The organism is Mitsuaria sp. CC2 (assembly GCF_048957715.1).
Classification (GTDB): Bacteria; Pseudomonadota; Gammaproteobacteria; order Burkholderiales; family Burkholderiaceae_C; genus Roseateles.
Genome location: NZ_JARVXN010000022.1, coordinates 1 through 57,671, shown reverse-complemented (window position 1 = coordinate 57,671; position 57,671 = coordinate 1). Strand labels below are relative to the sequence as shown.

General features: G+C 67.6%; 45 protein-coding genes, 1 tRNA gene and 2 pseudogenes (1 of these 48 running past the window's edge). 31 read left to right on the top strand and 17 right to left on the bottom strand.

What is annotated here, in order from left to right; all coding sequences use genetic code 11:
- Both PV762_RS15590 and PV762_RS15585 read right to left on the bottom strand, forming a co-directional pair.
- Positions 1-854 carry the 5' portion of an MBL fold metallo-hydrolase gene (locus PV762_RS15590; RefSeq protein WP_421035917.1) on the bottom strand. The gene continues 127 nt to the left of window position 1, outside the view, so the window shows 854 of its 981 coding nt (coding positions 1-854); the start codon lies at positions 852-854; its stop codon lies off the left edge, out of view.
- Between the two features lie 57 nt (positions 855-911).
- Positions 912-1,613, bottom strand: a complete 702-nt coding sequence (locus PV762_RS15585) for a glutathione S-transferase family protein (RefSeq protein ID WP_421035916.1) — start codon at positions 1,611-1,613, stop codon at positions 912-914.
- A 104-nt stretch (positions 1,614-1,717) separates the two neighbouring features.
- On the opposite strand from PV762_RS15585, the gene PV762_RS15580 reads away from it, so the two are divergent.
- Positions 1,718-2,614, top strand: coding sequence for a LysR family transcriptional regulator (locus tag PV762_RS15580; RefSeq protein ID WP_421035915.1), 897 nt, complete (start codon positions 1,718-1,720; stop codon positions 2,612-2,614).
- On the opposite strand, the gene PV762_RS15575 is transcribed toward PV762_RS15580, so the two are convergent.
- Both PV762_RS15575 and PV762_RS15570 read right to left on the bottom strand, forming a co-directional pair.
- Positions 2,595-4,181, bottom strand: a complete 1,587-nt coding sequence (locus PV762_RS15575) for a M20/M25/M40 family metallo-hydrolase (RefSeq protein ID WP_421035914.1) — start codon at positions 4,179-4,181, stop codon at positions 2,595-2,597. The two genes, PV762_RS15580 and PV762_RS15575, sit on opposite strands and share 20 nt — an antisense overlap.
- 93 nt (positions 4,182-4,274) lie before the next feature.
- Positions 4,275-6,113, bottom strand: a complete 1,839-nt coding sequence (locus PV762_RS15570; RefSeq protein WP_421035913.1) for a M4 family metallopeptidase — start codon at positions 6,111-6,113, stop codon at positions 4,275-4,277.
- 391 nt (positions 6,114-6,504) lie between these two features.
- Here PV762_RS15570 and PV762_RS15565 point away from each other — a divergent pair, with 391 nt between their 5' ends.
- The 13 genes from PV762_RS15565 to PV762_RS15505 all read left to right on the top strand — a co-directional run bounded on the left by PV762_RS15565 (position 6,505) and on the right by PV762_RS15505 (position 22,486).
- A complete protein-coding gene (locus PV762_RS15565) occupies positions 6,505-8,244 on the top strand; it encodes an acyl-CoA dehydrogenase family protein (RefSeq protein ID WP_421035912.1) in 1,740 nt (579 codons plus the stop codon).
- A gap of 51 nt (positions 8,245-8,295) precedes the next feature.
- Positions 8,296-10,635: a Tex family protein gene (locus PV762_RS15560; protein ID WP_421035911.1), complete on the top strand. Its 2,340-nt coding sequence runs from the start codon at positions 8,296-8,298 to the stop codon at positions 10,633-10,635.
- Between the two features lie 315 nt (positions 10,636-10,950).
- Complete coding sequence (locus PV762_RS15555; protein WP_421035910.1) at positions 10,951-13,149, top strand: TonB-dependent receptor plug domain-containing protein; 2,199 nt, start codon at positions 10,951-10,953, stop codon at positions 13,147-13,149.
- A 67-nt stretch (positions 13,150-13,216) separates the two neighbouring features.
- Positions 13,217-14,299, top strand: coding sequence for a phospholipase (locus PV762_RS15550; protein WP_421035909.1), 1,083 nt, complete (start codon positions 13,217-13,219; stop codon positions 14,297-14,299).
- A 203-nt stretch (positions 14,300-14,502) separates the two neighbouring features.
- Positions 14,503-16,428 (top strand): threonine--tRNA ligase, encoded by a 1,926-nt coding sequence (gene thrS, locus PV762_RS15545; protein WP_421035908.1) that lies wholly within the window; start codon positions 14,503-14,505, stop codon positions 16,426-16,428.
- 69 nt (positions 16,429-16,497) lie between these two features.
- On the top strand, positions 16,498-17,043 hold the full coding sequence (gene infC, locus PV762_RS15540; protein WP_082938615.1) for a translation initiation factor IF-3: 546 nt from the start codon (positions 16,498-16,500) through the stop codon (positions 17,041-17,043).
- Between the two features lie 153 nt (positions 17,044-17,196).
- Positions 17,197-17,400 carry a 50S ribosomal protein L35 gene (gene rpmI, locus PV762_RS15535; RefSeq protein WP_088403518.1) on the top strand — a complete coding sequence of 68 codons (204 nt, stop codon included), beginning with the start codon at positions 17,197-17,199 and terminating at the stop codon, positions 17,398-17,400.
- A 26-nt stretch (positions 17,401-17,426) separates the two neighbouring features.
- Positions 17,427-17,783, top strand: a complete 357-nt coding sequence (gene rplT / locus PV762_RS15530; RefSeq protein ID WP_067275752.1) for a 50S ribosomal protein L20 — start codon at positions 17,427-17,429, stop codon at positions 17,781-17,783.
- Positions 17,784-17,989: 206 nt separating this feature from the next.
- Positions 17,990-19,027 carry a phenylalanine--tRNA ligase subunit alpha gene (gene pheS, locus PV762_RS15525; RefSeq protein WP_421035907.1) on the top strand — a complete coding sequence of 346 codons (1,038 nt, stop codon included), beginning with the start codon at positions 17,990-17,992 and terminating at the stop codon, positions 19,025-19,027.
- A gap of 39 nt (positions 19,028-19,066) precedes the next feature.
- Positions 19,067-21,481 (top strand): phenylalanine--tRNA ligase subunit beta, encoded by a 2,415-nt coding sequence (gene pheT, locus PV762_RS15520; RefSeq protein ID WP_421035906.1) that lies wholly within the window; start codon positions 19,067-19,069, stop codon positions 21,479-21,481.
- Positions 21,482-21,498: 17 nt separating this feature from the next.
- The gene (locus tag PV762_RS15515; protein WP_421035905.1) at positions 21,499-21,864 is read left to right on the top strand and encodes an integration host factor subunit alpha; all 366 of its coding nucleotides are present in this window, start codon (positions 21,499-21,501) and stop codon (positions 21,862-21,864) included.
- Positions 21,865-21,904: 40 nt separating this feature from the next.
- A complete protein-coding gene (locus PV762_RS15510) occupies positions 21,905-22,375 on the top strand; it encodes a MerR family transcriptional regulator (protein WP_421035904.1) in 471 nt (156 codons plus the stop codon).
- A 34-nt stretch (positions 22,376-22,409) separates the two neighbouring features.
- Positions 22,410-22,486: transfer RNA gene (locus PV762_RS15505), tRNA-Pro, on the top strand.
- Between the two features lie 13 nt (positions 22,487-22,499).
- Here the strand turns inward: PV762_RS15505 and PV762_RS15500 are convergent.
- The gene (locus PV762_RS15500; RefSeq protein WP_421035903.1) at positions 22,500-23,744 is read right to left on the bottom strand and encodes an acyltransferase family protein; all 1,245 of its coding nucleotides are present in this window, start codon (positions 23,742-23,744) and stop codon (positions 22,500-22,502) included.
- Between the two features lie 191 nt (positions 23,745-23,935).
- On the opposite strand from PV762_RS15500, the gene PV762_RS15495 reads away from it, so the two are divergent.
- The 5 genes from PV762_RS15495 to PV762_RS15475 all read left to right on the top strand — a co-directional run bounded on the left by PV762_RS15495 (position 23,936) and on the right by PV762_RS15475 (position 28,630).
- Positions 23,936-24,841 carry a LytTR family DNA-binding domain-containing protein gene (locus PV762_RS15495; protein WP_421035902.1) on the top strand — a complete coding sequence of 302 codons (906 nt, stop codon included), beginning with the start codon at positions 23,936-23,938 and terminating at the stop codon, positions 24,839-24,841.
- A 63-nt stretch (positions 24,842-24,904) separates the two neighbouring features.
- A complete protein-coding gene (locus PV762_RS15490) occupies positions 24,905-26,089 on the top strand; it encodes an ABC transporter permease (RefSeq protein WP_421035901.1) in 1,185 nt (394 codons plus the stop codon).
- An 8-nt stretch (positions 26,090-26,097) separates the two neighbouring features.
- Entirely contained in the window at positions 26,098-26,952 is an 855-nt protein-coding gene (locus tag PV762_RS15485; RefSeq protein ID WP_421035900.1) for an ABC transporter ATP-binding protein, read from the top strand.
- 86 nt (positions 26,953-27,038) lie between these two features.
- Positions 27,039-28,001, top strand: a complete 963-nt coding sequence (locus PV762_RS15480; protein WP_421035899.1) for an MlaD family protein — start codon at positions 27,039-27,041, stop codon at positions 27,999-28,001.
- Entirely contained in the window at positions 27,998-28,630 is a 633-nt protein-coding gene (locus tag PV762_RS15475) for an ABC-type transport auxiliary lipoprotein family protein (RefSeq protein WP_421035898.1), read from the top strand. The genes PV762_RS15480 and PV762_RS15475 overlap by 4 nt, the downstream gene beginning before the upstream one ends.
- A 21-nt stretch (positions 28,631-28,651) precedes the next feature.
- Here PV762_RS15475 and PV762_RS15470 read toward each other — a convergent pair whose 3' ends face one another.
- From PV762_RS15470 to PV762_RS15460, 3 genes are all read right to left on the bottom strand, one after another.
- Complete coding sequence (locus tag PV762_RS15470; RefSeq protein ID WP_421035897.1) at positions 28,652-29,509, bottom strand: J domain-containing protein; 858 nt, start codon at positions 29,507-29,509, stop codon at positions 28,652-28,654.
- A 180-nt stretch (positions 29,510-29,689) separates the two neighbouring features.
- A complete protein-coding gene (locus PV762_RS15465; protein WP_421035896.1) occupies positions 29,690-31,897 on the bottom strand; it encodes a sodium-translocating pyrophosphatase in 2,208 nt (735 codons plus the stop codon).
- A gap of 376 nt (positions 31,898-32,273) precedes the next feature.
- Entirely contained in the window at positions 32,274-33,491 is a 1,218-nt protein-coding gene (locus PV762_RS15460; RefSeq protein WP_421035895.1) for a citrate synthase family protein, read from the bottom strand.
- Between the two features lie 267 nt (positions 33,492-33,758).
- Here PV762_RS15460 and PV762_RS15455 point away from each other — a divergent pair, with 267 nt between their 5' ends.
- Both PV762_RS15455 and PV762_RS15450 read left to right on the top strand, forming a co-directional pair.
- Positions 33,759-34,775, top strand: a complete 1,017-nt coding sequence (locus tag PV762_RS15455) for a Bug family tripartite tricarboxylate transporter substrate binding protein (protein WP_421035894.1) — start codon at positions 33,759-33,761, stop codon at positions 34,773-34,775.
- Positions 34,776-34,860: 85 nt separating this feature from the next.
- Positions 34,861-35,814 carry a 2-hydroxyacid dehydrogenase gene (locus PV762_RS15450; RefSeq protein WP_421035893.1) on the top strand — a complete coding sequence of 318 codons (954 nt, stop codon included), beginning with the start codon at positions 34,861-34,863 and terminating at the stop codon, positions 35,812-35,814.
- Between the two features lie 3 nt (positions 35,815-35,817).
- Here PV762_RS15450 and PV762_RS15445 read toward each other — a convergent pair whose 3' ends face one another.
- The gene (locus tag PV762_RS15445) at positions 35,818-38,892 is read right to left on the bottom strand and encodes a PKD domain-containing protein (protein WP_421035892.1); all 3,075 of its coding nucleotides are present in this window, start codon (positions 38,890-38,892) and stop codon (positions 35,818-35,820) included.
- Between the two features lie 262 nt (positions 38,893-39,154).
- Here PV762_RS15445 and ppa point away from each other — a divergent pair, with 262 nt between their 5' ends.
- Positions 39,155-39,694, top strand: a complete 540-nt coding sequence (gene ppa / locus PV762_RS15440; protein ID WP_421035891.1) for an inorganic diphosphatase — start codon at positions 39,155-39,157, stop codon at positions 39,692-39,694.
- A 108-nt stretch (positions 39,695-39,802) separates the two neighbouring features.
- On the opposite strand, the gene PV762_RS15435 is transcribed toward ppa, so the two are convergent.
- On the bottom strand, positions 39,803-41,050 hold the full coding sequence (locus PV762_RS15435; RefSeq protein WP_421035890.1) for a GNAT family N-acetyltransferase: 1,248 nt from the start codon (positions 41,048-41,050) through the stop codon (positions 39,803-39,805).
- A 58-nt stretch (positions 41,051-41,108) separates the two neighbouring features.
- On the opposite strand from PV762_RS15435, the gene PV762_RS15430 reads away from it, so the two are divergent.
- Positions 41,109-43,190 carry an NAD(+) synthase gene (locus PV762_RS15430; RefSeq protein WP_421035889.1) on the top strand — a complete coding sequence of 694 codons (2,082 nt, stop codon included), beginning with the start codon at positions 41,109-41,111 and terminating at the stop codon, positions 43,188-43,190.
- 111 nt (positions 43,191-43,301) lie between these two features.
- Entirely contained in the window at positions 43,302-43,640 is a 339-nt protein-coding gene (locus tag PV762_RS15425; RefSeq protein WP_067275693.1) for a P-II family nitrogen regulator, read from the top strand.
- Between the two features lie 109 nt (positions 43,641-43,749).
- Here PV762_RS15425 and PV762_RS15420 read toward each other — a convergent pair whose 3' ends face one another.
- Genes PV762_RS15420 through PV762_RS15400 form a run of 5 tightly spaced genes read right to left on the bottom strand, consistent with a single transcriptional unit; the run spans position 43,750 to position 46,696 of the window.
- Positions 43,750-44,127: a diacylglycerol kinase gene (locus PV762_RS15420; protein WP_421035888.1), complete on the bottom strand. Its 378-nt coding sequence runs from the start codon at positions 44,125-44,127 to the stop codon at positions 43,750-43,752.
- A 60-nt stretch (positions 44,128-44,187) separates the two neighbouring features.
- Complete coding sequence (locus tag PV762_RS15415; protein WP_421035887.1) at positions 44,188-44,739, bottom strand: RDD family protein; 552 nt, start codon at positions 44,737-44,739, stop codon at positions 44,188-44,190.
- A 9-nt stretch (positions 44,740-44,748) separates the two neighbouring features.
- Positions 44,749-45,606, bottom strand: coding sequence for a DUF3106 domain-containing protein (locus PV762_RS15410; protein WP_421035886.1), 858 nt, complete (start codon positions 45,604-45,606; stop codon positions 44,749-44,751).
- A gap of 8 nt (positions 45,607-45,614) precedes the next feature.
- A complete protein-coding gene (locus tag PV762_RS15405) occupies positions 45,615-46,133 on the bottom strand; it encodes a DUF3619 family protein (RefSeq protein WP_421035885.1) in 519 nt (172 codons plus the stop codon).
- Positions 46,130-46,696 (bottom strand): RNA polymerase sigma factor, encoded by a 567-nt coding sequence (locus tag PV762_RS15400; RefSeq protein WP_421035884.1) that lies wholly within the window; start codon positions 46,694-46,696, stop codon positions 46,130-46,132. Before PV762_RS15400 ends, PV762_RS15405 begins: the two co-directional genes overlap by 4 nt.
- A gap of 288 nt (positions 46,697-46,984) precedes the next feature.
- On the opposite strand from PV762_RS15400, the gene PV762_RS15395 reads away from it, so the two are divergent.
- The 7 genes and pseudogenes from PV762_RS15395 (at position 46,985) to pbpG (ending at position 56,247) form a co-directional block, all read left to right on the top strand.
- Positions 46,985-48,781 carry an acetolactate synthase 3 catalytic subunit gene (locus PV762_RS15395; RefSeq protein WP_421035883.1) on the top strand — a complete coding sequence of 599 codons (1,797 nt, stop codon included), beginning with the start codon at positions 46,985-46,987 and terminating at the stop codon, positions 48,779-48,781.
- A 175-nt stretch (positions 48,782-48,956) separates the two neighbouring features.
- Complete coding sequence (ilvN, locus tag PV762_RS15390) at positions 48,957-49,448, top strand: acetolactate synthase small subunit (protein WP_067275674.1); 492 nt, start codon at positions 48,957-48,959, stop codon at positions 49,446-49,448.
- A gap of 65 nt (positions 49,449-49,513) precedes the next feature.
- A complete protein-coding gene (gene ilvC / locus PV762_RS15385) occupies positions 49,514-50,530 on the top strand; it encodes a ketol-acid reductoisomerase (protein WP_088403544.1) in 1,017 nt (338 codons plus the stop codon).
- 92 nt (positions 50,531-50,622) lie between these two features.
- Complete coding sequence (gene pssA / locus PV762_RS15380) at positions 50,623-51,471, top strand: CDP-diacylglycerol--serine O-phosphatidyltransferase (protein ID WP_421035882.1); 849 nt, start codon at positions 50,623-50,625, stop codon at positions 51,469-51,471.
- A 263-nt stretch (positions 51,472-51,734) separates the two neighbouring features.
- Positions 51,735-53,420, top strand: a complete 1,686-nt coding sequence (gene leuA / locus PV762_RS15375; protein WP_421035881.1) for a 2-isopropylmalate synthase — start codon at positions 51,735-51,737, stop codon at positions 53,418-53,420.
- Positions 53,421-53,482: 62 nt separating this feature from the next.
- A pseudogene (locus PV762_RS15370) lies at positions 53,483-55,025 on the top strand (2-isopropylmalate synthase).
- Between the two features lie 184 nt (positions 55,026-55,209).
- A complete protein-coding gene (gene pbpG, locus PV762_RS15365; RefSeq protein WP_421036014.1) occupies positions 55,210-56,247 on the top strand; it encodes a D-alanyl-D-alanine endopeptidase in 1,038 nt (345 codons plus the stop codon).
- A gap of 72 nt (positions 56,248-56,319) precedes the next feature.
- Here pbpG and PV762_RS15360 read toward each other — a convergent pair whose 3' ends face one another.
- Together PV762_RS15360 and PV762_RS15355 are read right to left on the bottom strand one after the other, a co-directional pair.
- Complete coding sequence (locus tag PV762_RS15360) at positions 56,320-57,087, bottom strand: IclR family transcriptional regulator (RefSeq protein ID WP_088403548.1); 768 nt, start codon at positions 57,085-57,087, stop codon at positions 56,320-56,322.
- Positions 57,088-57,207: 120 nt separating this feature from the next.
- A pseudogene (locus tag PV762_RS15355) lies at positions 57,208-57,671 on the bottom strand (phytoene dehydrogenase); the annotation flags it as partial.

Below are 57,671 nucleotides of genomic sequence, written 5' to 3'. Positions count from 1 at the left end.
AGCGCATCGGCGAAAGCCTGCTTGCGCGTGGCGGCGGCCGCCTTCGGATCGACGTCGAAGGCGACGGTCACGTCGGGCCGGGGCAGCTGCACGTCGGCCACGTGGAGCAGGTCGCCCCAGAACACCAGCTTCTCGCCATGGCTCTCCAGCACGTAGAAGCTGTGGCCCGGCGTGTGCCCCGGCGCCGGCAGTGAGCGGATGCCCGGGAAGAGCGCGGTCTCGCCGCTGAAGGTCTTCACGCGGCCCGCGTCGACGTAGGGCTGGACCTTCGCCAAGGCCTGGTCGAAGTAGACCTTCAAGGCTTCCGGCGCGCGCTCGCGCTGGCCGGCACCCAGCCAGTAGTCGAGTTCCTTGCGTTCGAGGTGCAGCGTCGCGTTGGGGAAGGCGAGGCGCGACCCCTCCATCAGGCCGCCGGTGTGGTCCGTGTGGATGTGGGTGATGAGGATGTCGGTGATCTGCTCGGGCGCGTAGCCGGCGCCCTTCAGGCTCGCGCTGATCTTGTTGAGCGTCGGGCCGTAGAGCTCGCCGGTGCCGGCGTCGACCATCACCAGGCGGTCGCCGGCCTTGATCAGGTAGGCGTTGATCGAGGCCTCGACCTCGGTGCCTTGATAGGTCTTGGCCAGGTGCTTGGCGACCTCGTCGGCGCTGATGCCCTTGAGCACCTGCTGCGCCGGGATGGGCAGCGTGCCGTCGGACAGCGCGATGACTTCGAATGCGCCGATCCTGAAATGCTGGTAGCCCGCCTGGATGTGGCTGAGCTTGGGTGCGGGCGCGCTCGCGCCCTCTGCGTGGACGGCGGGCGCCACGGTGGCGAAGGCGGCGGCGATGGTCAGGGTGAGGAATGAACGATTCATCATGGTCTTGTGGACGTCGAGGTCGGAATGGAAGGTGATGGCGGAGCGGTCAGGCGGTCAGGCGGTCGCGGCGGTCGGCAGTCCGTGCGTGAACAGGCTGGCGCGCGTCTGCGCGTCGGTGTCCTGTTTGAAGTCGAAGCACGCCGGCAGCGCGGCGACGCGTTGCGCGGCGGGACGCTCGTTGATCTCGTGGAAGAGCCGCGCGACGTTCGGATACCGCGACCAGGCGTCCTGGCCGAGCAGGTACTGCAGCCCGCGGCACCAGCCCCACAGGGCCATGTCCACGATCGAGTACGCGTCGCCGGTCAGGTAGCGGCGCGCGGTCAGACGAGCTTCCACGATCGCCCAGTGGCGGTCCGCCTCGAAGCGGTAGCGATGCGCGCCGTAGGCCTCGCCGGCGGGCGCGTAGTGGGTGAAGTGGATGGCTTGGCCGGTGAACGGGCCGATGCCCGAGGCGATGAACATCAGCCAGGACAGCAGCTCCGCCTGGCCGGCCTCGGACGGATCACCGTTGAAACGCCCGGTCTTGCGGGCGAGGTGCAGCAGGATCGCCGAGCTATCAAAGATCGCGATGCCTTGATCCACGAGGGCAGGCACCTTGCCGTTCGGATTGACGGCGCGGAAGGCGTCGCCGTGCTGCTCGCCCCTGGCGATGTCGACGGGGAGAAGCCGGTAGTCAAGACCGCTTTCCTCCAGGAATAATGCGACCTTCGACGGATTCGGCGTCGGGTGGTAGTAGAAATCGATGGGTGACGGCATGGACGCTCCGTGGCGGGGCTGGCTTCTGAGGAAGCGAAGCGTAGGACCGGAGCGACAACGGGTGTGAGTCGTCAAAGTCGATGGGAGGTATCGGAATCGTGGATATGAGACGTTCGGATCTGCACCTGCTGATCTCGCTGGACACCTTGCTCGACGAGCTCAACGTGACGCGGGCCGCGCAGCGCATGCACATCAGCCAGCCGACCTTGTCGGGGCATCTGGCCAAGCTGCGCGAGCTGTTCCAGGACCCGCTGCTGGTGCCGTCGGAGACCGGTCGCGGCATGGTGGCGACGGAGCGCGCGCTGGCCTTGCGGCCCGCGCTGGCGCAGGCGCTCTCGCAGTTGCGCGAGGCGGTCGCGCAGCCCCACGACTTCGATCCGGCGACGTCGGCGCGGACCTTCACCGTGGCGGCCAACGACAGCGTGTTCACCATCCTGGCGCTGGACGTGATGGCCGAGGTGATGCGCCACGGCAATCCCGGGCTGAAGATGGCCGTCGTGCCGGCCTACGACACCGGGCTGGTCGAGCGCATGGCGCGCGGCGAGGTCGATCTGTTCCTCGGCGACATCGACAAGGTGCCGGAATCGTTGAAGGCGAGGTTCCTGCTGAGCGCCGACTTCGCGCTGGCGCAGCGCCGCGGTCATCCGCGCGGGAGCAGGCCGCCGAAGCTCGATGAATACTGCGATCTCGGCCACGTCATCGTGTCCGCGAGGGGCGAGTTCTCATCGCCCGTCGACGACGTGCTGGCCAAGCTCGGCCGACACCGCCGCGTCACCGCGGCGGTGCCCAGCTACAACCAGGTCGCGCTGGTGCTGTCGCAGACGGACCTTGTCACGACGCTGCCGCGACAGCTGCTGCAGCGCTACGAGTCCTTCGTCGAGCTGCTCGAACTCCCCTTCGAGCTGGCGCCGTTCCGGCTCGCGATGGCGTGGCACCCGCGATCGCAGAACGACGCCGGCGGGAAGTGGCTGCGGGACTGCTTTACTGCGGCCGGTAAGTGACCTTCAGCTGGTAGTTCCCCGCCGAGTACCCGTACACCAGCACGTACACGTCGCCGTTGGCCGTCATGGCCACGGTGCAGGTCTCGGCAGCCGACGAGCCGTTGGAGCGGCAGGTGTAGGTCGACGTCGTCGGCACCGCGCTCTTGCGGACGTAGAGGTCGATGTCACCGGTGCCGGTCGTGCTCGCGGCGAGGCTGCCGCCGTTGGCGACCTTGAACGGGCCGAAGCTCTTGCTCGCGCCGCGCGCCAGGCTGCCGCTGAAGTTCTCCGTCTTGTCCGTGGGCGGCGGCGTGCCGGGTCCGTCGCTGCCGAGTTCCACCGCATACGCCGCGGCCATGCGCGCGAACTTCAGCGCGTGGTCGGCCTGGCTGCCCATGTTGGCGTAGGTGTCGTTGGCCGTGTGGATGTACGGGTTGTCCGCGCTGAAGCTCGACTCGAAAGGCATGCTCGCGAAGAAGCCCTTGGCGTTCCACGACGCATGGTCCGAGCAGGCGTAGCCGCAACGGTCCGTCCCCACGCGCAGCGTCGGCAGGTAGGTCGCGATCACGTTCGTCAGGAAGGTGTTCTGCGCGCTGTCGGTGTAGTCGGTGAAGATGTAGATGTCGTTGGCCGCGCCCTTGTAGTTGGTCATGTCCAGCTGCAGCACGCCCACCACATTGGTGTTGGCCGCGGCGAAGCTGTTGGCGATCTCCTGCGAGCCGCGCAGGCCGACTTCCTCGGCCGCATAGGCCATCAGCTTGATGGTCCGCCGCGGCTTGTAGTTCGCCTGCACCAGCGCGCGCAGGACCTCGGTCAGGCTGGCCACGCCGGAGGCGTCGTCGTCGGCGCCCGGCGCGCGCATGGTCTCGCCCGAGCCGCCCGACTGGTTGATCGAGTCCAGGTGCGCGCCCATCACGACCACTTCGCTGCCGTTGTCGCTGCCCTGGATCGTCGCGATCACCGACTTCTGCGCCCAGCCCGAATGGGTGAACTGCTCGACGGTGATGTCGCTGCGTCCGGCGCCCAGCGTCGTCCACTTCTGCTTGAGCCAGTTGGACGCGGCGACGCCGCTCGTGCTCGTGTAATAGCGGTTGATGTTGGCCGACAGGTCCACGATGGTCTGGCCGATGTTGCTGGCCTGCATCTGCGACAGGATGGGCGTCACGACGGCCTGCTGGTCGATCGTGTAGCTGGGTCGCGTCGCGACCAGCGCGGCGGCCAGCTGCTGCGAGGCGATCGGCGTGCTGTGGCGCTGCAGCGAGGCCAGGCCGGCTTCGCGGCTCGGGTGGTACATGTAGCCGCCGCAGCGGCGCAGCTCTTCGTGGATCGAGTGGCTCAGCGAGGCGAGCACGTCCTCGTCGACCTCGACCAGATGGATGCCCTCTGGCCTGGCGGCGAAGGACTGCGCCGACGTGTCCTGCGCGGCGTCGGCCTTGACGCTGGCCACGGCGCGCGCGGCCGGACGGTGTTTCTGCAACTGGGCCAGCGCGGCGTCGCCGAGGCTGATCCAGACCTTGTCGCCCGCGTAGGCGGGGGTGAGCGCGGCCAGGCCGACGCACACCGCGGTGATGGTGAGGAATGAACGCATGGGTGTTCTCTCCGGAATCGTTCCAGGAATGGCGAAGCCGGCGCGCCGCGCGGGGCGGCGCGCCGGATCGATCAGACGGGGGTCAGCCGATGATCAGTAGGTCCCGACCAGCGTCGCGCTGGTGACCTTCGAGTACGCGCTGACCAGCACGTAGTACACGCCGGCCGTCGGCGCCGAGAAGGTGATCGTCTCGGCGTTGGTCGAGCCGATCGAGCGCTTGTCGTAGCTCGAGGTCGTCGGCGCGGAGCCGCGCTTGACGTAGACGTCGCCGTCGCCCGTGCCGCCGGACAGCTTGATCGTCAGCGTGGAGCGGCCCGACGGGACGGTGATGCTGTAGAGCTTCGTCGCGCCGGTGGCCAGCGAGATGCCGGTCACCGGCACGCCGGAGGTCAGCGGGGTCGCGGTCGGGGGCGGCGTGGTTCCCGAGCAGCTCACGCCCACGCTGGCGAAGGCGGCCGTCACGTCGGCCTTGGCGTAGCCGCGGTTGGTGGCGGCAGTCTCCACGCCGCAGGCGCCCTGGTTGAAGGTGCTGTTGGCGGTCCAGTACAGGCGGTTGGCGTCGACCATCACCTCGAAGGCCTTGCGCGTGTTCCATCCCGGCTTGGTCGCCAGCAGGTAGAAGGCCTTGTTGTAGACGCCGCTCGAGTAGTGCACGTCCATGCCGCTGCGGTAGTCGGCCGCGTTGCCGATGGAGCTGCCGTCCTTGGTCGGATCGTCGAAGTAGCGCAGGGCGCCCGAGCCCTTGAAGATCTGCGCGCCCACCAGCCAGTCGTTGCTGCCGTTGTTGCGGTAGTACTCGGCGGCTTCGCCAGCCATGTCGGAGAAGGCTTCGTTCATGCCGCCCGACTGGCCGGAGTAGGTCAGGCCGGAGTTCTGCTCGGTGAAGCCGTGGCTCACCTCGTGCGCCGACACGTCCAGCGACACCAGCGGGTAGAAGGTGGTGCGGCCGTCGCCGAAGCTCATCGCCGTGCCGTCCCAGAACGCGTTCTCGTAGTTGCTGCCGTAATGCACGCGCATGTAGAGCGTCCCGGTCAGCGGGCGGATGTTGAACCAGTCGCCGTACATCTTGAAGATGATCTCGCCGAAGTAGTGCGCGTCGTTCAGCGGCGAGTAGGCGCCGTTGATCTGCTTGTACTCGTTGCGCGAGCAGGTGAACTGGAACGGCGTGTTGCTGGCGCCGGTGCTGCCGTTGAGGTTGACGGTCACGACGTTGCCGGAATTCATCTGGCAGGTGTCCGTCACCTTCAGCGCCGGGTAGTCGGTGCCGTACTCGTAGCGGCCGGTCTTGGCGTTGCCGCCGGGGCCGGTCGCGTCCTTGTGGGCCAGGCCGTCCCAGCGCTCCAGCACCGCGCCGGTGGTGGCGTCGATCATGAAGTGCGGGCGGCTCGGCTGCTTGGCGTCATGGCGCACGAAGGACACCAGGTAGAACAGCTGCGCCTTGTTGTTCTGGTTCAGCCGGACGTAGAGCTTGACCTGCTCGTTCTCGGTGATCGCGGCGTTGATGGCCCCCTTGGCCTGCGCCAGCGCGCCTTGCGAGGTCAGGCTGGCCTGCGTGGTGGCGAGGTCCTGCTGGATGTTGGCCAGCATGCTGCCGGAGAAGCGCGAGGTGCCGGCGTTGGTGTCGAGCTGCTCGACCACGCCTTCACCCCACACGGGGACGCCCTGGTAGTACTGCTGGTGGCGCGTGACGACCTTGCCGCCGGCATAGGTCTGGCTGCGCACGGCCTGCAGGTCGTTGGCCGCGAGGCCGAGCGACGTCGCGGCGGACTGCGGCGCGGCGCTGGAAGCGCGCATCTGGGTGTTCACCGGGGACGTGTCGTCCAGCAGGACGCGGTCCGCGGCGATCGCCTGGCAGGCGGCGGTGGCCGCGGCGGCGACGAGGGTGGCGCGAATCGCGCGCTGGATGAATGCCTGTGTGGAAACGTTGGACATAAGCCTCTTTCATTCGTGATGGATCGATCAGATCTCCCGATGAAATGGCCGTACGCGCTCAGGTAAGAACGGGACGGCCCCCTCTGCTCGCGACCCGGTGGTGGGGCCGTGTCAGATGTTGTTGGAGGTGCGGCTGGCGCCGCGTCCCGAGGTGTCGCCGGGTGCCTCGGAGGTCCCGAGGTCGGTTGTGGGTGGTCCAGACGACTGGGCGAATGTAGGGGCTGCGCGGGCCGGTTCGGCCTGTCAGGCCTTACAGCCGGTGTAACCCTTGCAACCAGATTTCCGGGCACGGCCCTGGCTGGCGGGCGCGCGATAGGCGAGGATCCCGATTGCCGCGACCCCGATCCAGAGGACATGCTCGAAACCGGTGACGTATCAGGAGACGCACACCATGACGCCCATGGAGACCAACCCCACGCACACCGCCGCTGATGTCGACCGGCAGGTCGGCGCCGCCCCGGCCCCCCGGTGGCGCACCCACGAGGTGGCCAATCAGGTCGATGAGCTCAGCGGCTATTCGCTGCTGGAGACCGACCCGGCGCTGAAGGAGGCGCTCGCGCGCGCTGGCGCCGAAACCTTCGCGCCGGGTCTTGCCGCGTATGCCGAGGCGCTCGGCCGGGCCGAGACCTTCGCCCTCGCCGAGCGCATCAACCGCGTCACGCCGACGCTGGACAGCTTCGACAAGCGCGGCCGACGCATTGATCGCGTCGAGTTCGACGCGGGTTGGCACGAGCTGCTGGCGATGTACCGCCGGGCGGATCTGGTCGCGATGCCGTTCCGCGACGAGCGCCCCGGACGTTGGGCCGTGTGGGCGGCGGGCTTCTACCTGCACGGGCAGGTCGAGGCCGGCACCTTGTGCCCCGCGACGATGACGCAGGCCAGCATCCCGGTGCTGCGCCGCGAGCCGCAGTTGTGGGATGCGCTGCGCGATCAGCTCTTCAGCACGGCGTACGACGGGCGCGACCTGCCCCTCGCGCAGAAGCGCTCGATCTGGCTCGGCATGGGGATGACGGAGAAGCAGGGCGGTTCCGACGTGCGCGCCAACACGACCCGCGCCGAGCCGGTCGCGCACGCCGGCAGTGGCAGCGGCGGCGGTCGCGGCGGCGAGTACCGGATCACGGGACACAAGTGGTTCTTCTCCGCGCCGATGTGCGACGCGCACCTGGTCGTCGCCAAGACGCCGGACGGCGCACCGGGTTGTTTCTTCGTGCCGCGCTGGCGGCCCGACGGGACGAAGAACGCCGTCAACGTGCAGCGCCTCAAGGACAAGGTCGGCAACCGCAGCAACAGCAGCTCCGAAGTCGAATTCCAGGACGCCTACGGCGTGCTGATGGGCGAGGAGGGCCGCGGCATCCCGACCATCATCGAGATGGCCACCTACACGCGGCTGAACTGCGTCGTCGGCAGCGCCGCGATGCTGCGGCAGGCGCTGGTCCAGGCGTTGCACTACACGCGGCATCGCCGGGCCTTCGGCAAGCGGCTCGTGGAACAGCCGCTGATGCGCGCGGTGCTCGCCGACCTCGCGCTTGAGAGCGAGGCCGCGATGCAGCTGAGCCTGCGCCTGGCGCACGCCTTCGAGCACCAGGACGATCCACGCGAGCGCACCTGGATGCGGCTGGTCACGCCCGCGGCGAAGTTCTGGGTCTGCAAGCGCGCGGTGGAACTCACTGGCGAGGCCATGGAAGTCCTGGGGGGCAACGGCTACATCGACGACGGCATCATGGGCCGGCTGTATCGCGAGGCGCCCGTCAACTCGATCTGGGAAGGATCGGGCAACGTGATGTGCCTGGACGTCATGCGCGCCGTCGCGCGGGATCCGCAAGCCTTCCTGGCGCTGCTCGACGAGGTCGAGGCGGACGTCGGCGACGAGCGGGTGCTTCGCGGCGAGCTCGATGCCTTGCGCGGATGGCTAGCCACGCCGCCGGACCAGCTGGAAGCGCTCGGCCGTCGTTTTGCGTCCCGGCTGGTGCTGCTCGCGCAGGCGGCGCTGCTGCGCCGGCACTCGCCCGCGTTCGTCGCCGACGCGTTCATCGCGAGCCGGTTCGACCCGCGTTGGGGCGCGGTCGCCGGCGCGTTCGACACGCGCAGCGTCGACGTCGACACGCTGTTGCAGAGAGCCTTCCCCGCGTGACCTAAACTTGCCCGCTTTCGTTGCTCTCTGGGCCCTGGGCCCGTCGCTGTTTTGGACAAGATCCTGCTTCAGATTGCCGCCGAACTGAAGGTTCGCCCGGCTCAGGTCAACGCGGCCGTGGAACTGCTCGACGGCGGGGCCACCGTCCCGTTCATCGCCCGCTACCGCAAGGAGGCCACCGACGGCCTCGATGACATCCAGTTGCGCGAACTCGAGGCCCGCCTGAGCTATCTGCGCGAGCTCGAGGACCGCCGCGAGGCCGTGCTCAAGAGCATCGAGGAGCAGGGCAAGCTCACGCCCGAACTCGCCGCCGCCATCGCCGCCGCGCCGACCAAGCAGGAGCTGGAAGACCTCTACCTCCCGTACAAGCAGAAGCGCCGCACCAAGGGCCTCATCGCGCGCGAGGCCGGCCTGGAGCCGCTCGCCAACAGGCTGTTCGCCGATCCGACGCTCGATCCGATGAGCGAAGCCGGCGCCTTCCTCAACCCGGATGCCGGCTTCGCCGATGCGTTCGCGGTGCTGGACGGCGTGCGCGACCTGCTGTCCGAGCGCTGGGCCGAAGACGCCCTGCTGATCGGCAAGCTGCGCGAATGGCTGTGGGAAGAGGGCCTGTTCAAGTCCAAGCTGATGGACGGCAAGGACGAGAACCATCCCGACATCGCCAAGTTCCGCGACTACTTCGACTACGCCGAGCCGATCCGCACCGTGCCCTCGCACCGCGCGCTGGCCGTCTTCCGCGGTCGCACCCAGGAGTTCCTCGACGCCAAGCTGGCGCTCGACGAGGAAGTGGTCCTCGGCCAGCCCTCGCTCGCCGAAGGCCGCATCGCGCGCCACCTCGGCTGGAGCCACGGCAAGCGCGCCGGCGACGAGCTGATCCGCAAAACCGTCGCCTGGACCTGGAAGGTCAAGCTCTCGCTCAGCCTGGAGCGCGACCTTTTCGGGCGCCTGCGCGAAGAGGCCGAGAAGATCGCCACCAAGGTCTTCGCCGAGAACCTGCGCGACCTGCTGCTGGCCGCGCCGGCCGGCAAGCGCGTCGTCATGGGCCTGGACCCGGGCATCCGCACCGGCGTGAAGGTCGCCGTCGTCAGCGATACCGGCCGCGTGCTGGACACCTCGACCGTCTATCCGCATGAGCCCAAGCGCGACTGGGAAGGTTCCATCCATACGCTGGGCCGCCTGTGCGCGACGCACGGCGTCAACCTGATCGCGATCGGCAACGGGACGGCCTCGCGCGAGACCGACAAGCTCGCCGCCGACCTCATCAAGCGCATCCAGGCGATGGCGCCGGAGACCGTCATCGACAAGGTCGTCGTCAGCGAAGCCGGCGCCTCGGTGTATTCGGCATCTGAATTCGCCTCGAAGGAACTGCCCGACCTGGACGTGTCGCTGCGCGGCGCCGTGTCCATCGCCCGTCGTCTCCAGGATCCGCTGGCGGAGCTGGTGAAGATCGATCCCAAGTCCATCGGTGTCGGCCAGTACCAGCACGACGTCAACCAGAGCGAGCTCGCCCGCACGCTGGATACCGTCGTCGAGGACTGCGTGAACTCAGTCGGCGTCGACCTGAATACCGCGTCCGCGCCGCTGCTGTCGCGCGTGTCGGGCCTGTCGACGACCGTCGCGAATTCCATCGTCCGCTGGCGCGATGCCAACGGCGCGTTCCGCAACCGCAAGCAATTGCTGGACGTCACCGGCCTCGGCCCGAAGACCTTCGAGCAGGCAGCAGGATTCCTGCGCATCCGCGACGGCGACAATCCGCTGGATGTCAGCGGCGTCCACCCGGAAACCTATCCGGTCATCGAGCGCATCCTGGCGCAGGTCCAGCGGCCGATCGCCGACGTCATGGGCAAGTCCGACGTGATCCGCGCGCTGAAGCCGGAGGCTTTCGCGGACGAGCGTTTCGGTGCGATCACGGTCAAGGACATCCTTGGCGAACTGGAGAAGCCGGGCCGCGATCCGCGGCCGGACTTCAAGGTCGCGCGCTTCAACGAAGGCGTCGAGGACCTCAAGGATCTGAAGGAGGGCATGGTGCTGGAAGGCACGGTGTCCAACGTTGCGCAGTTCGGTGCCTTCGTCGACCTGGGTGTCCATCAGGACGGCCTGATCCACGTCAGCCAGCTGGCCAACAAGTTCGTCAACGATGCCCGCGAGGTCGTCAAGACCGGCGACATCGTCAAGGTGAAGGTGCTGGAGGTCGACCTGGCCCGCAAGCGCATCTCGCTGACGATGAAGCTTGACGCCCAGGCGCCGCGGGGCGGCTCCAAGCCGGACAACAGCTTCCGTCCTGCGGGCCGCAACGAGCGTCAGGGCGGTGCTCGCCCGTCCGGCGCGCGTGACGCCCAGCCGGCTGGCGGCAACGCGATGGCGGCGGCGTTCGCCAAGCTCAAGCGCTGACTTGGCGGGCGCCTCGATGCCTCGGATCGGGGCGACCGCAGCCCCTTTTCGGAAGTATTAGGAGGAATTCGTTACCCGGGAGGGTAACGAAGGGGGACATGGAGAAAAGGGGCTGCGGTCGACCTGATCGTGCGCGGTCGACGAAATAGTTCCCCTTCCACGGCGTCGGATCGCATTTGATCCCACATTTTTCGCGGCTGGTCGCACCTGAGGTGTCAGGACGGTCGGCGTGCGGCTACGCTGCGCGCCGTTCACAGTTCAAGACAAAAGTCGACATGACAAGCGCATGTCGACACGAATCCTCGGGAGTGCCCTTTGAAGACCCACGCCATCGCCAGGGCTTGTGCCCTCGTCTGTCTGTCCGCGTTCGCGCCTGCGACGGTCGTTCTCGCGCAGGAAGCGCCTCCCGGGATGGGCGGTGAGCCGACGTCGGGCAAGCGGCTGGATCGGGTGGAGATCAGTGGCCGCAACACGGATTCGGAGCTGCGTCGTCGCGCGCCGGTCGCCAAGCAGATCTACGGCCGCGACGAGCTCGACAAGTATGGCGATACGAGCGTGGCCGACGTGCTCAAGCGCCTGCCCGGCGTCAACGTGTCCGACGGCGCGCCCCGCATGCGCGGCCTGGGGTCGGGCTACACGCTGATTTTGATCAACGGTGACCCTGCGCCTCCTGGCTTCAAGCTGGACCAGCTGGACCCGGCGCAGGTCGAGCGCATCGAGCTCACCAAGGGCCCCAGCGCCGACCAGAGCGCGCAGGCCGTCGCCGGCGCGATCAACATCATCCTCAAGGAAGCGCCGAAGATGTCCCAGCGCGACCTGCGCGTCGGGGCGGGCTACAACATCAACCACCCGGTGCCGTCCGCCACCTTCACCTACGGCGAACGTTTCGGGCCGGTGTCGGTGTCGGTGCCGCTGTCGGCGTTCCAGTGGCTGCAGGAGATGAAGTCCACGACCGAGCGTAGCGCCACCGATGTGGACGGCGATCCTGTCGTCGCCATGCAGCACGGGAAGATGCGCAACTGGGGCCACGGCTTCAACTCGGCGCCACGCGCGACCTGGAAGCTCAGCGACGACGAGACGGTGTCGCTGATCGGCTTCGCGCAGAAGGGTTACTGGAACAATTCGGTGCGGCTGACCCAGGACGCGGTCTACAGCGACGGCACGCGACTGGACGACAACGCCGACAACCAGGGCACCTGGCAGATGCTGCGCGCCAACCTGGCGTGGAACAACCGCTTCAGCGAGACGCAGAAGTGGGAGCTCAAGGCCGGTGTGCAGGACGCGAAGAACCACATCGAGAACCGGACGCGTCCGGTCGACGATCCGGTGGAGGCGCTGCTCGACAGCCGCGACCGCAGCCTGACGCAGGCCGGCAAGTACAGCCACATCCTCGGCGAGGAGCACACCTTGACCGTCGGGTGGGACTTCGAGTTCCGCAAGCGCGACGAGATCCGCAACACGCTGGTCGGCGGCGAGGAGCAGCTCCCCGGCCTGAACGGGGAGAACTTCGGCGCGCGCATCCGCCGCCAGGCCTACTTCATCCAGGACGAGTGGGAGATCACCCCGCAGTGGTCGACCTATTTCGGCCTGCGTCACGAGCAGATCGTAACGACGAGCCGAGGCGTCGGCACCGACGCGCGCAACAGCTCCAGCGTGCTGTCGCCGCTCTGGCACCTGACCTACAAGCTGGATCCGAAGGGCCGCGACATGATCCGCGCCAGCATCACCCGCAGCTACAAGGCGCCGGAGTTGACGCAGATGCTGGGTCGCTACACGCTCAACAGCAAGTTCCAGAAGCCGGACGGCACCAACGACGAGTTCAATCCGGACCGCGTCGGCAATCCGTCGCTGAAGCCGGAGCTGGCCACGGGCGTGGACGTGTCCTACGAGAAGTACCTCACCGGCGGCAGCCTCTTCAGTCTCGGCGTCTTCCATCGCAACATCAGCCAGTTGATCCGCAACGTCGTCACGCTGGACGCGCCCACCGCGCTCGTGCCGTTCCCCCGCTACGTGATCCGTCCGATGAACTTCTCCAGCGCCACCACCAGCGGCATCGAGATGGAATTGAAGGGCCGCGCCGGCGAGCTGTTCCCGTCGCTGTTCGAGCCCAAGCTGCCGTTGAACCTGCGCAGCTCGGTGAGCTTCTACCGCTCGCGCGTGAAGGCCGTGGACGGGCCGGACAACCGGCTGGACCAGCAGCAGCCCTGGACTGCCAACCTCGGCTTCGACTACCGCTTCAGCAGCGTGCCGGTCACCACCGGCGCCAACCTCAACTACACGCTGGTCTACACGGTCCGTCAGACCGATCGGCAGAGCGTGGAGTACTCGCGCAACCGCGGGCTGGACGTTTTCGCCCAGTGGATGGTCAGCCCCAAGACCTCGGTGCGCTTCTCGGCCAATAATCTGTTCCCGCTCGACGCCCGGGCAGAGACCCAGTTGCCCGGTGACCAGTTCTACGCTACCGGCCGCGGTCTGAAGCCGTGGTTCCAGTTGAACCTGGAAATGAAGCTCTGAATCCCTCCGTCGGAATCGAGGGATCGGCCGCGTCGGGCGCCTCCGTTTTGAAAGGACGACCCGCCCGATGCAGGCCTTGCAGATCCTCGCCGGACCCCGTGCGCGCCAACGGCTGCGCGACCATGGCCTGCGCGCCGCCGACGTCCGCGTCGTGCCCGGCGCCGCGGGCGGACCGAAGGGGCTGGTGCTCAGCGCGCTCGACGCGCATCTCTTCGGCGAGTTCCTGCCGTCGGGCGGCCAGGAGGTGCACCTGCTAGGCGCTTCCATCGGCGCCTGGCGCATGGCGACCGCCTGCCTGACCCGCGACGCCGCGCAGGCGAATGCCGAGTTCGAGCGGCTCGCCCACGATTACGCCCACCAGGATTACGAGTCGGCGCCCGGCAAGCGGCCCACCGCCGCGACGGTGTCGCGCGCGTTCTCCGAGAAGCTCGGCGAGATCTTCGGCGGCCGCGAGGCGGAGGTGCTGTCGCATCCGCAGTTCCGGCTGCATGTGTTCACCTCGCGCGGCAAGCATGTGCTCGGGCGGGAAGGGCGGCTGCGCACGCCGCTCGGCTACCTGGGGGCGTTCGCGGCCAACGCGATGTCGCGCCGTGCAATGGGCGTCTGGCTGGAGCGGGTGGTGTTCTCGGACAAGCGCTCACCGCTCCCGATGCCGCTGGCCGACTACCGCAGCCGGCAGGTGGCGCTCGACGCGGGCAATCTGAAGCCGAGCATCCTGGCGAGCTGTTCGATCCCGTTCTGGCTGCAGGCGGTGCACGACATCGAAGGCGCCCCGGCCGGCGCCTACTGGGACGGCGGCATCACGGACTACCACCTGCACCTGAACTACGCCGCGATGGTCGGGGACGGCATCGCGTTGTATCCGCACTTCCAGGCCAGCGTCGTGCCGGGCTGGCTCGACAAGGCGCTCAAGCACCGGCACCGGACCAGCGCCTTCCTCGACAACGTCGTGCTGCTCACGCCCAACCCCGAGTGGGTGAAGACGCTGCCCAACGGCAAGCTGCCCGATCGCAACGACTTCCAGCGCTACCTGAACGACGTTCCCGGCCGCGCCCGCGACTGGCTGCGCGCCGTCCGCGAGGGCGAGCGGCTGAGGGACGAGTTCCGCGAGGCCTGCGCCCGTCCGACCCTCGACATCCAGGCGCTCTGAGCTACACTGGCCGCCTCATTTTCTTTTTCCAACAAGGACCGGGAAAGGCGACATGGTTATGACACCGCGGACTACCCCCTCCACTGCGAAGGTTTGAGCGACCGCGGCTCGTCACGTCTTTCATCAGCTGTCCGGAAAAAGTCAGCACCCCAGAAAAAGCGCGGCACCTGGTCGCGCTTTTTTGTTTTCTGGAGTTCCCCCACATGTCCAACATCTCCATCCAACTGCCCGACGGTTCCAAGCGCGAGTTCCCGCAACCGGTGACCGTCGCCGAAGTCGCGGCCTCCATCGGCACGGGCCTGGCGAAGGCGGCGCTCGCCGGCCGCGTCGGCTCGGGCGACGCCGCCAAGGTCGTCGACACCAGCTTCCTCATCGACAAGGACACGCAGCTGGCCATCGTCACGGACAAGGATCCGGACGGGCTGGACGTCATCCGCCATTCGACGGCGCACCTGCTGGCCTACGCCGTCAAGGAACTGTTCCCTGACGCGCAGGTCACGATCGGCCCGGTCATCGAGAACGGCTTCTATTACGACTTCTCGTACAAGCGCCCGTTCACGCCGGAAGACCTGGCGGCGATCGAAGCCAAGATGGGCGAGCTCGCGAAGAAGGACGAGAAGGTGACGCGCTCGGTGCTGCCGCGCGATGAAGCCGTCGAGTACTTCAAGGGCATCGGCGAGGCCTACAAGGCCGAGATCATCGCCAGCATCCCGGCGGACCAGGACGTCTCGCTGTACGCCGAGGGCGGTTTCACCGACCTGTGCCGCGGCCCCCACGTGCCGTCCACGGGCAAGCTGAAATTCTTCAAGCTGATGAAGGTGGCCGGCGCCTACTGGCGCGGCGACCATCGCAACGAACAGCTGCAGCGCATCTACGGCACGGCCTGGGCGACCAAGGACGACTTGGCGAACTACCTGCGCATGCTGGAGGAAGCGGAGAAGCGCGACCACCGCAAGCTCGGCAAGGACCTGGAGCTGTTCCACATCGACGAGCACGCGCCGGGCGTCGTGTTCTGGCATCCCAAGGGCTGGACGGTCTGGCAGGAGGTCGAGCAGTACATGCGCCGCGTGTACCGCGACAACGGCTACCAGGAGGTGAAGGGCCCGCAGCTGCTGGACAAGACGCTGTGGGAGGCCACGGGCCACTGGGACAAGTACCGCGACAACATGTTCACGACGGAGTCGGAGAAGCGTGATTACGCGCTCAAGCCGATGAACTGTCCCGGCCACATCCTGATCTTCAAGCACGGCATCAAGAGCTACCGTGACCTGCCGCTGCGCTTCGGCGAATTCGGCCAGTGCCATCGCAACGAGCCGACCGGCGGTCTGCACGGGATCATGCGCGTGCGCGGCTTCACGCAGGACGACGGCCACATCTTCTGCACGGAGGACCAGATCCTGGCCGAGTGCGTCGCCTACACGGCCCTGTTGCAGAAGGTCTACAAGGACTTCGGCTTCGACAACATCATCTACAAGGTCGCGACGCGCCCCGACGCGCGCATCGGCTCCGACGAGGTGTGGGACAAGGCCGAGTTCGCGCTGATGGAGTCGCTGCGCGCCTCCGGCGTCGAGTTCATCATCGCCCCGGGCGACGGCGCCTTCTATGGTCCGAAGATCGAATACACGCTCAAGGACGCGATCGGCCGCCAGTGGCAGTGCGGCACGATGCAGGTCGATTTCTCGATGCCTGCGCGCCTGGGCGCCGAGTACGTCGGCGAGGACGGCGAACGCCACACGCCCGTGATGCTGCACCGCGCGATCGTCGGCAGCCTGGAGCGTTTCATCGGCATCCTGATCGAGCAGCACGCCGGCGCGCTGCCGGTCTGGCTGGCGCCGACGCAGGTGGTTGTCGCCAATATCACCGACGCCCAATCGGACTACGTTTCCAGCATTGTGAAAACGCTGCAAAAACAAGGGGTTAGGGTTCAGGCAGATTTGCGCAACGAGAAAATCACGTATAAAATCCGCGAGCATTCGCTGCAAAAGGTGCCGTTCATCCTCGTCGTCGGCGACAAGGAAAAGGCGAACGGCGCCGTCGCAGTGCGCGCCCGAGGCAACCAGGATCTGGGCGTGATGTCGCTGGAGGACTTCGTTTCGAAGCTCTCGACCGCCATCGCGGACAAGGCCTGAGTCGGGCGCTTTTTGCGTTGTACTGATCATTAACGGACCCTTGCCAAGGCCCGCCTAAAGGTAACCACCATCGCTACTTTTGCTGACCGTCGTGCGATTCCGGAGCGCAAGCACCGCCTGAATCGCGAAATCATCGCTTCTGAAGTCCGTCTCAATGGCCCCGAGAACGAGCCGATCGGCATCGTCTCGATCCAGGAAGCGCTCCGGATGGCCGGTGACCTGGACGTCGACCTGGTTGAAATTGCCGCCACCGCAGTCCCCCCGGTCTGCCGCTTGATGGACTACGGCAAGTTCAAGTACCAGGAGCAGAAGCGCGCCGCGGAAGCCAAGTCCAAGCAGAAGGTCATCGAGGTCAAGGAAGTCAAGTTCCGTCCGGGCACGGACGAAGGCGACTACCAGATCAAGATGCGCAACCTGCGCCGCTTCATTGCGGAGGACGGCGACAAGGGCAAGGTCACGCTGCGCTACCGCGGCCGCGAGATCACCCACCAGGACATCGGCATGCGCATGCTGGAACGCATCCGCGATGAGTTGTCCGACGTGGCGGTGGTCGAGCACATGCCCAAGCTCGAAGGCCGTCAGATGATCATGGTGCTGGCGCCGAAGAAGCGCTGAGCATCTGAGAGAATGCCGGCGGGGCCGATGAGGCCCCGTCTCAGTTTCAGCCCGTCGATCTGGTCGTCGGCGGGTTTATTAGTCTCCTGCAGGCCGGTCAAGTACCGCGGTCACCCGCGGTCGCCTGGAGGGACGCCCATAGAAGGAGCAGTCATGCCCAAGATGAAGACCAAGAGCAGCGCGAAAAAGCGTTTTCGCGTTCGTCCGGGTGGCACCGTCAAGCGCGGTCAGGCGTTCAAGCGCCACATCCTGACCAAGAAGACCACGAAGAACAAGCGCCAGCTCCGCGGCGCCACGACCGTGCATGAGACCAACATGGGCCACATCGCTTCGATGCTGCCCTTCGCTGGTCTGTAATCCAGCAGTAGACAAGGAGATACAACATGCCTCGCGTCAAACGTGGTGTAACCGCCCGTGCTCGTCACAAGAAGGTCCTGGCTCTGGCCAAGGGCTTCCGTGGTCGTCGCAAGAACGTCTTCCGCATCGCCAAGCAGGCGGTGATGAAGGCGGGCCAGTACGCCTACCGTGACCGCCGTGCCAAGAAGCGCGTGTTCCGCCAGCTGTGGATTGCCCGTATCAACGCGGCAAGCCGTGGCCTGGGTCTGAGCTACAGCAAGTTCGTGGCCGGTCTGAAGAAGGCCGAGATCGACATCGACCGCAAGGTCCTGGCCGACCTCGCCGTCAACGACCCTGCTGGTTTCGCCAGCATCTTCGCCAAGGTGAAGGCCGCTCTGGCTTGATAGCCATGGTCCACTCGCCGGTGCTCGCCGGCGGGCGGACTGGCCGCTCCGGTCCTGCCGGGGCTGCCCTTTTCAAAGGCCGACACCCCGGTGTTCGGCCTTTTTTCATTCCGGCGCAAGGGAGCGTGATGGTGCGATGTTCGCCATCCAACCGCTGCGCCATCCGACTTCCGCCAACGCCGCCGACGCCCCGTCGACGCCCCGCGATGAACGACCTCGATCAATTGCTGCACCAGGCGACCGGCGAATTCGCCGCCGCCACGACTCCCGCCGACCTGGAGAATGCCAAGGCGCGTTTCCTGGGCAAGACCGGCCAGGTCACCGAGCTGATGAAGGGCATGGCCAGCCTGCCCGTCGAGGAGAAGAAGACCCGCGGCGCTCAGATCAACCAGCTCAAGCAGGGCATCGAGGCGGCACTGACCGCGCGCCGTCAGGCGCTGGCGGACGCGGAACTCGAACTGCAGCTGAAGGCCGAGGCGCTGGACGTCACGCTGCCCGGCCGTCAGCGCGGCACCGGCGGCCTGCACCCGATCACGCGTGCGATGGAGCGCATCGAGGCGATCTTCGGCTCCATGGGTTTCGACGTCGCCGACGGCCCCGAGATCGAGAACGACTGGTTCAACTTCACCGCGCTGAACACGCCGGAAGATCATCCGGCGCGTTCGATGCACGACACCTTCTACATCGAAGGGGGTCATGTCTTGCGCACGCACACCAGCCCGATGCAGATCCGCTACGCGGTGCAGCACGTGAAGAAGCATCGCGCCGCCATCGATGCCGGCCAGCCGATGCCCGAGATCCGCGTGATCGCGCCGGGCCGCACCTACCGCGTCGACAGCGACGCGACGCATTCGCCGATGTTCCACCAGGTCGAAGGCCTGTGGGTGGGAGAGAACATCAGCTTCAAGGACCTGAAGTCCGTCTACGTGAACTTCATGCAGCAGTTCTTCGAGACGACGGACATGGAGATCCGTTTCCGTCCGAGCTATTTCCCGTTCACCGAGCCCAGCGCCGAGATCGACATGATGTTCGGCTCCGGACCGCTGAAGGGCCGCTGGCTGGAAGTGTCCGGCTCCGGCCAGGTGCATCCGCAGGTGATCCGCAACATGGGCCTCGATCCCGAGCGCTACATCGGCTTCGCTTTCGGCTCCGGCATCGACCGCCTGGCCATGCTGCGCTACGGCGTCAGCGACCTGCGTCTGTTCTTCGACGGCGACCTGCGCTTCCTGTCGCAGTTCAAGTAATTCGAGCCCCCGGTCGCCTAGAGAGCAAGAGAGAACCCCATGCAATTCCCTGAGTCCTGGCTGCGGGCCTTCTGCAACCCCGCGCTGAACACCCAAGAACTGGCCGAGCTGCTGACCATGTCCGGCCTGGAAGTGGAAGAGCTGCGCCCGGTGGCGCCGCCGTTCCACGGCATTGTCGTGGCCGAGATCGTCGAGGCCGTGCAGCATCCGGACGCCGACCGCCTGCGCGTCTGCAAGGTCGACGCCGGTGGTCCGGAGCTGCTGCAGATCGTTTGCGGCGCGCCGAACGCGCGCGTCGGGATCCGCGTGCCGCTGGCCACCATCGGCGCCGAACTGCCCCCGGGCGAGGACGGCAAGCCGTTCAAGATCGGCAAGGGCAAGCTGCGCGGCGTCGAGAGCTTCGGCATGCTGTGCTCGGCCCGCGAGCTGAAGCTGGCGGAAGACCACGGCGGTCTGCTGGAACTCGCCGCCGACGCGCCCATCGGCGAGGACATCCGCAAGCACCTGAACCTGGACGACACGCTGTTCACGCTGAAGCTGACGCCGAACCTGGCGCATGCGCTGAGCGTCCACGGCGTCGCGCGTGAGGTGTCCGCGCTGACCGGCGCACCGCTGCTGGCGCCGGAGATCAAGCCGGCCGCCGTCGCCACCGAGGCAAGGCTGCCGGTGCGCGTCGACGCCGCGGACCTGTGCGGCCGCTTCTCCGGCCGCGTGATCCGCAACGTCGACACGACCGCGAAGACCCCGCAGTGGATGGTCGACCGCCTGGCCCGCTGCGGCCAGCGTTCGGTGTCGCCGCTGGTGGACATCTCGAACTACGTCATGTTCGAGCTGGGCCGCCCGTCCCACATCTTCGATCTCGACAAGATCCACGGCGAGCTGATCGTCCGGTGGGGCAAGCCGGGTGAACAGCTCAAGCTGCTGAACGGCAACACGATCGAAGTCGATGCGAACGTCGGCGTGATCGCCGATCGCGAACAGGTCGAATCGCTGGCCGGCATCATGGGCGGCGACGCCACCGCCGTGTCCGACGACACGAAGAACATCTACGTCGAAGCCGCGTTCTGGTGGCCGAAGGCGGTGATGGGACGCTCGCGCCGCTTCAACTTCTCGACCGACGCGGGCCACCGTTTCGAGCGCGGCGTCGATCCGGCCGGCACCGTCGATCACATCGAGCGCATCACGCAGCTGATCCAGTCGATCTGCGGCGGCGAGGCGGGACCGATGGACGACCAGACCACGCAACTGCCCGAGCGCAAGCCGGTCGCGCTGCGCGTCGAACGCGCCGCCAAGGTCATCGGCATGCCGGTGACGCAAGCCGACTGCGAGGGCGTGTTCAAGCGTCTGGGCCTGGAATTCACCTCGGCCCCCGGCGTGATCACGGTGACGCCGCCGACCTTCCGCTTCGACATCCAGATCGAGGAAGACCTGATCGAGGAAGTCATCCGCGTGCTGGGCTACCCGAAGCTGCCGTCGACGCCGCCGCTGGCGCCGGTGGTCGGCAAGGTGGGTTCGGAATCGCGCCGCGCGACGCACGCCCTGCGCCATGCGATGGCCGGCCTCGGCTACTTCGAGACGATCAACTTCAGCTTCGTCGAGGCGCGCTGGGAGCAGGAGCTCGCCGGCAACGCCAACCCGATCCAGCTGCTCAATCCGATCGCCGCGCCGCTGGCGGTGATGCGCACCTCGCTGATGGGCTCGCTGGTGCAGGTGCTGCGCAACAACCTGGCGCGCAAGTCGCCGCGCGTGCGCGTGTTCGAGATCGGCCGCGTCTTCCTGCGCGACGCATCGGTGCAGGAAAGCGACACCACCATCGCCGGCATCGCGCAGCCGATGCGCCTGTCCGGCCTGGCCTGGGGCCCCGCGGACCAGCAGCAATGGGCGCAGAAGGATCGCGCGGTCGACTTCTTCGACGTGAAGGGCGACCTCGAGGCGTTGTTCGCGCCGCGCGTGCTGAGCTTCGAGGCGGCCGACCACCCCGCGCTGCATCCGGGCCGCAGCGCCCGCGTGCTGCTGGACGGGCAGGCCATCGGCGTGGTCGGCGAGCTGCACCCGAAGTGGCGCCAGGGCTACGAGTTGCCCAGCGCGCCCATCCTGTTCGAGCTGTCGCTGGACGCCGTGCTGGCGCGCACGCTGCCGCAGGGTCAGGGCGTGCCCCGCCTGCAGGCGGTGCAACGCGATCTGGCGCTGATCGTCAATGAGCAGGTGACCTATGACTCCCTCATCCGGGCGATCGAATCCAGCGGCGAAGCCCTGGTACGCTCTGCGCGTTTGTTCGACGTCTTCAAACCGGCGCAGCCGACGGCGGAACTGAAGGCCGGCGAACGCAGCCTGGCCGTGCGCCTGTCGCTGCTCGATGACGAGAACACGCTGACCGACGAGCGCATCGAACAGGCGGTGGCGAAGGTGGTGGCGCAGCTGGGCGAACGTCTCGGCGCGCGCCTGCGAGGCTGAGGGAGGGGAGGACACCCATGAGTGATGACGATCTGAAGGAGCAGGCGCGCGTGCTGCTCGGCAGCCTGGAGACGCCCACGCTGACCAAGGCCGAACTGGCGGAACTGCTGTTCGACAAGCTGGGCCTGAACAAGCGCGAGTCCAAGGACATGGTCGAGGCCTTCTTCGACATCATTCATCAGAGCCTCTCCAGCGGCCGCGAAGTGAAGCTCTCGGGCTTCGGCAACTTCAACATCCGGCGCAAGGCGCCGAGACCCGGCCGCAACCCGCGTACCGGCGAAGCGATCCCGATTGCGGCCCGCAACGTCGTGACGTTTCATGCCAGTCACAAATTGAAAGAAGCCGTCCAAGGCAACACGCCTTCGACAGGTGACTTCGAGTAGAGTCTGACCCTCCCTGCCGCTGCCGGAGCCGCTGATTCCCATGGACGTCCAGCTTCCCGCCATCCCTGCCAAGCGCTACTTCACCATCGGTGAGGTGAGCGAGCTGTGCGGCGTGAAGCCCTACGTGCTCCGCTATTGGGAACAGGAGTTCACACAGCTCAAGCCGATGAAACGGCGGGGCAACCGACGCTATTACCAGCACCACGAAGTGCTGCTGATCCGGCGCATCCGCGATCTGCTCTACGACCAGGGCTTCACGATCAGCGGCGCGCGCAATCAGTTGATCGATTCGACGCACACGGCGACCAACGCGCAGGAGTTCCGCGCGGAAGCGCTGGCGTCCGCGCAGCTCGATGTCTATCGCCATGCCGGCGACCATCGCGAAGCGTCGCGCGCGCTGGCCGCGGACGTCGCATACAGCGCGGCGCACACGACGGTGTCGCTCGAGAAGCTCACGCTGGAGCAGGTCCGGGACGAATTGCTGGCGATTCGAGAGAGTCTTCTTGCCTGAGGGCAGAAATTGCGTATAGAATCACAGGCTTAGTCGGGGCGTAGCGCAGCCTGGTAGCGCACTTGCATGGGGTGCAAGGGGTCGCGAGTTCGAATCCCGCCGCCCCGACCATTTATAAGAAGAATCAGGAAGCCCGGTATCGAAAGATGCCGGGCTTTTTGCTTTCCGGGCTGAGCGGACCGAGGCCCATCCACGGACGCAGCGCGTTGATGCGCATCGCCAGCAACGCGGCGAGCAGGCAGCCCAGCGTGGTGATGGCGACCACGGCGGTGGCCTCGATGGCGAGCGGCCACTGACGTGGTGCGAGCAGATGTCCCGCGATGACCGTCACCGTCTGGTGGACCAGGTAGAAGGGGAACACCGCCAGCGTCAGCCAGCGCAGCAGCGGGGAATCGCGGTCGGCCAGCCACTGGCGGCCGAATCCCAGCGCCGCCACGATCGGCAGCCATTGCTTGCCCGCGTTGAGCGCGCGCAAGGCCATCAACAGCCACTGGGGGAAGTCATCGCCCTGGGCGAGGCGCCACTGGTCCGTGAGCGTCTGCGAGAGCAGTTGCACCACCACGAAGCCGACGAGCGCGATCCAGCGCAGACGCCGGGCGGCTTCCCACGCGCCGTGACGGTCGTCGCGGTCGCCATAGAGCGTGAAGCCGAGCAGGAACACCGCGAAGTAGACGCCATGCTGGTACCAGTCGTGGGTCAGGTCGTGCGTGGCGGGGAAGCGGTCCAGCAGGTGCTGGCGCAGGATCGCGAACGCGAGCCACGGCACCCACAACAGGCGCCCGCCGCCCACGACGCCGCGCCAGCCCGGATGCGAGAAGAAGCGGCGCACGAGACCCAATCGCAGCGCCAGCAGCACGATCAGGGTGTAGGTCCAGAGGTAGGGCAGGAACCAGAGGTGATTCCAGGTCGGGAGCTTGAGACACTCGTCGCCGCGGCAGAAGCCGTGATAGGCCTGGAAGTAGAGCTTCAGGAAATCGCCGTAGCTGCCGGCGTAGTGGAGCTTCTCGACGACCTCCAGATAAGCCTGGGGCGGGACGATCACCGTCATGCCGAACAGCAGCGGCAGCAGCAGCCGTTTGCTGCGCATGGCGATCAGTGCTTGGGTCCCGTCGACGCGCGCCGCCATCAACGCGGTCGCCGCGCCGGAGATCAGGAAGAGCAGCGACATGCGCCAAGGGTTCAGCCACAGCATCCAGGATTCGAGCGCGGGGATGAGTCGCGGCGACTTCACGTGCCAGTCCCAGCTCACATAGAACATGCCCGAGTGATAGAGGATCAATAGGCCGAAGGCGAGCACGCGGAGCCAGTCCAGCTCGGTCAGGCGGAAGGCCGGAGTCGCGCCGCGCGGGGGGAGGGAAGTGGTGTTCATGAAGCGCAGCTTCGTCTCGAACGGCGCTCCTGCCGAGGGAATGTGACGAACCGCCCCCGCCCGGTGACGACCCGCCCCGTCCCAGGGGCCGCTCGCGCGGGGGGGCGGAGCGCGGCAAGAGCGCGGCAAGAGCGCGGCGAGGGCGCGGGGAGGGCGCGGCGAGGGCGGACACGCGCCTACACTGCGCCGCCATGACCGAGGACAAGTGGCTGGGGATCTATCTGAAGCGGCGGCGCTGGGTCGAGCGCGCGATCTGGAGCGCGCTGCTGCTCGGCTCGGCGCTGGCGAACACGATCACGACGAACCTGGACATCCGCCGCGCCGGACTGCGCTTCGACGTCTGGGAACCGGCGGTCTGGGAGTTCTCCAGCGCGATCGCCTGGATGGTGCTGATCCCGTGGATCGTCCGCGCGGCGGACGCCAAGCCGCTGCGCTGGGGCGTGCTGAGGCGGCATCTGCCCTGGCACGTGCTGTTCGCGCTCCTCACCAGCCTGACACATGTGCTGGGCATGGTGGCGCTGCGCAAGCTGGCGTATGCGACGCAAGATGCGGTCTACGACTTCGGGAACTGGCCGGTCGAGTTGTTCTATGAAGCGGTGAAGGACGTCCGCAGCTACGCCTTCATCCTGGTGGTCGTCGGGTCGTACCGGCTCTTCGTGCGGCGGTGGCAGGGCGAGGCAAGCCTGCTGGCGGAGCCGCCTGAGCCCGCCCCCGCGCCGTCGCCGTCGCCGGCCGAGCCCTCGCCCTCGCCGCTGGCGCCCGCGTCCGCGCTGCCCGAGCGGCTCCTCGTGAAGAAGCTAGGCAAGGAATTTCTGCTGCCGGTGGACGAGATCGAGTGGGTGCAGGCCTGCGGCAACTACGTCAACCTGCGCCGCCAGCAGCACGACTACCCGTTGCGCAGCAGCCTGGGCGCCTTCGAGCAACGCCTGGACCCGGCGACGTTCGTGCGCGTGCACCGCGGCTATCTCGTACGGCTGAGCCTGATCGAGGCCATCGAGCCGACCGAGGCCGGCGACGCCCACCTGCGCCTGCGCGACGGCAGCCGGGTGCCCTGCAGTCGCACCTATCTGGAGCGACTGCGACAGCGTCTTGTCTGACGGGGCGAACTCCTGTCCGCCCGGTTCACCGGAGCGTCTTCGCCCGGCTATGCTCTGACCCCAATGGACGCCCCTCTGGAACCCCGCGACGTCGCCGACCCGTCAGACCCGTCAGACCCGTCAGACCCGTCACCGCGCCTGCTGCGCTCGACCGGGGAAGGCGGACGCCTGCAGGCACGGCTGGAGGGCGACTGGACGCTGCTGGCGCTGCGCGAGCGCGTCGAGGCGCTGCGCGGCGAACTCGGCGACGTGCCGACCGCCAACGTGGCCTGGGACCTGAGCGCCGTGCGGCGGCTCGACCCGACCGGCGCGCTGCTGCTGTGGCAGGCCTGGGGCCGGCGTCAGCCGGAAGACCTGCGCTGGCCGCCGGCGCCGATGGCGGACATGTTCCAGGCGCTGTTCGCCCGGCTGGGCAGCAAGCAGGGCAAGCCGGCCAAGCCGCCGCGCAGGCAGAACGTGCGCCAGTTCGGCCAGGGCCTGCTCAACCTGGCCAGCCACCTGCTCGACGCCACCGCGCTGCTCGGGCAGGTGACGCGCGACCTCGGCACGCTGATCCGCCATCCCGACCTGATCGCGTGGAAGGACATCTCCGCCCACATCTACCGCAGCGGCGCGCAGGCCCTGGGCATCACGGCGCTGGTGGGCGTGCTGGTCGGCATCACGCTGTCCTACCTGACCGCCAAGCAGCTCCAGAGTTACGGCGCCGACATCTACGTCATCAACATCCTCGGCATCAGCGTCTGGCGCGAACTGGGACCGTTGCTCGCGGCGATCCTGGTGGCCGGACGCAGCGGCTCGGCGATGACGGCGCAGCTCGGCGTGATGCGGGTGACGCAGGAACTGGACGCGCTGTCGGTGATGGGGATCTCCCACACCATCCGGCTGGTAGTGCCCAAGATGGTGGCCCTGGCACTCTCATTGCCCCTGGTGATGACCTGGACCAGCAGCATGGTGCTGCTGGGCGGCATGCTCGCCGCGCGGGCGACGCTGGGGCTGGACTACATCCAGTTCCTGCAGGGCCTGCCGGCTGCGGTGCCGGTGGCCAACCTGTGGCTGGGATTGGCCAAATCGGCGGTGTTCGGACTCATGATCGCGTTCGTGGCCTGCCATTTCGGGCTGCGGATCAAGCCGAACAGCGAAAGCCTCGGGACCGGCACCACCGATTCGGTGGTGAGCGCGATCACCGTGGTCATCATCGTGGACGCGATCTTCGCGGTGATGTTCTCTGACCTGGGGATCAAGGGATGAGCGGTTGCATGGATCCGACCTCGGCGGAAGCCACCGGGGAACTGAACGTCCAGCCGGGTGATCCGGTGATCGAGGTGCGCCACGTCGGCACGGTGCTCGGCGGCGTGCGCATCCACAAGGACCTGAGCCTGGAAGTCACTGCCGGCGAGGTGGTGGGCATCATCGGCGGCTCGGGCAGCGGCAAGACGACGCTGCTGCGCCTGATGCTCGGCCTGGAACGTCCCACCGAAGGCGAGGTGCTGGTCTTCGGCCACAAGCTCGGCAACTGCGAGGCGACCGACCTCGCGCAGGTGCGGCACCGCTGGGGCGTGCTGTTCCAGCAGGGCGCGCTGTTCTCGGCGCTGTCGGTGTTCGACAACGTCGCGTTGCCGCTGCGCGAGCTCAAGAGCCTGCCCAAGGATCTGATCGCCGAGCTGGTCATGACCAAGCTGCAGCAGGTCGGTCTCAAGGCCGAGGACGGCATCAAGATGCCGGCGGAACTGTCGGGAGGCATGATCAAGCGCGTGTCGCTGGCGCGCTCGCTGATCATGGATCCGCAGCTGCTGTTCCTGGACGAGCCGACGGCGGGTCTCGATCCGGCGAGCTCGAAGAATTTCGTGCAGCTGATCGAGAGCCTCCGGCGCGAGATGGCGTTGACGGTGGTGATGGTCACCCACGACGTGGACACGCTGTTCGCGATCGCGGACCGCGTGGCGGTGCTGGCGGACCAGCACCTGATCGCGCACGGGCCGCTGGAACTGGTGGTGAAGCAGAAGCATCCGTTCATCCGCAACTTCTTCCTCGGCCACGCGGACCGCTGCGCGGCGGACAACCTGCGCAGCTACCGCGACGCGCTGCAGCACCGCGACGAGATGCCCGCCTGAGCGGGCGCCGCCGTCGACGGCCTGTTCCGGCGGCAGACGACGACCAACGACCAACGACAACCTACAACAAGGATTCGGGCGAGCACATGGAAAACAAGGCACATGCATTGGCCACGGGCCTTTTCGTGCTGCTGCTCGGGGCGGCGCTGGTGGCGGTCATCCTGTGGTTCCGCGACGACCGCGGCGACACGCAGACCTTCACCGTGGTGACCGCTTCGGGCGTGCCGGGCCTCAACGTCAAGGCCCCGGTGAAGCTGCGCGGCGTGCAGGTCGGCAAGGTCGACACCATCCGCTTCGATCCGGCGCAGCCCAAGCAGATCCTGGTGGGGATCGAGGTCGACGCCGACGCGCCGATCGCGCCCGGAACCGTCGCCAAGCTGGGCTACCAGGGCATCACGGGGCTGTCGTTCATCGATCTGTATGACGGGCAGGATCCGGCGGATCCGAAGTTGAGCGTGCTGGAGACGCGGCGCATCCAGCTCTCGCCGGGCTTCCTCGACCAGTTGCAGGACGCGGGACCCAAGCTCGCCGCAGGCGCGCTGGCGACGATGGACCGCATCCAGAAGGTCCTCAGCGACAGCAACCAGCAGCAGGTGAGCCAGACGCTGGCGCAGTTGAACGAGGCTTCCGCCGGATTGAACGAACTGGTCAAGGAACTCCGGCCCACGGCGCAGGCGCTGCCGGGCCTGGTGAAGCACACCGACGGCCTCGTGGTCGCGGGTCGGAACACGCTGGGCAACGTCGACACGCTGGCGAAGCAGGGCGGCGAACTCGTCGACGAATACAAGGGCAAGGCCGCCGCGATCGATCAGTTGGGCGACGCCGCGGTGCAGATGCAGCGCACGCTGCGGCGCGTGGAACTGTCCCTCGTCGGTTCGGCCGACAAGCCGCGTCAGCGCGCGGTGCTGGATGATCTGTCGGCGGCGGCGCGCGCCCTCGAGCGCGCGGCGCAGAACATCGGCGACCAGCCGCAGAGCCTGATCCTCGGCCCCACGCCCGGCGCGCCCGGCCCCGGTGAAACCGGCTTCGAGGCGGGAGCGAAGAAATGAACGACCACATCGAACTTCCAAGGACCGGCGGCATGCGCCGCGCGGCGCTGCTCGGCGGACTGGCGCTCGCAGCGATGCTCAGCGCCTGCGGCAGCCGCCCGCCGCCACCCACGCAGATGGACCTCGGTCCCTCGCCCGTATGGCCGCAGCAGGCCGCGCTGTCCAAGCGCGTCGAACTCCAGGCCGTCACCGCACCGGAAACGCTGCAAGGCACGGGCATCGCGTATCGCCTCGCCGACTCCGATCCTTATGCGCGGCGCATGTACCGCGACTCGCGCTGGGCCGCGCCGCTGCCGGTGCTCGTCGGGTCGCGGATGCGTCAGCAGATCGCCCGCGCGCCCGTGGCCGCCGGCGCCGATCCCCAGGTGGTCATCGGCGTGACGCTGGAGCTCGAAGAGAGCCTCCAGAACTTCTCCAGCGCCTCGCGCAGCGACGTGCAGGTGAGGGTGATGGCGACCGCCGAGGACGGCACCCAGCGTGCGTTCGACCGGTCGGAGCCCGCCGGGGCGAGCGCCGAGGGCGCGGTGAAGGCGACGGCGGCGGCGGTCGATGCGCTCGGGCCGGAGATCGCGGCGTGGGCGGCCACCTTGTCGCCGCGGGTGCCGCAGCCGGGGCGCGGTCGACGTTGAAGCGTCAGCGGCGGCGCGGCGTCAGTGCGACGCCGCGATCCCGCCGCCCATGCGCTGCTGGCGCTGGCGCAGGAAGGCCTCGGCCATGCTGGATTCGGGCTGCAGGCGCTGCCCGATGTAGAGCTCCTGACGGCGCTCGGTGATCTGCGCGCGCAAGCGGTTGGCCATGATGCCGAGCGGATCCAGGCCGCGCTTCTCGGCGCGCTCGATCGACTCGCCCAGCTCATGCATCGTGTGGTTCTTCAGCAGCGCCAGGTGGGCCTGGACGACGCGCAGCCGTCCCTGCACCGAGCGCTCCGCACTGCGCAGCCATTCCATGACCGCGTCCGCGTCGCCGCCGCGCACCTTGACCATGCTTTCGCCGGCGGCCAGCAGCAGGGCTTCGAGGCGATCGCGGTCGCAGGCCTCGTAGGCCTCGTTGACCTCGGCCATCTTGCGTTCGCGGTGCATCCGCTGGGCGTCGTCCGGCGCGAGGTCCGGATGCAGCCGCTTCGCGGCGCGGCGGTAGAGGGTCTTCAGCGGCGGCGGACCGACCTGCACCAGACCGCCTTCAGGCTCGGCCGGCAGCGGCGCGCCGGCCGGCAGCACGGGCAGAAGCGGCATCGTCGTGGCACGGGGCGACTCGGGCGCGCGGGCATCGAGGCCGTTGCGCGCCAGCGCGTCGTGCAGGTAGCGCATCGCGCAGTAGAGCTGCGATTCCAGCGCGTCCAGCTCCATGTACAGCGGGCCCAGCGCGGCGACGTAGCGGTCGACGAAACGCTGCATGCGCTGGCGGCAGTCCGCGTACTCGGTTTCCTGCGACGCCAGGTAGCGCTGGAGCTCGGCCAACTGCTCGCGGCGGCGTTCGAATTCGCGCGGCGTGATGGCCTGGCTGAGCATGTTGGGTGGAATCCCTGGATGTTCTGTTATTGACTGCCGATTCTGCCGTGTGCGCATGTCCCTTCAAAGCCCAAACAGCCCCTCCCGGGGCTGTTTTTCTCAGCGTTTTCACCGAGGACCGGGCGAGCGTCGCCCAGTCGGTGTGATCGTCTCCTGCCGGTCTGGGCCATTCAGCGCGGTTCAGGGAGCGGATGCCGCGCTGGCCGCCTCGGTCGGGCCGCTGGCCAGTGCGTCCGGCACGCCGATCGGCGCGGAGGCCGGCATGGAAGCGTCGGTCGCCGGCGCAGTCAGGGCCGGCGGCGTGTGCGCCCCCGCCGCGGGACCGCTGATGCCGACGGCCGGCAGCAGCGGCACGATCAGCAGGGCGACGATGTTGATGATCTTGATCAGCGGGTTGACGGCCGGACCCGCCGTGTCCTTGTAGGGGTCGCCCACGGTGTCGCCGGTGACGGCGGCCTTGTGGGCCTCGGAGCCCTTTCCGCCGTGGTGCCCGTCCTCGATGTACTTCTTGGCGTTGTCCCAGGCGCCGCCGCCCGTGCACATGGAGATGGCGACGAACAGACCGGTGACGATGGTGCCCATCAGCAGCCCGCCCAGCGCGGCCGGTCCGAGCACCAGTCCGACCACGACCGGCACGACCACCGGCAGCAGCGAGGGCACGATCATTTCCTTGATCGCGGCGGCGGTGAGCATGTCCACCGCGCGGCCGTACTCGGGCTTGCCGGTGCCTTCCATGATCCCCTTGATGTCGCGGAACTGGCGCCGCACTTCCTCGACGACCGCGCCCGCCGCGCGTCCCACGGCCTCCATGGCCATCGCGCCGAAGAGGTAGGGGATCAGCCCGCCGATGAAAAGCCCGACGATCACCATGTGGTTGCTCAGGTCGAAGCTGACCGAGAGTCCGCGCTGTTCGAGCGCGTGGGTGTAGTCGGCGAAGAGCACCAGCGCCGCCAGGCCCGCCGAACCGATGGCATAGCCTTTGGTGACGGCCTTGGTGGTGTTGCCGACGGCATCCAGCGGGTCGGTGATGTCGCGCACGCTGGCGGGCAGGTCGGCCATCTCGGCGATGCCGCCGGCGTTGTCGGTGATCGGGCCGTAGGCGTCGAGCGCCACCACGATGCCCGCCATGCTGAGCATGGCCGTCGCCGCGATCGCGATGCCGTAGAGCCCGGCGAGCTTGAAGGCCACCAGGATGGCGACGCAGACGAAGAGCACCGGCCAGGCCGTGGAGCGCATGGACACGCCCAGCCCCGCGATGATGTTGGTGCCGTGACCGGTGGTCGAGGCCTGCGCCACGTGCTGCACCGGCTTGTAGTTGGTGCCGGTGTAGTACTCGGTGATCCACACCATCGCCGCGGTCAGCACCAGGCCGACCAGGCAGGACAGGAAGAGGGCGGTGGCGCCGATGGTCTGCCCGCCCGGCAGGGTCAGGTCCTGCGGGAACAGCGCGCGGGTGATGAACCAGAAGGCGATCGCCGAGAGCACGCCGGCGACGATCAGGCCCTTGTAGAGCGCCGGCATCACGTTCTTCATGCCGGGGGTGGCCTTGACGAAGCTGCAGCCGATGATGGACGCGATGATGGACGCGCCGCCCAGCACCAACGGATACACGATGGCCGCGATCGACATGCCGCCGAAGGTCAGCGCCGCCAGCGCCATCGTGGCGATCAGGGTGACGGCGTAGGTCTCGAAGAGGTCGGCCGCCATGCCGGCGCAGTCGCCGACGTTGTCGCCGACGTTGTCCGCGATCACGGCGGGGTTGCGCGGATCGTCCTCGGGGATCCCCGCCTCGACCTTGCCGACGAGGTCGGCGCCGACGTCGGCACCCTTGGTGAAGATGCCGCCGCCCAGCCGCGCGAAGATCGAGATGAGCGAGGAACCGAAGGCCAGCCCCAGCAGCGGCTTGAGGGTCTGGCTGTCCGCGCGGGTGCCGCTCTCGCTGACCCACAGGAAGAACAGGCCGACGCCGAGCAGGCCCAGGCCCACGACCAGCATGCCGGTGATGGCGCCGCCCTTGAACGCGACGTTGAGCGCCGGCGCCATGCCTTGCGTCGCCGCCTGCGCGGTGCGCACGTTGGCGCGCACCGAGACGTTCATGCCGATGAAGCCGCAGGCGCCCGACAGCAGCGCGCCGATGAAGAAGCCGATGGCCGTCTTCCAGTCCAGCGCGAAGCCGATCAGGAGACCGAGCACGACGCCGACGATCGCAATGGTGCGGTACTGCCGCGCCAGGTAGGCCGCGGCGCCTTGCTGGATCGCCCCGGCGATCTCCTGCATGCGGGGATTGCCGGGATCCTGGCTCAGGATCCAGCTGCGTTGGATAAAGCCGTAGAGCACCGCCGCCAGCCCGCAGGCCAGCGCGAAGTACAGCGCCAAACTCGTCGACATAAGGTTGTCTCCTCTCGCTGATTCTTTGATCCGTGAGACGGTTCCATCCAGCGGGCGCCGGGCCTGCGCGCACGCAACAGCAACAGTCCGTCGAACGATGCTAAGCCCGTGAATAGTGCATGGCATGAGCGTTTACCAGCGGATCGACGGGGTTTGCAAGGCGGGTGTCAGGCTTTGCAGGGGCGAGCGGCGGGGGCGGGCAACAACTGGCCCCGGGCATGTCGTGTGCCTCGCCCCGTAGCCTTTACAGGCGCTTGGAGCACGGCGCCCGAAGCCGGCGGAGCCGGTGCCCCTCGCCGCTCACAGTCTTCGCTTCGCTCAGGGTTCGCTTCGAGGGGCACCGGCTCCGCCGGCTTCTCCGGACCGGGGACCGCCGTCAGCGCTTGCGACGTTCCTTGCGAGGATCGAGGGGCCGCGCGGCGCTCGGACCGATGTAACGGCCGCGCGGCCGGATCACGGAATCGATGGCGAGCTGCTCCATGCTGTGGGCCAGCAGACCGACGCTGCGCGCAATCGCGAAGATCGCGAAGCCCGCGTCCGGCGGCAGCTTGTAACGCGCGACGAGCGCCGCCAGCGCCACGTCCATCGACGGCGGCAGGCCGGTGAGCGCGACGACGCGCTCGATCAGGCGTGCGATCGCAGCGGGCGGCTTGAAGTCCGCCATCAGCGACGCGGCGCGCGGATCGCCTTCCGGATAGATGTGATGGCCGAATCCGGGCAGCGGCATCGCGGCGGCCAGGTAGCGGTCGACGACGACATCCGCACCGTCGCGCTCGACCTCGTCGAACAACGTGCGCACGCGTCCCGAGGCGTCGCCGTGCAGCGGGCCGGAGAAGGTCGTCAGACCCGCCAGCAGGCAGGCCGGCAGCGACGCGCCGGTGGACGCAGTGATGCGGGCGGAGAAAGCCGAACTGGTGATCTCATGATCCGCCGCCAGCACCAGCGTCTTGCGCAGCAGCGCGGCCACCGCGCGCGGCTGCCCCCAGCCGCGTGCGAGGCGCTCGTGCAGCGGCAGCGATGCTTCGCCCGTGGCGCCGAAGGCGACGGCCAGCCGTCCGACCAGCGCCGAGGCTTCCTCGATCAAGACGCGGGGCACGCGCCCGCGCGTCGAGTGTCCCGTGGCGGTGAGCGCCGCCAGTTCGGCGAACGCGCGGACGCGACCGCCCGGCAGCGCGGCGACGACCTCCAACGCCGCGCGCGACGACGAGCCTGGAGCGACCGCGGGACGTGGAAACGACGGCGTCGTTTCGGCATTCCACAGCAGCCGCGCCGCGTCCTCCAGCGTCGCGGTCGCGGCCAGCTCGACGACGTCGATGCCACGGTAGAACGGACGTCCGTCCGAGAAGGTCGAGACTGCCGTCGGAATGCTGGGTTCGGCGCCGAACAGCGTCGTCGCGGCGAGCGTCTCGCGCGTGCGCCCCGTCTCCTTGCGCCGCAACAGCGCCTTCACGTCCTCGGCGCGGTAGAGGCTGCGGCGCGAGTCCTGCGGATCGGGCTCCACGCCGATGCGCCCGCGACTCACGTAGGCGTAGATCGTCTGCGCTCGCACCCCGAGCGCGTCGCGTGCTTCATCCAGCGTCATCCAGGCGGCCATCGGGTCGTCGTCTCGCTCAGCGTCATTGATGCGTCAATGTATTCGTCAACATTCAGCTTGTCCACGCATCGACCATCACTCCATACCCGTCGACTATTGCGAAGGAATAAGGCGATGAATCCGTCGTCGACGCTTCAGATTGATATTGATCGTCAATATTGACCCTGCATGTCTCCGCTGCCAGCATGAGCCCACGCGACATCGACGGAGTCCGACCAGAAGCCTCCGCGATGCCGGCCCTCATGCCCCTTTCATGGAGACAACCGCATGAACCGCATCCACAGCTTTCATCGCTTTCAGCCTGCCCGACGCCGCACCGCGCTAGCCTTTGCCGGCGCCGCCGCCTTCGTCTTCCTCGGGTCCTCCGCCTCCTTCGACGCGTTCGCGCAGGGCGAGGCCTTTCCGTCCAAGGCGATCACGATCGTGGTCGGTTCCAGCCCCGGCAGCACCACCGACGGCCTGGCGCGCGCCATCGGCGCGGAGATCACCGCCGCGACCAAGGTGCCGGTGATCGTCGAGAACAAGGCCGGCGCCAGCGGCGGCATCGCCGCGCAGGCGGTGGCGCGATCGCCCGCCGACGGCTACACGCTGTTCATCACGACCAACACGACGCAGGCCGCCAACCCGCACCTGTTCCGCAAGCTCGCGTACGACCCGGTGAAGGACTTCGCCCCCGTGGGGGCGCTGGTGAAGGGCTACCTGCTGCTGGTGACGAATCCGCGCATCCCGGCACGCAACGTGACCGAGCTCAGCGCGATCGCGAAGCAGCAGCAGCTCACCTTCGGCGCGGGCAGTTCGTCGGCCCGCGTGGCGGCGGAACTGTTCCAGCAGATGACGCAGACGCAGCTGACCTATGTGCCGTACAAGGCCAACCCGCAGGCGATGGTCGACCTGGTCGGCGGTCAGGTCGACCTGATGATCGTGGACCTGACCACCAGCCTGCCGCAGGTGAAGGCCGGCAAGCTCAAGGCCCTGGGCGTCAGCAGCCCCAAGCGTTCGCCGCTGGTGCCGGACCTGCCGACCATCGCGGAGGCAGGCCTGCCCGGTTACGAGATCAGCTACTGGAACGCGGTCTACGCGCCCGCGGGCACGCCGGCGCCCGTGGTCGAGCGCATCAACGCGCTGATGCAGAAGGCGATGACCGCGGAGCCGGTGAAGCGCTTCGTCGAGCAGAACGGCATGGAGCCCTTCACGTCGACGCCGGCGGAGCTCGCCAGCTTCCAGGCCGCCGAATACAAGCGCTGGGGCGCCGTCATCAAGACGGCCGGCATCCAGCCTGAATGACACCCGATGAGCTCATCCGATGAGTCCGAAGAACTCGGTGCGCTCGAGCGACACCTTTCCGATCCTTCCTGAAGTAGAGAGCGCCATGAAGCCGAACATCCTGCAACTCAACCCCATCCTCGTGCCCGCGATCAACGCGGAGCTGGACGCGCTGTACACGATGCACCGCCTCTACGAGCAGGCCGATCCGGACGCCTATCTCGCGACGCACGGCGCGACGCTGCGCGGCGTGATCACCGGCGGGCACACCGGCATCTCGCGCGCGATGATGGAGCGGCTGCCGGCGCTGGAGGTCGTCGCGGTGAACGGCGTCGGCACGGACGCCGTGGACATCGCGTACGCCCGCTCGCGCGGGCTGCCGGTGACCGGCACCTTCGGCGCGCTGACCGAGGACGTCGCGGACATGGCGCTGGCGCTGCTGCTGGCGACGGCCCGCCATGTCGCCTCGGTGGACCGCTTCGTGCGCGGCGGCCTGTGGCCCAAGTTCCCGCAGCCGAACGCGATCCCGCTGGCGCGTCGCGTGAGCGGGATGCGCGTGGGCATCGTGGGTCTGGGGCGCGTGGGGCGCGCGGTGGCGGAACGCGTCGGGGCCTTCGGCTGCCCGGTGCGCTACACCGACCTGAAGGAGATCGCCGGCGTGCCGTGGGCCTTCGAGTCCGATCTCGTGCAGCTGGCTCGCGACAGCGACGCGCTCATCGTCTGCGCCGCGGCGGACAGGGCCCGCGACCTGATCGACGCCCCGGTGCTGGACGCGATCGGGCCGCGCGGTTTCCTGATCAACGTCGCGCGCGGACGCCTGGTGAAGGAATCCGACCTCGTGAAGGCGCTGCAGGAGCAACGCATCGCCGGGGCGGGACTGGATGTCTTCGCGGACGAGCCCAACGTGCCGCCGGCGCTGCTGGACCTCGACAACGTCGTGCTGCAGGCGCATCGCGCCAGCGCGACCGAGGAAACCCGCGCCGCGATGGGCCGGATGGTGCTGGAGAGCCTGGCGCAGGCGCTGGCCGGCCAAAGGCCGGCGCACAGCCTGACGACCTGATCGTCAGGGCTGGAAGGCGGTGACCATCACCGCGTTGCCGCCGGTCATGGCCAGTTGGCCGTTCGACAGCACGGCGACGCCTTCCACGGTGTTCAGGTTGGCGGGCAGCCAGCCGGGCATCGTGCGGCGGCTGTTGTCGCTGGCCAGCACCTTCTCGAGCCAGCCATCGGTGCGCAGGCGCAGCACGCCATTGAAGGCGGCGATGTAGAGCTCGCCGCTGACCGGATCCAGCGCCAGGCCCATCGGCGCCCAGGCGCAGTTCGCGCCCAAAGGTCCGTCCACGTCGCAGTAGTATCCGTTGGCCCGTCCGGCGATCGTCGTGACGACGCCGGCGGGCGTGATCTTGCGGATCCGGGCATTGCCGTAATCCGAGACATAGACGGTGCCGTCCGGAGCGGCAGTCAGGTGGCTAGGGAAGTTGAAATACGCGCCGTTGCCCGTGCCGTCCTGGAAGTTCGGATAGCCGCCGATGCCCGCGATCGTCGAGACGACGCCAGCCGGCGTGATCTTGCGGATCGCGTGATTGAAGTCGGCCACGTAGACGTTGCGCGCGGCGTCGACCGCCACGCCCAGCGGCGAGTAGAAACGCGCCTGCGCCGCGGGACCGTTGGCGTAGCCCATCGTGCCTTCCTCGCCGGCCAGCACGCTCTGCGTGCCGTCGGGCGCAACCTTGCGGATCACGTTCATGAACGCATCGGCGACGTAGACGTTCTCCTGGTCGTCCACCGCCACGCCGCCCAGGCGCGGGATTGATCGCAGGTAGGGCGTCGTGCCGTAGACCTGCACCGAGTTGCTCGAGAACACCGCCAGCGTCGTGACCTGGCCGCTGGACGAGATCTTGCGTAGAGCGTGGTTCATGCCGTCTGCGACATAGATCGCGCCGCTCGGACCTTGCGCGATACCCGACGTGCCCCAGAACGCAGCCGCGTTGGCGGCGCCGTCGATCCGCGCGAAGGCGGGCGGCTTGCCGGCGAGGGTGGTGAGTGAGAAGTCGGCGTTGACGCGCTGGATGATGTTCCGATAGCCGTCGGCGACGACCACGGTGCCGTCCGGCGCGACCGCGATCGCGCGCAGCGAACCGTTGGACATCACCGGCAAGGTGCTGACGGAGCCCGCCGGCGTGATCTTGCGGATCTTGCCGTCGTCCTGCAGCACGTGGACGGTGCCGTCCGCGGAGACCGCGATGTCCCGGATCCAGGTGAAGTCGGCGGCGGCGCCCTGGCCGTCCGTGGTCTGGTTCGGCAGTCCGTTGTAGACCCGGCCGGCGACGGTGGTGACCGTGCCGTTCGCACTGACCTTGCGGATGCGGTTCGATTCCGCGACATACAGCGAGCCAGCCGCGTCATAGCCGATGCTGTAAGCGCCGTTGAAGTTGGCCGCGATGCCCTGGCCGTCGGCGTTGCCTGACGCGTTGAGCACGCCCGCCAGATAGGTGACGGTGCCGTCGGTCTCGAGGCGGCGGATCACGTTCGATCCCGCGAACGCCAGCGCGCCGTTCGGCGCGCGCGCCATGCCGCTCACCGACATGTCGGCGCCGGCCGGCGTCGTGCTCCACGTGGGAGTCGGATTGAGGAGGGTGCCGTCGGCGGCGAAGCGCTGCAGCCCGCCGCAGGCGATGAGCAGATCGATCGCGCCGTTGTCGTGCGGCGCCAGGTAGGCATTGGTGTCGTCACCCCAGTAGCCGCAGCTGTCGTAGCGCAGTTTGATCGTCGAGACGACGCCCTGCGGCGTCAGCTTGCGTACGGCGGAGTTGCCCGCGTCGCCGATGAACAGGTTGCCCGCGGCGTCGAACGCCAGGCGGTTGGGCGATTTGAACTGGGCCTGAAGCGCGGGGCCGTCGACGCGGGTCTCGCTGACGCTTTCGCCGGCCAGCTGCTTGAGCACCTGGCGCGGTCCGACGCTGATCGTGCCGGTGGCGGTGGAGAGGAGGCCGTAGCGGTTCTTGACCGTCAACGTCACCGTGTAGGTGCCCACCGCCGGGAAGACGTGGGTCACGCTGCTGTAGTTGGTGGCCACCGGACTGCCGTCGCCGAAATCCCAGCGGTACTCCTGGACGGAGTTGCTCGGATTGGTGATATCGCCGGAGACGCCGCCAGACAGGGTGACGGACGAGCTGGCCTCGCCGGGTTTCACCTGCGACTGCGACACGGACAGGGTCAGGCCCGAGACCGCGGTGGGCTCCTGCACCGTCACCGAGAAGGTCGCGACCGCCGTGGCGCCGGTGGCGTTGCGACGGGTGGCTTTCACTTCGTAGGTGCCCGTCTTCTTGAACCAGACGTTGTTGTAGGTGTCGGACACCGACGAGAAGACTTGTCCGTCCACTTCGAGCGACACGTTTTCGCCGGCCGCGAGCGCGGGCGCGAGGTTCAGGGGCACGCCGTTGTCCAGGTAGACCAGCGTCGGCGCGGAGATGCTCAGCGTCGGCGCGTCGGTGGAGACGTTGACGGTCGTGCTGGCGCGGCGCTTGATGCCGTTCTCATAGGTGGCGACCACCGAGATGGTGTACTGCCCCTTGGCGTCGTAGGCGGGCTGGGGGTTGGCGCCTTGCGCGGTACGCCCGTCACCGAAGTCCCAGTCGAACTGCACGGGGGTGAGCGGGAAGCTGGATGCCCAGACCGTGACGGGCTGCCCGACGGAGTAGACGCCGGCATTGGCGGCCTGGACGCTCAGCCCGTCGGGGCTTTCCACGACGACGAAGGTCGAGGCCTCCGCGCGCTTGCCCGCAGCGTCCGTCACCGTGAGCAGCACCGAGTAGCGCGACGCCGAGGCGAAGGCGTGATCGACGACTGCGCCGGCCGCGGCGCCACCGAGGGTGACGCCGTCGCCGAAGGCCCATTGGTAGGTGTAGGGGGCCGTGCCACCAGTGGCCGCGCTGGTGAACTTGATCGAGCCGCCGGTCACCGTCGCGGCGGGTGCCACGCCGGAGATGGTCACGCCCAGCGGCACCGGCGGCGGTGTGCCGTTCGCGCCTGCGTCGGATCCACCGCCGCCGCCACCGCCACCGCATGCGGCAAGCGCCATCATGAGCACGACAGCCAGCAGTCGCGCCGCCCAGGCGGGCGCGCGCAAGACATTCATCCCGAGCATCCTCAACTCCCTCGCAGGCGCGCATCCGGCGCCGAATCCGTCTTGTTTGTTTCCCGCGTGTGACGACATTGGCACATCGCGGCGGGCCGGATTCTGCATGAGCGGCGCCGCGAAACTCTCCGGCCGATGGGGGATGTCGGCCCCGCGAACGCGGGGGGCAGGGCCGTCGTCAGGCCGGTATCAGGCGAACCTCTAGAATCGCGGCTTCTCCGGATCGCTCCGGAATCCCCTGCATCCACCGCTGTCCACCACCATGAGCCTGCACAAAGTCACCCCCGGCGCGAAGGCGCCCGAGCAGTTCAACGTCGTCATCGAGATCCCGATGAACGCCGACCCGATCAAGTACGAGGTCGACAAGGAAAGCGGCGCGCTGTTCGTCGACCGCTTCATGACGACGGCGATGCACTATCCGTGCAACTACGGCTACGTGCCGCAGACGCTGGCCGACGACGGCGATCCGGTCGACGTGCTGGTGATCACGCCCTTCCCGCTGACGCCGGGCGTGGTCGTCACCTGCCGCGCCATCGGCGTGCTGCAGATGGACGATGAAGCCGGCGGCGACGCCAAGCTGCTGGCCGTGCCCACCACCAAGATCCTGCCGATCTACGAGCACTGGACCAAGCCCGAGGACATCAACCAGATGCGCCTGAAGGCGATCCAGCATTTCTTCGAGCACTACAAGGACCTCGAAGCCGGCAAGTGGGTGAAGGTCAAGGGCTGGGAAGGCCCGGAACAGGCCAAGAAGGAAATCACCGACGGCATGGCCAACTACGCGAAGGCGCAGCAAGGCTGACCGACGAGGCCTCCCAGGGAGGTCTGAAGTGCAAGAACAAGGCGCCCCGAGGGGCGCCTTGTCGTTGCTTGTCCCGACACGCCCACCGCGGCGTCCGGGTCGCGCCCTTCAGGCGACCGCGTCGTCAGGCGGTATCGCCTTGAACGGCTGGTGCCGTTCCAGTTCGTCGATGTACTCGTTCATCGCCTCGCCCTCCTGGGTGAGGAAGTCCGCCACCGCCTCGCGGAACTGCGGGTGCGCGAGCCAGTGCGCCGAGTGGGTCGCCACCGGCATCAACCCGCGCGCCATCTTGTGCTCGCCTTGCGCGCCGCCTTCGAAGCGGCGCCAGCCGTTCTCCAGGCACCACGCCAGCGGCTGGTAATAGCAGGCGTCGAAGTGAAGGTTGGGGATGTAGCGCGTCGAGCCCCAGTAGCGCCCGTAGGCCGCGCGCTGCGATTCGTCGATCGCCACCAGCGAGGCGGCCACGCGTTCGCCCGCCGCGTCCCGCGCGACGAACATCAGCCAGTGTTCCGGCATGTCCGCCGCCATCCGTGCGAAGAAGTCGCGCGTCAGGTAGGGCTTGTTGCGGTGCGCGAGGTAGGTCAGCGTGTAGCACTCGTAGAAGAAGTCCCAGTCCTCGGCGGTGATCGCCGCGCCGCGCAGCGGCTCGAAGCGGATGCCCGCCTCGACGACCTTGCGCCGCTCCTGCTGGATCTTCTTGCGCTTCTCCCGCTGCAGCGTCGCGAGGTAGTCGGCGAAAGGGCGCGGCACGCCATCGCCGGTCCAGTGGAACTGCACCTGCTGCCGCGCGAGCCAGTCGTCGCCGGTGAGCGTGCGCTGGTCCTGGTCGTCGCCGAACAGCACATGCACGGAGGAAAGCTCCGAGCGCGCCGTCAGGGCCCGCAAGGCCTTCACCAGCCACGCGCGCGCGGCGTCGTCCTTCGCCAGCAGGCGGCTGCCGGGCACCGGCGTGAACGGCACGGCCACCAGCAGCTTCGGGTAGTACGCGAGCCCGTGCCGCTGATAGGCATCGGCCCAGGCCCAGTCGAACACGTACTCGCCATACGAGTGGCCCTTGAGGTAGGCCGGACAGGCGGCGATCAGTTCGTCGCCGTCCCACACGCTGAGGAACTGCGCCTGCCAGCCCTTCTTCGGCACCGCGGAACCCGACGCGTGCATCGCGCTCAGGTACTCGAGCTTCATGAACGGCGACGGCAGCGGCGAGGCGGCGAGCAGCGCGTTCCATTGGTCGCGGGGCAGCGCGGCGGGGTCGTCGTCGACGCGGATCAGCGGCTGGGCACGGTCATGCACGGGCTCGTGCCCGTGTGCGAATTCGGACGCGTCAGCGGCGGGGGAAGGCGAGGGTGGGGCGGTCATGCGCGGCAAATCTTAGGCGCAAGCTCAATCCCTTCGCTTTGATGGCAGGATGCTTGCCATGCAAGCGACGACGACTTCCCCCCCGACCGGTCTGTCATTCGACAACCTCTACGCCCACGACTTCGCCCGCATCGCCGTCGGCATCCCGTTGTGCCGCGTGGCCGATCCGGTCTTCAACGGCGAGCAGACCGCGCAGCTGCTGCGCGAGGCCGCCGCGGACGGCGCCGCGGTCGCCGCCTTCCCTGAGCTCGGACTGGCCGCGTACACGAGCGACGACCTCTTCCACCAGCGCCCGCTGCTGGACGGCTGCGAAGCAGCGCTGGCGCATCTGCTGACGGTGTCGCGCGACCTGCCTACCGTCGCGATCGTCGGCCTGCCGCTGCGCATCGAGCACCGGCTGTTCAATTGCGCGGTGGTGTTCCAGCGCGGCCGGCTGCTGGCCGTGCTGCCCAAGACCTACCTGCCCAATTACGGCGAGTTCTACGAGGCGCGCCAGTTCAACGCCGCCGACGAGGCGATCTCCGAAGAGATCACGCTGCTCGGCCAGCGCGTGGCCTTCGGCACGCGGCTGGTGATCGCCGCGAGCGACCAGCCGCTGCTGCGCCTGCACGTCGAGATCTGCGAGGACGTCTGGACGCCGATCCCGCCGTCGTCGTACGCCGCGCTGGCCGGCGCGACCGTGCTCGTGAACCTGTCGGCCTCTAACATCACGGTGGGCAAGTCGGGCTATCGCCATCAGCTCGTCGGCCAGCAGTCGGCGCGCTGCCTGGCGGCCTACGTCTACACCTCCGCCGGCGCCGGCGAGTCCAGCACGGACCTCGCCTGGGACGGCCAGGCGCTGGTCTACGAGAACGGCAGCTTCCTCGCGGAGAGCGAACGCTTCCAGCGCCGCTCGCAGCTCGTGTCGGCCGATGTGGACCTGGAGCGCGTGTCGCGCGAGCGCATGCGGCAGACGAGCTTCGGCGATTCGGTGCGGCACCACGCGCCCTTGCTGAAGACCTTCCGCACCGTCGAGTTCGAACTGGGTGTCGATCGCGGGCTGCCGCTGCCGCTGCGACGTCGCGTCGAGCGTTTCCCGTACGTGCCGTCGGACCGGCAGCGCCGCGACGAACGCTGCAATGAGGTCTTCCAGATCCAGGTCCAGGCGCTGGTGCAGCGGCTCGTGTCCAGCGGCATCCACAAGCTGGTGCTGGGAATCTCGGGCGGCCTGGATTCGACGCACGCGCTGCTGGTCGCCGCGCGCGCGATGGACCAGATGGGGTGGCCGCGCACCAATATCCTCGGCGTCACGATGCCAGGTTTTGCCACCGGCACGCGTACCCGTGACCAGGCCTTGCGGCTGATGCGCGAGATCGGCTGCGAGGCCCGCGAGATCGACATCCGGCCGAGCTGCGAGCAGATGCTCGAGGACCTCGGACATCCGTACGCGGCGGGCGAGCCCGTCTACGACGTGACCTTCGAGAACGTCCAGGCCGGCGAGCGCACCAGCCACCTGTTCCGCCTGGCCAATCACACCGGGGCGCTGGTGCTGGGCACCGGCGACCTGAGCGAGCTCGCGCTGGGCTGGTGCACCTACGGCGTCGGCGACCACATGTCGCACTACAACGTGAACGCCTCGGTGCCCAAGACGCTGATCCAGTACCTGGTGCGCTGGGTCGCGGAGACGGCGCAGCTCGGACACGCGGGGCAGGAGGTGCTGCTCGACATCCTGAACACGGAGATCAGTCCGGAACTCGTGCCGCAGGACGCGCGCGTGGAGGGCTCCGGGCTGCAGAGCACCGAGGACAAGATCGGTCGCTACGAGCTGCAGGACTTCAACCTCTTCTACACGATCCGCCATGGCTACTCGCCGGCCAAGATCGCGTTCCTCGCGCGTCATGCCTGGGGCGACAAGGCACGCGGCGACTGGCCGGACGGCGAGCACGTCCAGCGCAACGAGTACCCGCTCGCCGAGATCAAGCGCGTGCTGCGGATCTTCGTGAGCCGCTTCTTCCGCGGCAGCCAGTTCAAGCGCAGCTGCGTGCCCAACGGGCCCAAGGTGGGCAGCGGCGGGTCGCTGTCCCCGCGCGGTGACTGGCGCGCGCCCAGCGATTCCGAGCCGGAGGTGTGGCTGGCCGAGCTCGACCGCATCCCGGATTGAGGCGACGGATCGGGCGATGCCTCCCTTCTCCGATGGCGGGCGTTCAATTGAAACGATCCGTGCTTAAATCACAGCCAGTCCTGCCCGCCAATCCCCTTTCGGAGCCCCGTGATGAAACAGATCACCGCCATCATCAAACCGTTCAAGCTCGACGAAGTCCGCGAAGCGCTGGCCGAGGTCGGCGCCTCCGGCCTGACCGTCACGGAGGTGAAGGGCTTCGGCCGCCAGAAGGGTCATACCGAGCTGTACCGCGGCGCCGAATACGTCGTGGACTTCCTGCCGAAGGTGAAGGTCGAGGTGGTCGTGAAGGACGACGAGGTGGAGCGCTCCATCGACGCCATCCTGAAAGCCGCCAAGACCGGCAAGATCGGCGACGGCAAGATCTTCGTCACCGCCGTGGAGCAGGTCATCCGCATCCGTACCGGCGAACAGGACGAAGCCGCGGTCTGACCGCGCGGCCCCGACGGGGCCAGAAACAAGGAAGGGCGGGCGCCGGTGGGCGTCCGCCCTTTGTCATTCAGGCGCTCAGTCAGACGCCCGTCAAGCTTCAGCCGCGGCGTCAGCGCAGGTGTTGCCAGAGGGCCGCCGCCCAGATGCCGCCCGCCAGCACCAGCGACAGCAGCACGGCGGCGCTGGCGATGTCCTTGGCGCGCTTGCTGAGGTCGTGCAGCTCGAACGACACGCGGTCGACGACCGCCTCCACCGCCGAGTTCAGCAGCTCCACGATCAGCACCAGGATCAGCGAGCCGGCCAGCAGCGCGACCTGCACCCAATCCCGCCCGAGCCAGAAGGCCAGCGGAAGGCCGATGATCGTCAGCCAGGTCTCCTGGCGGAAGGCGCTCTCGCCGCGGTAGGCGGCGCGCAGGCCGTCCCAGGAGTAGCCAGCAGCGTGCAGGATGCGATCCAGGCCGGTGCGGCCCTTGTGGGGGTTGCTCATCGTCGCAATCGTCGCAATCGTCGCAATCGCCGAGATCGTCGAAATCGGCGCAGAGGGGGGTCAGGAGTCTGCCGGCAACGCGGTCGCCTTCTTCGCGCGGGGCGGCGGCAATTGCGTGATCAGGCGGGTGCCGCAGATCACGTCGTGCAGGAACTGCCGCTGCGGGTGCAGCCGTGCCAGCAGCAGGTAGCCGGCGATGCCGGCGAACATCGTGCCGAAGATCGCCCCGGTGCTGTGGTCCAGGCCCAGCGCATGCACGCTGGCCAGGGCCGGCAGGAACCACAGCCAGGCGGCGAGATAACGTGCCGTGGCCCGGGCCTGCGTGAGCGTCCGGCCCTGGGCGTCGACGACGCGCAGGTGCCAGGCCCGCATGGCCACGGTCTGGCCGCCACGCGACCAGAACCAGATGAAATAGATGCCCAGCACCAGGAACAGGAAGGCCTGCAGGCCGTGTTGCCCGACCAGCGCGTTGCGCTGCTGGGTGAGCGTCGAGTAGAGCCAGCCGGCGATGAAAACGACGCCGAACAGGACGACGCCTTCATAGATGAAGGCGGCGAGGCGGCGCATCAGGCCCGGCGGAGCGACGTCGCCGGCAACGGGTGCGGAGGTCATCGGGCCAGTTTAGCGGCTGGCGGCATCGCGTCGGGGGAGCAGCGTGTCCGGGTCGAGCTTCGCGTCGCGCGGCGAGCGGATCGGCCGGCCGCGCGCGGCGCTGGCGCCGGCCAGTGGCGGCTGGGCGCGCTGCGTCATCAGCACCGTGGTCGCGCCGGGCTGGGCCTGGACGATGGTGGGGCCGGTCGTTGCCGTCAGCGGTGTGCGCTGGATGGGCGCCTTCGCCCGCGTGGGCGCGGCGGGCACGTCGCGACCCGCGGCCGAGGCCTTTTCCGCTGCGCGTTCCACCAGGCGCTGGCGCGTCTCCGGGGGCAGCGCCTGATAGGCGTCCCACTTCTCGCGCATCCTCGCTTCCTGCTCGGGCGCACGGAGCTCGTTCGCGTGCTGGTAGCCGATGCGGGCGCGCTGGCGTTCCGCCGGCGACATCCTCGTCCACTCGACCATGCGTTCCCGCAGGCGCTGCTGATGCTCCACCGGCAGGGTCGGGTAACGGGCGGCGATCTCCAGCCACTTGCCCTTGCGGGCACCGTCGAGTTGGTCCCATTCCTTGGACAACGGGGCCAGCGCTTCCTTCTGGGACGCGCTGAGCGAAGCCCAGTTCTGGCTGCTGGTCAGCGCGCCCGGCGTGGTCGTCGGCGCCACCGGTCTCGGGGGCGACGAGGCGTGCGGCGCGGCTGTCGCGGGGCGGCCGTCGAGCGGCGCGGAGGCGGACGTGTCCTGCGCCGAGGCGGTTGCGGCTCCCCACGCCAGCGCGCCGCAGGCGGCCACCAGGCTCAGGCGGCGCACCCAGCCGCGCGAGGCGGCACGATCAGGGAAAACGATGGGATCTCCCGCTGCGAGCGGGAGCGGGCGGAAGGAACTGACCACGCACCGCCTCACTGCGACGATTTGGCTTCGTCGGACTTCTCGCCGTCGGCGGCGCCGTTCGGATTGTTGGGGTCGGTCTGGTTTTCGTTCAGGTACTCGCGGAAGCCCGGATCGCTGTACGCCGCCGGCGGCAGCGGCTTGGAGAGCATCTCGGTGTCGAGTTCGGCCGCGCTGCGGATCTGCTCGTACCACTGGCTGTGCTGGATCAGCAGCAGGCCACCCAGCAGCAGCGCCAGCGGCAGCAGCGCGGCGGCCTTTCTCCAGCGCGGGGTCTTCTCGCCGCCGCCCAGTGCCAGGGTGCCGCCGCCGACCTGACGAGCGTCGGACACGGTCTGCGCGGGCGCCGCGGCGCGCGCGGCCATCGCCTTGGCCAGCGCCTGCTCACGCGCGAAGCGCAGCCGTTCCTGGATGTCGCCGGAGAGGGTCTCGCTCTGCTCGGTCAGTCCCGCGGCCACCCGAAGGCCGAAACGGGTCACGCGCGCATCCGCCTCCAGCGGCAGCGGCGTTCCTGGCGTGTTCTTCTTCATAGCGAGATTCCCTTGGCTTTCAGCGTTTTGGCCAGCGCATGCACGGCGCGGGAGCAGTGTGTCTTCACGCTGCCCTCCGAGCAACCCATGACCGCTGCCGTTTCGGCGACGTCGAGTTCCTCCCAGTAACGCAGCAGGAAGGCTTCCCGTTGACGGGCCGGCAAAGCGGCCACTTCCTCTTCGATGGCGGCCAGCACCTGGACACGCGACACCTCGTCCGCGGCCGACAGCGCCCCCATCGATCCTTCCCGCGTCTCCAGCGATTCCAGCAGGTCGAAGTCGTCGCCGGGATCGGCGCCTTCGAAGTCCGACAGGTTGCTGAAGAGCGCGTTGCGCACCTTCTGCCGCCGGAACCAGTCCATCGTCGCGTTGGACAGGATGCGCTGGAACAGCAGCGGCAGCTCCGCCGCCGGACGGTCGAAATACTTCTCGGCCAACCGGATCATGGCGTCCTGGACGATGTCCAGGGCGGCGTCCTCGTCTCGCACCATGTAGACCGTGCGCTTGAAGGCGCGTCGATCGGCGGTCTTGAGAAAGTCGTTGAGTTCTTTGTCTGTGGCCAAGGGCTGGCGCCATCGAAGGCGATCTGGCTGAGGGCGGTCTGGCGGAGGGCGGTCCAGCGGGCAAAACGGCGCGGATTATCGCATCAGCGCTACAGACCGCCATCGGTTCCGAACCTCTGCGGGTTTGCGTGCATAATCAGCGGCTCGCACACCGCATTTTCTGTCTCAAGTAGGCCGCCCAACCGGGGCGCCCCTGTTTTTGACGCGACGTTTCAAGTCCGCTTCAAAAGAGCGAGAGGAGAGACACCGATGGTTTTTCGTCAGAGAAAAAACTCAGAGGTTCGACATATGGACATGTCTGCCGCGGACATCAAACGTGCAGCGATCACGGAAGCTCGCTCACAACCGCACCCCCATTCCGTCAGTTCCGGTCAGGAACTGAATGGCTCCGAAATCCTGGTTCAGAGTCTTCAGGCCGAAGGCGTGAAGTTCCTCTGGGGCTATCCAGGCGGCGCCGTCCTCTACATCTACGACGCGCTCTACAAGCAGGACGCCATCCAGCATGTGCTGGTACGCCATGAGCAGGCCGCCGTCCATGCCGCCGACGGCTATGCCCGGGCGACTGGCGAGGTCGGCGTCGCGCTGGTGACCTCGGGTCCGGGCGTCACGAATGCGATCACCGGTATCGCGACGGCGTACATGGACTCGATCCCGATGGTGATCATCACCGGACAGGTCCCGACGCCCGCCATCGGCCTCGACGCCTTCCAGGAATGCGACACCGTCGGCATCACGCGTCCGATCGTCAAGCACAACTTCCTGGTCAAGGACGTGCGTGACCTCGCGACGACGTTGAAGAAGGCCTTCCACATCGCGCGCACCGGCCGTCCCGGCCCGGTCGTGGTGGACATCCCGAAGGACGTGTCGCTCAACCGCACCGCGTTCCACTACCCGGAGCGCGTCGAGATGCGCTCCTACAACCCGGTGAAGAAGGGCCACAGCGGCCAGATCCGCAAGGCGGTCCAGCTGCTGATGGGCGCCAAGCGGCCCTACATCTACACCGGCGGCGGCGTCATCCTGGGCGAGGCCACGGCGGAACTGCGCCAACTGGTCGAACTGCTGGGTTACCCCTGCACGAACACGCTGATGGGCCTGGGCGCCATGCCCGGCAGCGATCCGCGTTTCCTGGGCATGCTCGGCATGCACGGGACCTACGAAGCCAACATGACGATGCAGCACTGCGACGTGCTGCTGGCCGTCGGTGCGCGCTTCGATGACCGCGTGATCGGCAACCCGAAGCATTTCTCGTCGGTCGATCGCAAGATCATCCATGTCGACATCGATCCGTCGTCGATCTCCAAGCGCGTGCGCGTGGACATCCCGATCGTCGGCGATGTCAAGGACGTGCTGCAGGAGCTGATCGCGCAGATCAGGGAAGCGCAGGCAAGACCTGACGCCGAGGCGATCAATGCCTGGTGGAGTCAGATCAACGACTGGCGCAAGCGCGACTGCCTGGCCTACAAGCAGTCCAGCGAAGTCATCAAGCCGCAGTACGTCCTTGAGACCTTGTGGAACCTGACCCGCGACCGCGACGCCTACTTCACCTCGGACGTCGGCCAGCACCAGATGTGGGCCGCGCAATTCCTCCGTTTCAACGAGCCGCGCCGCTGGATCAATTCCGGCGGCCTGGGCACGATGGGTGTCGGCCTGCCGTACGCGATGGGCATCAAGCTGGCGAAGCCGGAGTCGGATGTGTTCTGCATCACCGGCGAAGGCAGCATCCAGATGAACATCCAGGAGCTGTCCACCTGCCAGCAGTACAAGACGCCTGTGAAGGTGGTCTCGCTGAACAACCGCTACCTCGGCATGGTGCGGCAGTGGCAGGAGCTGGACTACGGCAAGCGCTACTCGCACAGCTACATGGATGCGCTGCCGGACTTCGTCAAGCTGGCCGAGGCCTACGGGCACGTCGGCCTGTTGGTGGAGAAACCTTCGGACGTGGAGCCTGCGCTGCGGGAGGCGATGCGCCTGAAGGACCGCACCGTCTTCATCGACGTGCGCACCGACCCGACCGAGAACGTCTGGCCGATGGTGCAGGCGGGCAAGGGCATCTCCGAGATGCTGCTGGGGTCCGAGGACCTCTGAGACCGTTGACGGCCTGAAGCCGTCCGGCGTGACGCGCGTTACCGCGCGCCTCGCGACCGGCGGCGGACGGCTCGAAGCGTTCGGAGCGAACCGGCCTGATTCCTAGATCGAAGAGCGTGGCCAAGGGCTGACCGGTTACCGCCGGCGGCCTGAAGAGCGCGAAGGACGAGATTCCATGAAACACATCATTGCTTTGCTCATCGAGAACGAGCCGGGGGCGCTGTCGCGCGTCGTTGCGCTGTTCTCCGCCCGGGGCTACAACATCGAGAGCCTGACCGTGGCGCCGACGGAAGACCCGTCGCTGTCGCGGATGACCATCGTCACCAGCGGCAGCGACGACGTGATCGAGCAGATCACCAAGCACCTGAACCGGCTGATCGAGGTCGTCAAGGTCGTCGACCTGACCGAGGGCCGCTACATCGAACGCGAGCTCATGCTGATCAAGGTGCGCGCCGTCGGCAAGGAGCGCGAGGAGCTCAAGCGCACCTCCGACATCTTCCGCGGCCACGTCATCGACGTCACCGAGAAGACCTACACGATCGAGCTGACCGGCGACGCCGGCAAGCTCGACGCCTTCATCGACGCGATCGACCGCAGCGCGATCCTCGAGACGGTGCGCACCGGCACCAGCGGCATCGGCCGCGGCGAGCGCATCCTGCGCGTCTGAGCGCCGCGACCACTGAACATCCTTCACCGAACAACCCCTGACCTGTTTTCCCCGGAGAGACCACCATGAACGTGTATTACGACAAGGACGCCGACCTCAGCCTCATCAAGGGCAAGAACGTCACCATCATCGGCTATGGCTCACAAGGCCACGCCCATGCCCAGAACCTCAACGAGAGCGGCGTGAAGGTCACCGTGGGGCTGCGCCGTTCCGGCGCGTCCTGGGCCAAGGCGGAAGGCGCCGGTCTGAAGGTCGCCGAGATCGCCGACGCGGTGAAGGCCGCCGACGTGGTCATGATCCTGCTGCCCGACGAGCAGATCGCCGACGTCTACAAGAACGAAGTCGAGCCCAACATCAAGCAGGGCGCGTCGCTGGCCTTCGCGCACGGTTTCAACGTCCACTACGGCCAGGTGCAGCCGCGCGAGGACCTGGACGTGTGGATGGTCGCCCCGAAGGCCCCGGGCCACACGGTGCGCAACACCTACAAGCAGGGCGGCGGCGTGCCCCACCTGATCGCCGTCTACGCCGACAAGACCGGCAAGGCGCGTGACCTGGCCCTGAGCTACGCGGCGGCGAACGGCGGCGGCAAGGCCGGCATCATCCAGACCTCGTTCCGCGAAGAGACCGAGACCGACCTGTTCGGCGAGCAGGCCGTGCTGTGCGGCGGCGCCGTCGAGCTGATCAAGGCGGGTTTCGAGACGCTGACCGAAGCCGGTTACGCGCCGGAAATGGCCTATTTCGAGTGCCTGCACGAGCTCAAGCTGATCGTCGACCTGATCTATGAAGGCGGCATCGCCAACATGAACTACTCGATCTCCAACAACGCGGAGTACGGTGAGTACGTGACCGGCCCGCGCGTGGTGACCGCCGCGACCAAGGACGCGATGCGCCAGTGCCTGAAGGACATCCAGACCGGCGAGTACGCCAAGTCCTTCATCCTGGAGAACAAGGCCGGCGCCCCGACGCTGATCAGCCGCCGCCGACTGACCGCCGAGCACCCGATCGAGCAGGTCGGCGAGCAGCTGCGCGCGATGATGCCGTGGATCAAGGCCAACAAGCTGGTCGACAAGTCCAAGAACTGATCCACGCAGATCGCGTCAGATCAGTCCAGAAGGCCGCGCGGGTCGCACCGTGCGGCCTTTTCCATTGATGCGCTGGGTTATCCTCCCGCCCCATGAATCCAAGTCAGAACAAGAGCGTGGACCTGCTCGACGAGGACGAGGCCGATGGCCTCGACGTCCCGCAGCGCCCGCGCCACAAGGGCATCTACCTACTGCCCAACCTCTTCACGCTGGCGGCGTTGTTCAGCGGCTTCTACGCGATCGTGATGGGCATCGGTGGCCGCTTCGAGCAGTCGGTCTACGGGATCTTCGCCGCCATGGTGCTCGACAGCCTGGACGGACGCGTCGCGCGCATGACCAACACGCAGAGCACCTTCGGCGAGCAGATGGACTCGCTGTCCGACATGGTTTCGTTCGGCGCGGCGCCGGCACTGATCATGTATTCCTGGGCGCTGCAGGGCCTGGGCAAGTGGGGCTGGTTCGCCGCCTTCGTCTACATCGCCGGCGCCGCGCTGCGTCTGGCGCGCTTCAACACCAACATCGGCGTCGTGGACCGGCGCTTCTTCCAGGGCGTGCCCAGCCCGACCGCGGCCGCGCTGGTGATGAGCCTGATCTGGGCGTTCGACAGCGCCGGCTACAAGGACATCCACCGCGATCCCGCGCTGGCGTGGCTGGCTTTCGGCTTCACGCTCTACGCGGGCCTGACGATGGTGACCAACGCGCCGTTCTACAGCTTCAAGGACATCACCTTCAAGCGTTCGGTGCCGTTCATCGTCCTGGTCGTCATCATGCTGGCCATCGCGGCGATCAACATCGACCCGCCGCGCGTGCTGTTCGGCGTTTTCTGCGCGTACGGCATCTCGGGCTACATCGTCTATGCGGTCCGGCGCGCCAAGGGCAAGCCGGCCAGCGTCATCGCGATGTCGACCGATGAGCCGGATGAAGCAGGGCTTCACCGATAGCGAACGCTCGCCGGCCAGGTATTCGCCCGGCGGCGTTGACGGGCTGGATGCCGCGCCTCTATATTCAACCGCTATGACGTTCTTCCGCGAAACCGCCAGCATTACGCTGCTACTACGAGGTGACCTTCGGGTTCGCTAGATCGCGCACGTCCGTCCATCCAGACGCTCTTCCCAGATCAACGGCCCGAATGCAACTCGCAACGGGCCGTTCCTGTTTCTGGAGAGTCTGCGAGTTGCGCCCCTGAACCCACAGGAACGCTCTCATGCTCAAGCAACCGCAGACCAAGTACCGCGCCTTCGCCCCCATCGCCCTCCCGGACCGCCGCTGGCCCGACGTGCAGATCACGAAGGCGCCGCTGTGGCTGAGCACCGACCTGCGCGACGGCAACCAGGCCCTGATCGAGCCGATGGACCCCGAGCGCAAGCTGCGCATGTTCCAGATGCTGGTGAAGATCGGCTTCAAGGAGATCGAGGTCGGTTTCCCGTCCGCGTCGCAGACCGATTTCGACTTCGTGCGGCTGCTGATCGAGCAGGGCCATATCCCCGACGACGTGACGATCCAGGTGCTGACGCAGGCGCGCCAGCCGCTGATCGAACGCACCTTCGAATCGCTGGTCGGCGCCAAGCGGGCCGTCGTCCATCTGTACAACGCGGTTGCTCCGGTCATGCGTCGCGTCGTGCTCGGCATGAGCGAGGACGAGATCGTCGACCTGGCCGTCACCCACACGCGGATGATCCGCGAGTTCGCCGGGAAGCAGCCGGAGACGGACTTCCGCTTCGAGTACTCGCCGGAGATGTTCTCCAGCGCCGAACTGAGCTTCTCCAAGCGGGTCGTCGATGCGGTGACTGAAGCCTGGGGTGCGACCCCCGAGCGCAAGATCATCATCAACCTGCCGTCGACGGTCGAGCACTCCACGCCCAACCTGTTCGCCGACATGATCGAGTGGATGGGTCGCAACGTCGCACGGCGCGACTGCATCGTGCTGTCGGTGCATCCGCACAACGACCGCGGCACCGGCACGGCCGCGGCCGAGCTGTCGATCATGGCCGGTGCGGACCGACTCGAAGGCTGCCTCTTCGGCAACGGCGAGCGCACCGGCAACCTGGACCTGGTGAACGTCGCACTCAACCTGTACACGCAGGGCGTGCATCCGGAACTGGACTTCTCCGACATCGACGAGATCCGCCGCTGCGTCGAGCATTGCAACCAGCTGCCCGTGCATCCGCGCCATCCGTACGTCGGCGAGCTGGTCTACACCTCGTTCTCGGGCTCGCACCAGGACGCGATCAAGAAGGCCTTCGCCGCCCGCAAGGAGGGCGACATCTGGGAGATCCCCTACCTGCCGGTGGATCCGAAGGACCTGGGCCGCAGCTATGAAGCGGTGATCCGTGTGAACAGCCAGTCGGGCAAGGGTGGCATCTCGTATCTGCTCGAAGCGGAGTACGGCATCGAACTGCCGCGACGCCTGCAGATCGAGTTCAGCCAGATCGTCCAGGGCGTGATGGACACGAATGGCAAGGAACTCGGCGCGGCCGACCTGTGGCGGATCTTCGATCGCGAGTACGGCGTGAAGCAGGCACCGTCGCTGCATCCGCAGATCGACACCGCCGAGGACGGCCAGACCCGCGTCCAGGCGCAAGCCGACCTGTGCGTGCGCATGGTGAAGATCGACGGGCAGGGCAAGGGACCGATCGACGCCTTCGTCGAGGGCCTGAACAAGCTGCTGAAGACCCAGGTGCGGGTGCTGGACTACCACGAGCACGCGATGGGCAGCGGCGCCGATGCGCAGGCGGTGGCCTACCTGGAGCTCCGCGTGGGCGAGGCCACGATGTTCGGCGTCGGCATGGACGGCAACATCGCGTCGGCCTCGCTGAAGGCGATCGTTTCCGGCCTGCGTCGTGCGTCGCAGCGCGGCGTGCTGAAGCTGGCCGACCGCATCGCCGCCTAAACTCACCGATCGGGCCGCTTTCCGGCCCGCGGCCCGGCCCGCCACCGCAAGGAAGCCCCCTCATGTCCGACCACCTGATCATCTTCGACACCACCCTGCGCGACGGTGAGCAATCGCCCGGCGCGTCCATGACCAGGGACGAGAAGCTGCGCATCGCGCGGCAGCTGGAGCGGTTGAAGGTGGACGTGATCGAGGCCGGCTTCGCGGCGGCGAGCCAGGGCGATTTCGAGGCGGTCAAGGCGATCGCCGACGCGATCAGCGACAGCACGGTCTGCTCGCTGGCCCGCGCGAACGATCGCGACATCGGTCGCGCCGCCGAGGCGCTCAAAGGCGCGGCGCGCGCCCGCATCCACACCTTTATCGCGACCAGCGAACTCCACATGGAGAAGAAGCTGCGCATGACCCGCGAGCAGGTGCTGGAGCAGGCGATCCAGGCCGTGCGCTTCGGCCGCAATTTGACCGACGACATCGAGTTCTCGCCGGAGGACGGCTACCGCTCCGATCCGGAGTTCCTGGCCCGCGTCGTCGAGGCGGTGATCCGCGAAGGCGCGCGCACGATCAACATTCCCGACACCGTCGGCTACGCGATTCCGGAGCTCTACGGCCAGTTCATCAAGACGCTGCGCGAGCGTGTTCCGAACTCGGACCAGGCGATCTGGAGCGTCCACTGCCACAACGACCTGGGCATGGCGGTGGCGAACTCGCTGGCCGGCGTGAAGATCGGCGGCGCCCGCCAGATCGAGTGCACGATCAACGGACTGGGCGAACGGGCAGGGAACTGCTCGCTGGAAGAGGTCGTGATGGCGGTGAAGACCCGCCGCGACTATTTCGGGCTGGACGTGCGGGTGGACCCGTCGCAGATCGTTCCGGTGTCCAAGCTGGTGTCGCAGACCACCGGCTTCGTCATCCAGCCGAACAAGGCGGTGGTCGGCGCGAATGCCTTCGCGCACGCCTCCGGCATCCATCAGGACGGCGTGCTGAAAGCGCGCGACACCTACGAGATCATGCGGGCCGAGGATGTCGGCTGGAGCGCCAACAAGATCGTCCTGGGCAAGCTGTCGGGACGCAACGCGTTCAAGCAGCGGCTGCAGGAACTGGGCGTGGTGCTGGAGTCTGAGGCGGAGATCAATGCCGCCTTCGTCCGCTTCAAGGACCTCGCCGACCGCAAGTCCGAGATCTTCGACGAGGACATCATCGCGCTGGTGATGGACGAGTCGGTCACCCAGGTCCAGGAGCATTTCCGGCTGGTCGCGCTGGCGCAGCGCTCGGAGACCGGCGAGCGGCCGCAGGCGCAGGTGGTGTTCGCCGAGGGAGAAACCGAACATCGCACCGAAAGCGATGGCAACGGTCCGGTGGACGCGGTGCTCAAGGCGATCGAGAGCAAGGTGCAAAGTGGGGCGGAAATGCTGCTGTATTCGGTCAGTGCGATCACCAGCGGCAGCACAGAATCGCAAGGCGAAGTCACGGTGCGCCTGCAACATGCGGGGCGCGTGGTGAACGGCGTGGGGGGCGGATCCCGATATCGTGGTCGCTTCCGCCAAAGCATATTTGAGCGCTCTGAACAAGTTGCAGAGCAAAACGGAGCGGGTCGCCGCCCAAGGTTGACAGGACAGCGCACGCGGCGCCCATGGCCGCGTCGGATGGCACGGATTCAGGTACTTTAAGAGCCTGCGTTAAGTCATTGATCTTGCCGGTCTTTCAGCGATCCCCTAAACTCGCGCCCACTGACCTGGGGACTGGATTGAAGACCATTGCGACATTGCTGTCTGGTGCCGCGCTCAGCGGCGTCATGTTGCTGACGGGCTTGACCGCCAGTCTCGTGCCGATCCAATCGGTGCAGGCGGCCGCCTCGTCGTCCTCCAAAGCCAAGGTGAAGAGCGTGCGGCAGGCCAAGCCGGCCCCGCGCTCGCCACGCAAGGTGGCTGCCCGCGCGGCAGCCCCGGTCCGGGAGGTCGTCCCGTCCAAACCGTCCTTCGGGACGATGTACGGTCTGCACGACACCGAAGATCCCCTCGACCTGAAATCCAGCGTCGCCTACGTCGTCGACCAGGACACCAACGAGGTCCTGTTCTCGAAGAATCCGTCGGCGGTGCTGCCGATCGCGTCCATCACCAAGCTGATGACCGCGTTGCTGGTCGTCGAGGCGAACCAGTCGCTGGACGACAAGATCGAAATCACCGACGACGACAAGGACACCGAGAAGTTCACCGGTTCGCGCCTGGCCGTCGGCACGACGCTGACGCGTGGCGAACTGCTGCACCTGGCACTGATGTCCTCGGAGAACCGGGCGGCGCATGCGCTCGGTCGCAACTATCCCGGCGGGCTGGAAACCTTCGTCGCGGCGATGAATGCCAAGGCGCACATGCTGGGCATGATGGACACGCATTACGTCGAGCCGACCGGTCTGTCCAGCCGCAACCAGTCGAGCGCCGCCGACCTGGCCAAGCTGGTCAAGACCGCCCACGCCTTCCCGTTGATCCGTGAGCTGTCGACCTCATCCGAATACACCGTGGCCCTGGGCCGCAAGCAGGTCCGTTTCGGCACGACCAACGGCTTGGTCCGCAAGGGCGACTGGGACATCGGTCTGCAGAAGACCGGTTTCATCAACGAAGCCGGCCAGTGCCTGGTGATGCAGGCGCAACTTGCCGGTCGCAAGCTGATCATGGTGTTCCTGGACTCCGCCGGGAAGTATTCCCGCATCGGCGACGCCGAGCGGGTCCGCAAGTGGCTGACCGGCGCCGCCTCGCCATTGGCAGCCGTGGCGACTCCCGCTGCCGCGACCACGGTCAGTGCAACCGCCCTGACACCGGTGATCTCGGCCAAGTAAGCGTCAGGTACGCCGGAATGAAAGAAGCGGGCCTTGTGCCCGCTTCGTCATTACCGAATCCCAGTTTCAGCCTCAGCCGCGGAAGCCGAGCGACGCCGAGATCCGCGTCGCCGTCTCTTTCAGTCGGGGCAACCAGCCTTCTTCAAGGCGGTCCGCGGGCGCCGAGATCGACAGCCCCGCCACCAGCTTGCCCTGATCGTCGTAGATGCCGGCGGCCATGCAGCGCACGCCCAGTTCGAGCTCCTCATCGTCGCGCGCGACGCCGCGCTGGCGGACCAGCGCCATCTCGCGTTCGAGCAGCGTGATCTCCGTCAGGCTGTTGCGGGTGTGACCGGAGAGTCCCGTGCGCGTCGCATACGCGCGCACGCGCTGGGGATCGTCGCTGGCCAGGAAGAGCTTGCCGACCGAGGTCAGGTGCAGCGGCGCCCGGCCGCCGACCGCGCGCACGACCTGCATGCCGCTTCGTTCGGAGTAGGTGCGCTCGATGTAGACGATCTCGTCGCCTTGCCGGACCGAGAGGTTGACCGGCTGATGGGTAAGCTTGTGGAGCTCCCGCATCGGACCGATGGCGGCTTCGCGGACGTCCAGGCGCGCCTTCACGAGGTTGCCCAGTTCCAGCAGACGCATGCCCAGCCGGTAGCTGCCAGCCTCGGGGCGGTCCACGAAACGCCCCAGCGTCAGATCGTTCAGGATGCGGTGGGCGGTGGAGGGGTGCAGGCCCGTGGTCTCGCTGATGAGCTTCAGCGACACGGGGTCCTGATGCTGGGCCAGTACGTCGAGCAGCGCGAACGTGCGCTCGAGGACCTGGATGGCGGGGGTCTGCAGCTCCTTGGACTTCATGGCGGACGATTGTGAAGGATTTCTCACGGGTTTTGCATGGCGAAACCGAGAGCGGTTCGTCGCGGGCGAAATCCGTCGTTTTTGCCCATCAGCGGTGCGCGGATCGGGCCGAAAGGGGCGTCAGGAGGACGAGGCGCCGACAGGCTGCCGCATTGCGGAACGGGCCGCGGACAGACCGCTTTGCACGGCGCCTTCGAGCGTGGCCGGATACGGGCCTGCGGGGTAATCGCCGGCGGCCCAGATGCCTGGTCCGATCGATGCGTCGGGGCGATTCAGTCCAGGCGTGCAGGCGAAGGTCGCGCGCTTTTCGCTCAGCACGCGGACGATCTTCGGCGGCGTCGCCCATTGGAAGTGGCGCTGGGCCTGTGCCAGCGCCGCAGCGCCGGTGGCGTCCAGTCCCTGCGAGACCCAGGGCGCGGCGCCGCTGACGACCAGACTGAACAGACCAGGATGCTGACCGAGCTGGCCGAGGTCGAAGGCGAACTGCGCCGGCTCGGTCGCCGATTCGCGCAAGGCAACCATCGGCGCCGGCAACGCCGATCCGGCGCTCTCCAGATAGATGGTGACGATCGGCTGGAATTCGA

Bases quoted from the DNA above. Each gene is read 5' to 3' on its own strand.
- PV762_RS15480 (WP_421035899.1), top strand. From the start codon at position 27,039: ATGGAAAACAAGGCACATGCATTGGCCACGGGCCTTTTCGTGCTGCTG.
- leuA (WP_421035881.1), top strand. From the start codon at position 51,735: ATGCTCAAGCAACCGCAGACCAAGTACCGCGCCTTCGCCCCCATCGCC.
- ilvN (WP_067275674.1), top strand. From the start codon at position 48,957: ATGAAACACATCATTGCTTTGCTCATCGAGAACGAGCCGGGGGCGCTG.
- PV762_RS15585 (WP_421035916.1), bottom strand. From the start codon at position 1,613: ATGCCGTCACCCATCGATTTCTACTACCACCCGACGCCGAATCCGTCG.
- PV762_RS15455 (WP_421035894.1), top strand. From the start codon at position 33,759: ATGAACCGCATCCACAGCTTTCATCGCTTTCAGCCTGCCCGACGCCGC.
- pheT (WP_421035906.1), top strand. From the start codon at position 19,067: ATGCAATTCCCTGAGTCCTGGCTGCGGGCCTTCTGCAACCCCGCGCTG.
- PV762_RS15550 (WP_421035909.1), top strand. From the start codon at position 13,217: ATGCAGGCCTTGCAGATCCTCGCCGGACCCCGTGCGCGCCAACGGCTG.
- PV762_RS15575 (WP_421035914.1), bottom strand. From the start codon at position 4,181: ATGCGTTCATTCCTCACCATCACCGCGGTGTGCGTCGGCCTGGCCGCG.
- pbpG (WP_421036014.1), top strand. From the start codon at position 55,210: ATGTTGCTGACGGGCTTGACCGCCAGTCTCGTGCCGATCCAATCGGTG.
- PV762_RS15565 (WP_421035912.1), top strand. From the start codon at position 6,505: ATGACGCCCATGGAGACCAACCCCACGCACACCGCCGCTGATGTCGAC.
- PV762_RS15510 (WP_421035904.1), top strand. From the start codon at position 21,905: ATGGACGTCCAGCTTCCCGCCATCCCTGCCAAGCGCTACTTCACCATC.
- rpmI (WP_088403518.1), top strand. From the start codon at position 17,197: ATGCCCAAGATGAAGACCAAGAGCAGCGCGAAAAAGCGTTTTCGCGTT.
- PV762_RS15490 (WP_421035901.1), top strand. From the start codon at position 24,905: ATGGACGCCCCTCTGGAACCCCGCGACGTCGCCGACCCGTCAGACCCG.
- ppa (WP_421035891.1), top strand. From the start codon at position 39,155: ATGAGCCTGCACAAAGTCACCCCCGGCGCGAAGGCGCCCGAGCAGTTC.
- PV762_RS15395 (WP_421035883.1), top strand. From the start codon at position 46,985: ATGGACATGTCTGCCGCGGACATCAAACGTGCAGCGATCACGGAAGCT.
- PV762_RS15420 (WP_421035888.1), bottom strand. From the start codon at position 44,127: ATGAGCAACCCCCACAAGGGCCGCACCGGCCTGGATCGCATCCTGCAC.
- PV762_RS15495 (WP_421035902.1), top strand. From the start codon at position 23,936: ATGACCGAGGACAAGTGGCTGGGGATCTATCTGAAGCGGCGGCGCTGG.
- PV762_RS15360 (WP_088403548.1), bottom strand. From the start codon at position 57,087: ATGAAGTCCAAGGAGCTGCAGACCCCCGCCATCCAGGTCCTCGAGCGC.
- PV762_RS15460 (WP_421035895.1), bottom strand. From the start codon at position 33,491: ATGGCCGCCTGGATGACGCTGGATGAAGCACGCGACGCGCTCGGGGTG.
- thrS (WP_421035908.1), top strand. From the start codon at position 14,503: ATGTCCAACATCTCCATCCAACTGCCCGACGGTTCCAAGCGCGAGTTC.
- pheS (WP_421035907.1), top strand. From the start codon at position 17,990: ATGAACGACCTCGATCAATTGCTGCACCAGGCGACCGGCGAATTCGCC.
- PV762_RS15450 (WP_421035893.1), top strand. From the start codon at position 34,861: ATGAAGCCGAACATCCTGCAACTCAACCCCATCCTCGTGCCCGCGATC.
- PV762_RS15475 (WP_421035898.1), top strand. From the start codon at position 27,998: ATGAACGACCACATCGAACTTCCAAGGACCGGCGGCATGCGCCGCGCG.
- PV762_RS15425 (WP_067275693.1), top strand. From the start codon at position 43,302: ATGAAACAGATCACCGCCATCATCAAACCGTTCAAGCTCGACGAAGTC.
- pssA (WP_421035882.1), top strand. From the start codon at position 50,623: ATGAATCCAAGTCAGAACAAGAGCGTGGACCTGCTCGACGAGGACGAG.
- PV762_RS15415 (WP_421035887.1), bottom strand. From the start codon at position 44,739: ATGACCTCCGCACCCGTTGCCGGCGACGTCGCTCCGCCGGGCCTGATG.
- PV762_RS15500 (WP_421035903.1), bottom strand. From the start codon at position 23,744: ATGAACACCACTTCCCTCCCCCCGCGCGGCGCGACTCCGGCCTTCCGC.
- rplT (WP_067275752.1), top strand. From the start codon at position 17,427: ATGCCTCGCGTCAAACGTGGTGTAACCGCCCGTGCTCGTCACAAGAAG.
- PV762_RS15430 (WP_421035889.1), top strand. From the start codon at position 41,109: ATGCAAGCGACGACGACTTCCCCCCCGACCGGTCTGTCATTCGACAAC.
- PV762_RS15580 (WP_421035915.1), top strand. From the start codon at position 1,718: ATGAGACGTTCGGATCTGCACCTGCTGATCTCGCTGGACACCTTGCTC.
- ilvC (WP_088403544.1), top strand. From the start codon at position 49,514: ATGAACGTGTATTACGACAAGGACGCCGACCTCAGCCTCATCAAGGGC.
- PV762_RS15485 (WP_421035900.1), top strand. From the start codon at position 26,098: ATGGATCCGACCTCGGCGGAAGCCACCGGGGAACTGAACGTCCAGCCG.
- PV762_RS15405 (WP_421035885.1), bottom strand. From the start codon at position 46,133: ATGAAGAAGAACACGCCAGGAACGCCGCTGCCGCTGGAGGCGGATGCG.
- PV762_RS15445 (WP_421035892.1), bottom strand. From the start codon at position 38,892: ATGAATGTCTTGCGCGCGCCCGCCTGGGCGGCGCGACTGCTGGCTGTC.
- PV762_RS15515 (WP_421035905.1), top strand. From the start codon at position 21,499: ATGAGTGATGACGATCTGAAGGAGCAGGCGCGCGTGCTGCTCGGCAGC.
- PV762_RS15465 (WP_421035896.1), bottom strand. From the start codon at position 31,897: ATGTCGACGAGTTTGGCGCTGTACTTCGCGCTGGCCTGCGGGCTGGCG.
- PV762_RS15435 (WP_421035890.1), bottom strand. From the start codon at position 41,050: ATGACCGCCCCACCCTCGCCTTCCCCCGCCGCTGACGCGTCCGAATTC.
- PV762_RS15570 (WP_421035913.1), bottom strand. From the start codon at position 6,113: ATGTCCAACGTTTCCACACAGGCATTCATCCAGCGCGCGATTCGCGCC.
- PV762_RS15470 (WP_421035897.1), bottom strand. From the start codon at position 29,509: ATGCTCAGCCAGGCCATCACGCCGCGCGAATTCGAACGCCGCCGCGAG.